We start from the raw sequence: 54657 nt of genomic DNA on the forward strand, positions 1-54657 counted from the left end.
CGGGGTCGGCCTCGGCAGCGGCGGTCTGCTCGGTCAGCTGAATCGAGATGGTCGACATCGCCACCTGCTCGTCTAGCTGCTTCAGCTGCTGCTCGTAGCTCTCCAGCTGCGCCTGCCGCTCATTCAGCGCCGACTCGGCGGCGATGAGATCGCCGACGGAGCCCGACTTGCCCATGAGCTCGGTGAGGCGCTCGACCGACGTGCGGGCCGAATCGATCCGTGCGCGCAGATCCACTGCAGCCGCAGTGACGTCATCGCGCGAGATCGACGAGCGCACCACCTCGGCGTCATCGCCCACGGCGGCCATCACCTCGTCGAGATCGGCCGCGGGAACCCGGATGCTGATCCATCCGGTCCCGGGCTCGCGCGGCTGCTCGGGGGCGATGTCGCCGGCATCCGGATCGAGGCCGAGAGAGGCGGACTCCACGAAGCCGCCGTGCTCGACCGCCAGTGCGGCGATATCGTCCGCGGCGTCCTTCGCGTCGTCGACCCGCAGGGTCATCTCGGCGGTGACGATGATCTCCCGGGTGTCGTCGACGGTGGCGATGGGGTCGTCGGCTCCCTTCGACCCGTGCTCGTCCCGCGGAGCGACCGCGCCGTCCGACTCACCGGAGTCGGTCGTGGCTCCGCCGTCGGAGTCGACAGCGGCATCCGGAGCGATCTCGCCTACGGCGCCACCGGAGGACGAGCCCCCGGACGACCCGTCGGAGGTGCTCGAGAACCCCGCACCCGGCCCCAGCCCGTTCATGAGCGGGGGCACCACGAGCGCCCCGGCCGCGAACGCCGCGGCCACACCGAGCGCGGTGATCCACCCGCGTCGCCGCCGGTGTTCACGGCCGGCGGTGCCGGCACGTGGCTCGTGACTGATCCTGTCGAGGATCGCACGCTCCATCCCTGCGATGCTCTCGTCACTCAGCGGCGGCAGCCCGGTCTTCTCGCTCATGCGTCTCTCGCTTCCTTGACGGCGCCGCGAAGCCGCGAGCGCACCCGGGAGAGACGATTCCGAACGACGGCATGGCTGACCCCCAGCTCGGCGGCCGCAGCCTCGTAGGCGTACCCGTCGACCGCGCACAGCCGGAAGATCTCCCGGTCGATCTCGTCGAGGCGCTCCACCTCTGCAGCGATCCGGGCGGCCAGCGACGCGGTGATCACCTGATCCTCGACGCTCACCGTCGACGGAAGCGTCTCGTCCACGGCATCCGCCGTACTGGCCCTGTCGCGGCGGAGGCGGCGCAGCCGATTCGCGGCCTGGAAGCGGCAGATCGTCGCCAGCCACGGCAGCAGCGACTCGCCCAGCAGCTCGAACCCCGGCAGTTTCCGCCACGCGACGACGAAGGTCTCCTGCACCACATCCTCGGCATCGGATGCCGAACCGAGGATCCCGTGGGCGATCCAGTACACGGGGCGCACATGCTCGCGGTAGATCGCCCGGAACGCATCCTGATCACCGGATGCCGCCCGAGCGGCCCACTCGCGGTCCTGCGTGGTTGCCGGCATGCCTCTTCCGATCGAGTCGCTTCTCAGAGTGTCTCTCACATCGGAAGTGTCGGGGAACCGGGGATCGTCTCAGATCCGGTACGATCGAAAGAGCGAGAGGGAGTATCCCGAGATCGCACGGATCGTCATCACGAGCACCATCAAAGCTGCTCCGGCCGTGCGAAGCATGTCACATGCGGGGAGAGACTTTCGGTCATCACCAACCCTCCGAAAGGCGTCAATCCCTTGATTCCCGTCTGGTTCGAAGTCACGTCACTGATCGTGCTCACCGTGATCCTCATCGCGGACCTGCTCCTCATCCTGAAGCGGCCGCACATCCCCTCCACCAAGGAGTCGGCCCTGTGGGTGGGCTTCTACGTCACCCTCGCGCTGATCTTCGCGGCCACGCTCGCGTTCTTCGGCGACACGAAGTCGTCGCTCGACTTCCTCACGGGCTGGGCGATGGAGTACAGCCTGTCCATCGACAACCTGTTCGTCTTCGTGCTGATCATGACGCAGTTCTCGGTGCCGCGTCGCTATCAGCAGGAAGCGCTGATGGTCGGCATCATCATCGCGCTCGTGCTGCGCGCGATCTTCATCATCATCGTCGGCGCGGCCGTCGAGCACCTCAGCCCGATCTTCTACATCTTCGGTGCGTTCCTCGTCTTCACCGCCATCCGTCAGGCCATGCCCGACAAGGAGGAGGAAGACGCGAAGACCGAGAACTTCATCGTCCGCCAGATCCGCAAGGTCATCCCGATCAGCGACGAGTACGACGGCCCCAAGGTCCGCACGGTCGTGAACGGCAAGAAGATCTGGACGCCGATGCTGATCGTGTTCGTGTCGCTCGGGGTCACCGACCTGATGTTCGCCGTCGACTCGATCCCTGCGATCTTCGGCGTGACCACCAACCCGTTCATCGTGTTCACGGCGAACCTGTTCGCCCTCATGGGCCTGCGTCAGCTGTACTTCCTGCTCGGCGACCTGCTCGACCGCCTGCGCTACCTGCACTACGGCGTCGCGTTCATCCTGGGCTTCATCGGCGTGAAGCTGATCCTGCACGCGATGCACGAGAACGAGCTTGCGTTCATCAACGGCGGGCAGCCGATCGAGTGGGCGCCCGACATCAACAACTGGGTGTCCCTGGGCGTCATCTTCGCCTCGATGGCCGTGGCCACGATCGCCAGCCTGGTGGCCTCGCGCCGCGACCGGAAGGCCGTCGTCGAGAGCTGAACGCGACCTGTTCCGCTGTGTGAAACACGGCGAAGGACCACCCGTCGACGCCGTGTAAACTGACCGGCATGCGGCGGGTGGTTCTTCTTCTTAGCAGCCGCGACGGGACCTCGATCTAAGGCCTTCCTCGTCGCGGAGTCCATCATGGGCCGACTCTTCGAGCCATCAAAGGAACACACCGCATGACCAGCAGCACAGCGCCGCGCACTCTCGCCGAGAAGGTCTGGGACGACCACCTCGTCGTCAAGGGCGAGAACGGCGAGCCCGACCTCATCTACATCGACCTGCACCTCGTGCACGAGGTCACCAGCCCGCAGGCGTTCGACGGACTGCGCGCCGAGGGGCGCCCGCTGCGGCGTCTCGATCTCACGATCGCGACAGAAGACCACAACACCCCGACGCTCGCTATCGACAAGCCGATCGCGGATCTCACCAGCCGCACCCAGATCGAGACCCTGCGTCGCAACGCGGCCGAGTTCGGTGTGCGCCTGCATTCGCTGGGTGACGCTGAGCAGGGCATCGTGCACGTCGTCGGCCCGCAGCTGGGTCTCACGATGCCGGGTATCACCGTGGTGTGCGGCGACTCGCACACGTCGACCCACGGCGCATTCGGCGCCATGGCATTCGGCATCGGCACGAGCGAGGTCGAGCACGTGATGGCCACGCAGACGCTTCCGCTGAAGCCGTTCAAGACGATGGCGATCAACGTCGAGGGCACGCTGCGCCCCGGTGTCACCGCGAAGGACATCATCCTGGCCGTGATCGCCAAGATCGGCACCGGCGGGGGACAGGGCTACGTGCTCGAGTACCGCGGCAGCGCGATCCGTGCGCTCTCCATGGAGGGGCGCATGACGATCTGCAACATGTCGATCGAGGCCGGTGCACGCGCCGGCATGGTCGCACCCGACGAGACGACCTTCGCCTATGTGAAGGACAAGCCGCACGCTCCTCAAGGACAGGACTGGGATGACGCGGTCGCCTACTGGCGCACGCTGCCCACCGACGAGGGCGCGACGTTCGACGCTGAGGTCTTCATCGACGCGAACGAGCTCGAGCCCTTCGTCACCTGGGGCACGAACCCCGGTCAGGGCAGCTCGCTGTCCGCCTCCGTTCCCGACCCCGCTGCTTTCGCCGACGCCAACGAGCGCGCCGCAGCCGAGCGAGCCCTCGAGTACATGGACCTGGCTCCCGGCACCCCGCTGAAGGAGGTGAAGGTCGACGCCGTCTTCATGGGCTCGTGCACCAACAGCCGCATCGAGGATCTGCGTGCCTTCGCATCGATCATCGACGGCAAGAAGAAGGCCGAGGGCGTGCGGGTCATGGTCGTCCCCGGCTCCGCGCGGGTGCGCATCGAGGCGGAGGCCGAGGGCATCGACAAGATCGTCGAGGCGTTCGGTGCCGAATGGCGCTTCGCCGGATGCTCCATGTGCCTGGGCATGAACCCGGACCAGCTCGCACCCGGTGAGCGCTGCGCATCGACGTCCAATCGCAATTTCGAGGGCCGTCAGGGCAAGGGCGGCCGCACCCACCTGGTCTCGCCGCTGGTAGCGGCCGCGACCGCCATCCGCGGCACGCTGTCGAGCCCCGCAGACCTGGAGGCGAGCAACTGATGGAGAAGTTCACCACTCACACGGGCATCGCGGCGCCGCTCAAGCGCTCGAACGTCGACACCGACCAGATCATCCCGGCCGTCTTCCTCAAGCGCGTGACCAAGACAGGCTTCGAGGATGCCCTGTTCCACGGCTGGCGGCAGGACCCGGAGTTCGTGCTCAACCAGGCGGCGTTCCAGGGCGCATCGGTGCTCGTAGCCGGTCCGGACTTCGGCACCGGATCGAGCCGCGAGCACGCGGTGTGGGCGCTGCGCGACTTCGGATTCAAGGTCGTTCTCTCGTCTCGCTTCGCCGACATCTTCCGGGGCAACTCCGGCAAGCAGGGGCTCCTCGCGGCCACGGTCGAAGAGGCCGAGATCGAGCGCATCTGGCAGCTGATCGACGAGCGTCCCGGCCGCAAGGTCATGGTCGACCTCGAGGCGCGCACCGTCACGGTTCCCGGCGGAGCAGCCGACGCAGAGCCCGTCTTCCAGGCCTCCATCGGGATCGACGATTACACTAGATGGCGGCTCCTCGAAGGGCTCGATGACATCGGGCTCACCCTGCGCAACGAAGACAAGATCGCGCAGTTCGAGGCCCGCCGCGAATCGTGGCGGCCACGCACACTCCCGGTCCGATAGGAACGGGATGCCGTGGGCCGGGGGCCACAAGCCCCGCGGCATCCGCCGTAGATACGCAGACATCGCGGCGAACGCCACGACGTCCCGAAGAAGATGAGGCCCGAATGACGACACCGCCGCGAGTTGCTGTAGACGACCGGGTTCCGGCTCCAGCCGGATCCGTCCTCGCGATCCGCGGTGGAAGGCCGCTGCGCGGGCGCGTCGACGTCAAGGGTGCGAAGAACCTCGCCACGAAGGCGATGGTGGCGACCCTCCTCGGTGAGACCGCCAGCACGCTGCGTGACGTCCCCGACCTGAGCGACGTCGCCGTGGTGCGCTCGCTTCTCGAGGTGCACGGCGTCACCGTCACCGAGGGCGACGAGCCCGGTTCGCTGGTGCTCGACCCCAGTGAGGTCGAGTCCGCGCACTACGAGGAGATCGACGCTCACGCCGGCGCCTCCCGCATTCCGATCCTGTTCTGCGGGCCTCTGCTGCACCGTCTCGGCCAGGCGTTCATCCCCGACCTCGGCGGATGCCGCATCGGCGACCGCCCGATCGACTTCCACCTCGACGCCCTGCGCAAGTTCGGCGCTGTCGTCGAGAAGCAGCCGAGCGGCATCCGTCTCTCGGCACCCAACGGTCTCAAGGGCGCGAACATCCACCTGCCCTATCCGAGCGTCGGCGCCACCGAGCAGGTGCTGCTGACCGCCGTGCGCGCGCAGGGCGTCACCGAGCTTCGCAACGCCGCCATCGAGCCCGAGATCATGGATCTCATCGCGGTGCTGCAGAAGATGGGCGCGATCATCTCGTACGAGCCCAATCGCGTCATCCTCATCGAGGGCGTCGAGACGCTGCGCGGATACGACCACCGCGCCATCTTCGACCGCAACGAGGCGGCGTCGTGGGCGTGCGCCGCGCTGGCCACCGACGGCGAGATCTTCGTCGCGGGCGCCAAGCAGCAGGAGATGCTCACGTTCCTCAACGTCTTCCGCAAGGCAGGCGGCTGGTTCGATGTGCAGGAGGACGGCATCCTGTTCCGTCGCGAGGGCGAGCTCAAGCCCGTCATCGTCGAGACCGACGTGCACCCGGGGTTCATGACCGACTGGCAGCAGCCGCTCATCGTCGCCCTGACGCAGGCGGAGGGCCGCTCGATCGTGCACGAGACCGTCTACGAGAACCGATTCGGGTTCACCCAGGCGCTCGTGAAGATGGGGGCCGACATCGAGGTGCACCCGCACGGGCTGCAGGACGGGCCGCGTCGTGTGCCGCGTCGCGAGCTCGAGCAGGCAGCCGTGATCACCGGCCCGACCCCTCTGCACGCGGCCGATATCGTCGTGCCCGACCTGCGGGGCGGTTACAGCCACGTGATCGCCGCGCTGACCGCCGAGGGCGAGTCGCAGGTGTCCGGTGTCGATATCCTCAGCCGCGGCTACGAGAAGTTCCTCGACAAGCTCCGCGCCCTCGGCGCGGACTTCGACGTCGTCCGATGAGCTGATGGCCGCCTCTGAACGGAGCCGCCCCAGCCTCTTCTGGCCGCTCGCTGCGATCGTCATCCCCCTGGTGTCGCTGCTGGCGAAGATCAGAGTGGTCGGCGCCGAGAAGCTTCCCCGCGAGGGCGCGTTCGTGCTGGCGCCGAACCACTACTCGGAATTCGATCCGCTGATCGTCGCTATCGCGGTGTATCGCAGCGGACGCCTGCCGCGCTTCATGGCGAAGGACAGCCTCTTCCGCATTCCCGTGCTCGGCTGGATCCTGCGCAAGACGGGCATGATCCCCGTGGCCCGCGCGTCGTCGGCATCCGCTGCCAGGCAGACGCTCACCCAGTCCCGTGAACTCGTCGAGAACGGCAGAGGCGTCATCGTGTACCCCGAGGGCACGCTCACCCGCGACCCTGACATGTGGCCGATGCGCGGCAAGTCGGGCGCGGTGAGACTCGCTCTCACCGGCGACCTCCCGCTCATCCCGATGGCGCAGTGGGGCACCCAGGAGATCATGGGCCGCTATCAGAAGGGCCTGAGCCTGTGGCCGCTGCGCAAGCCCGTGCGCGTGCTCATCGGCGACCCCGTAGACCTGTCCGACCTGCGCGGACGTGCGGGCGACCCCGGTGTGCTGAACACCGCCACCGAGCGGCTGATGGCAGCCATCACCGCACTGCTCGAGGAACTGCGCGACGAGAAGGCCCCTGAGAAGCGCTGGAATCCCGGCGAGCACGGTCAGAAGGAGACGGGTCGCCTTGATTCATAAGCGCACGCCGCAGCCCTCGGGCACCCGTGCGGCCGTCGTCGGCGCCGGAAGCTGGGGCACGACCTTCGGAAAGATCCTGTCCGACGGCGGGGCGCAGGTCACGATGTGGGCCCGCCGGCCCGAGCTCGCACACGAGATCGACGAGGCGAAGCGCAACTCGAAGTATCTCCCGGGCATCAACCTCCCGCGCACCATGCGCGCGACCCACGAGCTCGCTCACGCGCTCGAGGGGGCAGAGCAGGTGTACCTGTCGGTGCCCAGCCAGACGCTTCGCGAGAACCTCAAGGCGCTGCGTCCGCTTCTCGCAGGACACGACATCCCGATCATCAGCCTGATGAAGGGCGTCGAGCGCTCGTCGGGCCTGCGCATGAGCCAGGTGATCGAGCAGGAGCTGCGCTGCGATCCGGACCGCATCGCGGTGGCATCCGGGCCGAATCTCGCCCTGGAGATCGCCCGCGAGCAGCCGACGGCTGCCGTGATCGCCTCCCGCAGTCAGGAGACGGCGGATGCTGTGGCTCGCACGGCCCGTAACAGGTACTTCCGCTCATTCGTCAACACCGACGTCATCGGCACCGAGTTCGGCGGCGTGCTGAAGAACCTGATCGCGGTCGCGATCGGCATCGTCGACGGCGTCGGATACGGCGAGAACACGAAGGCCTCGATCATCACCAGAGGTCTGGTCGAGATGACCGACTTCGCCGTCGCCAACGGCGCGCGTCCCGAGACCCTGCAGGGCCTCGCGGGCCTCGGCGACCTGATCGCGACCTGCCAGTCGCCGCTCAGCCGCAACAACACCGCCGGGCGACTGCTCGGTCAGGGCTACAGCTTCCACGATGTGGTTAAGCAGATGAATCAGACAGCCGAGGGACTCGCCTCGGTCGCTCCGATCCTGCAGCTCGCCCATGAGTCCGAAGTGCACATGCCCATCGTGGAGCAGGTGAAGATGGTGCTCGACGGACGCATGGATCCCCGGGACATCGCGCCGCACCTGACCACCGACGACGACACTCCTCAGGAGGAGATGACCAATCATGGACAAGCAGACGGTGGCGGTGCTCTTCGGCGGGCGTTCCAGCGAGCATTCGATCAGTTCCGCAACGGCGGGCGGGGTGCTGGCGGCGATTGACCGGTCGCGCTACGACGTGATCCCCGTGGGGATCACCCGTGACGGCGCGTTCGTGCTCGAGCAGGACGACCCCGCGAAGTTCACCCTGAACGCCGAGAGCATGCCCGAGGTCATCGACAACGGCACCCGCATCCGCTGGCCCGAGGCCGGGGGAGACCGCATGCTGCGGGTGGTCGCACCCGACGGATCGCTGGTCGACCTGGGCACGGTCGATGTCGTCCTGCCGATCCTGCACGGCGCGCACGGCGAAGACGGCACGATCCAGGGGTTCTTCGACACCCTCGAGATCCCCTATGCGGGCGGCGGGATCCTCGACTCGGCGATGTGCATGGACAAGCACTTCATGAAGGTCGCTCTCGAGGCCGACGGCATCGCCGTCGCACCGTGGGTGACGGTTCGCGAGCGTGTGTGGCGGAGGGATTCGACATCTCTGCGCGCAGCGATCGACGAGCTCGGCCTGCCGCTGTTCGTGAAGCCCGCCCGCGCGGGATCGAGTGTGGGCGTGTCGAAGGTCGCCGACCTCGGCGAGCTCGACGCGGCGCTCGAGATCGCGTTCGCAGAAGACGAGAAGGTGCTCGTCGAGACGGGCATCGTCGGTCGTGAGATCGAGGTGGCGATCCTGGATTCGGCCGACGGCGTGCGGGCATCTCTGCCCGGGGAGATCGTCCTCACCTCCCGCGGCTTCTACGACTTCGAGGGCAAGTACCTCGGTGGCGAGGGCGTCGACGTGGTGTGTCCTGCCGAGCTCTCAGATGCCCAGATCGCGGCGGTGCAGCAGGTGGGCGTGCGCGCGTTCGAGGCGGTCGACGGCAAGGGCCTCGCCCGCGTCGACGTGTTCCTGACCGCCGACGGCGAGATCGTCGTGAACGAGCTGAACACCATGCCCGGATTCACCCCGATCTCGATGTTCCCCAAGTGCTGGATCGCCTCTGGCCTGAGCTACGGCGACCTCATCACCGAGCTGATCGAGGGCGGCCTGCGCCGCTGATCGCCCTCGAGCGCTGAGCGCCCGGCTGCACCGGAGCGCTACTCGGAAAGCTCGTCGGGCGTCGTGCAGGCGCTCTCGGCATCGATCATTCGCAGGCCCGAGACGAGTCCTGGGCTCGTCAGCACGTTGTTTGCGCTGACGACCTCGGTGTCGACGAACACCTGGACGGCGGGGTCGCGGCCGTACGACGTCATGCGCATCTTCGGGGCCTCCGACTCGTCGACGAGCCAGTCGATGCCCTCGAGCGTCACGCACTGCAGCTCTGCGGTCGGGCCCGGCACCGTCACGCCGCACGTCACGATGACCGTGGTCTTGCCGTCCGAGCCGTAGGCGCCGGTCGCCTGGGCGTCGGTCCAGCGGCGATCCTGCTCGGCGATGCTCTGCGGCAGCCGCACGGTGACCTCTGCGCACTGGGGGTTGTTCGCGTCTTCGGCCGGCGTCAGCGCGACGGTCGTCGAGCAGCCGGTCAGAGCGAGCATCGCCGCTGCACAGGTGATCAGGGTGAGACGGCGAAGCATGATTCCAGGCTACCGTTGTCGGCATGGCACCCGGTTCCGACGACGACCCGCGCATCGGCGACATCTCGGAGGGAATGGTGCTTCGAGCAATCCTCGCGCGCACCGTGCCGGCGTCGCACGCGCTGCTCGGCCCTGGTGACGACGCGGCCGTGGTCGCCGCGCCGTCAGGGTCTGTGGTGGCGACCGCCGACACTCTCATCGAGGGCCCCGACTTCCGCCTCGCGTGGTCGAGCGGATACGAACTCGGCTGGAAGTCCGCCGCCGTCAACCTCTCCGACGTGGCGGCGATGGGCGCCGTGCCCACCGCGCTGCTCGTGTCTCTGGCGGTGCCCGCCGACACGCGCCTGTCGTTCGTCGAGGCGATGGCCGACGGCTTCCGTGAGTGCTGCTCTCAGCTCGCCCCCGGATGCTCGGTCGTCGGCGGCGATCTGACGGTCTCGGAGCTGCTGGTCGTCGCGGTCACGGCCCTGGGCGATCTCGGTGGACGTGCCGCTGTCACCCGCGCGGGTGCCAGGCCGGGCGACGTCGTCGCTCTCGCCGGCGAGCTGGGCGTCGCCGCCGCGGGTCTCGGTCTGCTGTTCAGCCGCTTCCGCGAGGGAGCGTCCCCGGTGCCGGTCGAACGCTCGATTCTGGATGCTGTGCAGCGGGGCGCGCTGGACCGGCAGCTGCGCCCTGTGCCGCCCGTCGCTCTCGGGCCGGCGGCGGCGGATGCCGGTGCCACCGCGATGATGGATGTGTCGGATGGTCTCGCTCTGGACGCCTCCCGCATGGCTGACGCGTCGAACGTGACGATCGAGTTCTCGGGAGCGGCGCTCGACGCGCTGGCTTTCGGCGGGGCACGGGAGCGGGCTCTGGGCGGGGGAGAGGATCACGGTCTGCTCGCGACTTTCCCTCCAGGCAGGATGCCGGAGGGGTTCGTGCAGATCGGCACGGTGAGCGCTCGCGCGGGCGCACCGGTGCTCGTCGACGGAGAGCCCGTGGCCGAGACCGGCTGGGACCCCTACCGCGATTGGGACCACGCGCGCTGACTGCGGGGAAGACGCTGACTCAGGCGCCGCCGTCCGCGATCTCCGCCCACCACACGCGGGTGTCTCCGTAGGCCTTCTCTCGCAGCAACGTGAGACCGGATGCCTCGAGATCCGGTGGCGTCGCCCGCTTGCCGCGCTCGATGACGACCACAGCGTCCGGCGAGAGCAGCGGAGCCAAGGCGACCAGGTCTGCGGTCATCGCCGCATCGTCGAGGTCATAGGGCGGGTCGGTGAACACGAGGTCGAACGGTCCCTGCGCGCGTGCGAGGTACGCCCGCACCGCGCTCTGGTGCACCTTCGCCGCGGGCGCCGCACCCATGGCCTTGGCCACCACTGCGGCGTTGCGGCCCACGATGTTCGCCGCCGGCCGAGATATCTCCACGAGATCGACGCGCTCGGCACCGCGGCTCCACGCCTCGAGGCCCAGCGCGCCGCTGCCTGCGTACAGATCCAGCACGCGCGCGCCGGCGATGGCATCCATCGATTCCAGCGCTCCGAAGAGCGACTCGCGCACCCGGTCGCTGGTGGGGCGGGTGCCGGCGCCCGGCACGTCCAGACGTGCGCCGCGCGCGGCGCCGGCGATGATCCTCGTCACCCGATCACGATACGACACGGCGGGGATGTCGCTCGTTCTCCCTAGACTCGGAGCATGCCCCTCGAGCTCGACACGCCGCTGACGACTGCCGTCGGCACGTCCACGGCCAAGACCCTCGACAAGGCGTTCGGCATGACCACCGTGGCCGAGCTGCTCGGGCACTACCCGCGTCGCTACGCCGACCGTGGTGAGCTGACGCCCATCCTCGAGCTCCCGATCGGCGAGACCGTCACGATCGTCGGCGAGGTGGTCTCTGCGACCGCACGCGAGATGCGCAACCGCCGAGGTGCGATGCTCGAGGTCATCATCGGCGACGGCGTGGGCCAGATGTCGCTGACCTTCTTCGCGAAGAACCTGGGTCAGGCCGAATGGCGGAAGAAGGAGCTGTCGGTCGGGCGCCGAGGCATCTTCTCGGGCAAGGTCGGCATGTTCAAGGACAAGGTGCAGTTCGCGCATCCCGACTACCAGCTCTTCGACGATACCGAGAGCGCGTACCGCCAGGCCGATGCGCTGCAGGACGTGCCGATCCCGATCTATCCGGCGACCTCGGCGATGCAGAGCTGGCAGATCGCCAAGGTGATCGGCGTCGTGCTCGATCAGGTCGGCGACGTGCCAGACCCGCTCTCCGAAGAGATCCGGACGCGAGAGGGCCTGCTGACGGCGCGACAGGCGATCGAGTCGATCCACCGCCCACGGCGACGCGCCGACATCGACCCCGCGGTCCGCACGCTGCGCATGCACGAGGCGCTGGTGCTGCAGACCGCCCTGCTGCAGCAGCGGATCCAGGTGCGGTCGCTCACAGCGACTCCCCGGGTGTCGCGCGCGGGTGGACTGCTCGAGCGCTTCGACGCCATTCTGCCGTTCACCCTCACTCCCGACCAGCAGCGCGTGGGCGCCGAGATCGCCGCCGACCTCGCCGCTGACCGGCCGATGAACCGGCTCATCCAGGGCGAGGTCGGCTCCGGCAAGACGCTCGTCGCTCTGCGGGCCATGCTGCAGACCGCGGAGTCCGGGGGGCAGGCGGCGCTCATCGCCCCTACCGAGGTGCTCGCCGCTCAGCATCTCCGCTCGATCACCAAGATGCTCGGTCCCGACATGGCGGCCGAGCTCATCCCGACCCTTCTCACCGGCCAGATGTCGGCTCCGGCACGGCGTAAGGCCGCGCTGCGGGTCGCATCGGGTCAGTCGCTGATCGTGATCGGCACCCATGCTCTGCTGTCGGAGAAGACGACCTTCGCCGATCTCGCGCTCGTCGTCGTCGACGAGCAGCACCGGTTCGGCGTCGAGCAGCGCGAGATGCTGCGAGCGAAGGGCACGGCGCCGCACGCGATCGTGCTGACGGCGACGCCGATTCCTCGTACCGTCGCGATGACCGTGTTCGGCGACCTCGACACGTCTGTCATCCGGTCGATGCCTGCGGGTCGTGCGGGCATCAAGACGCACGTGGCGCCGCTGGCCGAGCACCCGGAGTGGTTCCAGCGCGTCTGGGCGCGCGCGGCCGAGGAGATCGCCGACGGCAGGCAGGTGTTCGCGGTCTGCGCGGCGATCGACACGACGAAGGACTCGGGGGAGTCCGGCGACGAGCCCCCTCCCGACGTCGAGGGCAAGGGCCCGCGGTGGGGAGTCGTTCAGCTCGACGAGCTGCTGGCGACGCATCCTGTGCTGGGCGGAGTGCGCCGGGCGGTGCTGCACGGCAAGATGCCCGCCGACGAGAAGGACGCCGTGATGCGCGCGGTCGCGCGCGGCGAGATCGACCTGCTCATCGCGACCACCGTGATCGAGGTGGGCGTCGATGTTCCGAACGCCTCGACCATGATCATCCTCGATGCCGACCGCTTCGGCGTCTCACAGCTGCACCAGCTGCGTGGCCGCGTGGGGCGAGGCGAGCACCCCGGTCTCTGTCTGCTCGTCACAGAGGCGGAAGGCGGCTCACTCGCCCGCGAGCGGGTCGAGGCGGTGGCTGCGACTCTCGACGGCTTCGAGCTCGCCGAGGTGGATCTCGAGCTGCGCGGCGAGGGCGACGTGCTCGGGGCCGCGCAAGCAGGCGTCAAGTCGTCGCTTCGTCTGCTTCGGGTGGTGAAGGATGCGGGGCTCATCGCGTACGCCCGCGACATCGCGGCCGACATCCTGAAGGACGACCCGTCGCTGCTCGATCACTCCGGACTCCGCGTCGCGATCGCCGGGCGGGTGAGCGACTCCGACCGGGCGGCACTCAGCAAGAACTGAGGAAGCGGTGCCCTAGGCTGGTGTCGTGAATTCTCGGATCGCCGTCGTTCCCGGATCATTCGATCCGCCCACGCTGGGTCACCTCGATGTCATCTCGCGCGCGGCTCGTCTCTACGACGAACTGCACGTTCTCGTGGTGCACAACCCCGGCAAAGAGGCGATGCTGCCGATCGCGCAGCGCCTCAACCTGCTCGAGCAGTCGATCGCCGAGGCCGGCATCGAGGGTCACATCATCGTCGGGTCATGGAGCATGGGCCTCCTGGTCGACTATGCGCGCGATGTGGACGCCGGTGTGCTGGTCAAGGGCATCCGGTCGCAGGTCGATGTGGCCTACGAGTCCCCGATGGCGATCGTGAACCGTCACCTCGCCGACATCGAGACCGTCTTCCTGCTGCCCGACCCCGCTCACGCCATGGTGTCGAGTTCGCTGGTGCGGCAGGTCGCGGGCCTCGGCGGCGACGTCTCGCCATTCGTGCCGCCCGTGGTCGCCTCGTTCCTCGACACCGGAGCCCGCGGGCTCTGAGCCGGGTAGCATAGCGGGGTGAAATCCCGAGTGAACGGCCCCTTCTTCCTTCCCGTCCGCGACATCGTCCGCAAGCCGGGAGAGATGCGCGAGCACCGCTTCGAGGTGACCCTCGCAGAGAAGTGGGGTGAGGGCATCGTCTCGGTCGACGCCGGCGAGACCCTCGATCTCGACGTGCGTCTGGAGTCGGTGCACGAGGGCATCCTCGTGTCGGGAACGGCGGACACGGAGTACTCCGGAGAGTGCGGTCGATGCCTCACAGAGATCTCTGCGCCTGTCGAAGTCGAGTTCCAGGAGCTTTTCGCGTATCCTGGTGAGGAAGAAACTGACTTCGAAGTTCAAGACGACCACGTGGATCTTGAAACTCTGGTCAGGGATGCGATCGTGTTGTCGCTTCCTTTTCAGCCGGTGTGTCAGCCGGACTGCCCGGGTCTCGACCCGAACACGGGTGAGAGGCTGACCGAGAGCACTGGCGCAGAGAGCCCCGCTCCCATCGATCCTCGATGGAGTGCGCTCCGACAGATCACAGACCAGGACGGTGCGGCAGAGAGCCGCCCCGCCGAGAAAGAAGAGAGCTAGTCATGGCTGGTAACCCCCCGAAGCGCAAGGTCTCCCGTTCGAACACCCGCTCGCGCCGCGCGCAGTGGAAGGCCGAGGCTCCCGCGCTGGTCAAGACCGTCGAGAACGGCAAGGTCGTCTACAGCCGCCCCCACCAGGCGAAGGTCGTCACCGACTCGCAGGGCACCGAGCTGTTCCTCGAGTACAAGGGCCGCAAGGTCGCCGACGCCTGATCGGATCGGTCATGACCGAGATTCTCGCGAGGAGAGCCTCGCTGATCGAGAAGCTCGGCGTGGACATCGATCCCGAGCTGCTGGAGCGGGCGCTCACGCACCGTTCCTACGCCTATGAGCACGGCGGCATCCCGAACAACGAGCGCCTCGAGTTCCTCGGGGACTCGGTGCTCGGTCTCGCGGTGACCGTCATGCTCTTCACCACGCATCCCGACCTCGACGAGGGCGAGCTGGCGAAGCGACGCGCGAGCGTCGTGTCGACTGTCGCCCTCGCCGAGGTCGCTCGCGGTATAGGCCTCGGTGAGCACCTTCGCCTCGGTCGGGGCGAAGAGCAGACAGGTGGGCGCGACAAGGACTCGATCCTCGCCGACACCATGGAAGCCGTCTTCGGCGCGACGTTCCTGTCGGCCGGGCCGGATGCTGCGACCGAGCTGGTGCTGCGGCTGACGGAGCCGCTGCTGGCCGACCCCGAGCGCTATGGCGCGGCGATGGATCCGAAGACGAGCCTGCAGGAACTCGCGGCACGGCTGGGGTCGACACCGCCTGTGTACTCGGTCGAGTCTGCCGGCCCCGACCACGACCGCGTCTTCACAGCGACGGTTCGGGTTGGCGATCTGGCGTGCACCGGTGTGGGCACGAGCAAGAAGACGGCGGAGATGGCCGCAGCCCTCACTGCCTGGCGACAGCTCAGCGACCGGGTCTGAGTCGGCGTGCCCGAACTTCCCGAAGTCGAGGTCGTACGCCACGGCCTCGCCCCTGCTGTCACCGGTGCGCGAGTGCTGTCGGTCGACGTGCTCGATGAGCGCGCGCTCACCAGGCATCCGCTCGACGCCGCTGACTTCGTCGGTCGGCTCGAAGGCCGGGACGTGCTCGGTGCGGCCCGACGAGGCAAATTCCTCTGGCTGCCCCTCGCAGACCGAGCAGGAGAGTCGGAGGCCCTCGTCGCGCACCTCGGCATGAGCGGCCAGATGCTGCTGCGGGATCCGGACGCGCCGCTCGAGCGTCACGAGCGCGTGCGGCTGCGCGTCGAGCATGCCGCTCACGGCGTGCTCGCGGTCGTCTTCGCGGATCAGCGCACCTTCGGCTCGCTGGCGGTCGACAGGCTGCTGCCCACTCCGGACTCCGCCCCCGGCGGCTACGGCAGTGCGGACGCCCGCGTGCCCTCGCAGGTCGCGCACATCGCTCGGGATGCCCTCGATCCGGCGTTCGACGAGACGATGTTCATCATGAAGGTCCGCCGTCGGTCAAGTGCGATCAAGCGGATCCTGCTGGATCAGACGCTGGTCAGCGGCATCGGCAACATCTACGCGGACGAATCGCTCTGGGCCGCACGGATCCACCCCGAGACCCACGGCACGGCGATCTCGGTGCAGGCGCTGCGTCGTCTGATGGCCGAGGTGCGTCTGGTGCTCGAGAAGGCACTCGCAGAGGGCGGAACGAGCTTCGACGCGCAGTACGTGAATGTGAACGGACAGGCCGGGTACTTCGCACACAGTCTGAACGCGTACGGCCGCGGGGGAGAGGCGTGCCCGCGGTGCGGCGGGCCGATCCGCCGCGAGGCCTTCATGAACCGCTCGAGCCATTACTGCCCGCGCTGCCAGCGGAGGCGCTGAGCGCGATCTCGATCGATCCTTCGACGACGGCTCGGCAGCGTGGTCAAGACACCGCTGGCCGATCGACCGCGAATGCCAGATGTGGCATGTCCACACCGCGGTAGTGCTTCATGAACCGCCCGCGAACCGTCATCCCGAGCCGGATCGCGACGTTCATCGAGGCGATATTGGTGTCGCGCACCTGCGCCCAGACCCGCTCCACGTTCAGCGCGGCGAACGCGTGATCGCGGCAGCCTGCCGCCGCCTCGGCCGCATACCCGCGGTGCCAGTGCGCCCGGTTGAAGAGGTAGCCGACCTCGATGACGTCGTCGTCGAGGATGTGCTGCCGCGTGAGCCCGCATTGGCCGATCATCTCGCCGCTTCCAGAGAGCACCACGGCCCACAGCCCGAAGCCGTCGTCGCGGTAGCGGTCGCGCATTCGGGCGAGCCACGCCTGCACCATCTCTTCGTCGAATGCCCCTTCGTACGCGGTCATGGTCTCGGCATCCTGCAGGATGGCGCGCAGCGCGGGCAGGTCGTCCGCGGTCATCTCACGCAGCTCGAGACGTGGTGTGCGCAGGATCATCCGATCAGTCTGCCAGCGCAGCCGTCACACCGTCGTGAACGAAGGTCGCAGCAGCGGGCGCGTTGCGAGAGTGCTGAGCCATACGAGCAGGATGCCCGAGACGAGCACCGCGGCGATGGTGAGCAATGACAGAGGAGCGATGATCAGCGTCGCCCCCAGAAGCGGGAGCACCACGATGCCGGCGCACGCAGCCGAGCCGAGCGCCGTGACCAGCAGCGGTGACATGATCGCGCGCCGGCGCGCCGCGTCCACCGTCTGCATCGGCATACCCAGGTGATGCAGACTGCGGTGCAGACCGCGCTGGTCGAGCACATCGGACGCCTGCGTGACACCGACGGACGCGGCCACCATGAGGAACGATGCGACCAGCGTGATGATCAGGCCCGTGCGCATGTCGACGATGAGCTGAAGATCGGCGGATGACGGGTTCGAGGCGCTCATGGAGTTCATGAGCGACACACCCGTGCCGGCGAACACCGCCATGAAGCTGGCCATCGCTATGCCGCCCACCTGGCGCCACGCGGCCTTGGGATCGTCCAGCACTGTTCGCGCAGCGAGGAGGCGAACTGCCGTCGCCGCGGTCTTGGCCTGACGACGCGATGTGACCTTCAGCGCCCACGGGCCGATCAGGTTCAGCAGGGCGAGCGCCCCGCCGAACAGGGCCGCGAGCAGCACCGTCACCGACACCGTGCCCGCAAGCGCCGGCACAAGCTGCGCGAGCATGAACGCCGCGGCCAGCGCCACGAGGGCGAGTACGGCTCGCAACCAGTGAACGTTCGAGGCCTGCGCGCGCATCCGCACGCCGAGAGGCGAGATCACGACCCTGCGCAACCCGAGAATCGCGCTGACCGCAGCGAGCAGCAGGGCGCCGGTGGCGATCGCGACGATCTGCAGGGGTGGAAGCAGCACGGCCGACGCGCCGAGAGCCGCGCCGCGGAACGGGATGAGACCGATGAGAGGCGAGAGCAGAAGATGACCCAGCACGCCGACAATCGCGCCTGCGGCGGCGATCAGAGTGGACTCGATCACGGTCAGCGCGCCGACCGCAGCAGGAGTCGCGCCGAGCAGACGCAGGGTCGAGAGCCTCTCGTCGCGCCGCCGCGCCGACAGGCGGGCCGCTGCACCCTCGAGCGAGGCCAGCGGGATCACGAGCAGCACCAACGCGACGGCGGCGAGCACCTGGTACATCTCCGCGTACTCGCCGTCCCACGTCCAGAACGACTGCGCACCGCCGACGACTGTCAGAACGAGGGCGGTGACGACCGCGAACGCGGTCGCGGGGATGACGACGGTCGCCGCACTCCCCGGGGCAGGGCGGAGCAGCATCCGGATCACGCCCGGGTTCATGCCTGCACCTCCGAGACGATCGCGCCGTCGCGCATCGACAGCGTGCGCGAGCAGCGGGCAGCGACCTGAGGATCGTGCGTCACGACGACCAGCGTGCGTCCCTGGCCGGCGGTCGACCAGAGCAGCGCATCCATCACCTCGCTCGATGTGTAGGAGTCCAGTGCTCCCGTCGGTTCGTCGGCGAAGATGAGCTCAGCCCCGGTGACCTGCGCGCGAGCGATCGCGACGCGTTGCGCCTGCCCGCCCGACAGCTCGCCGATCCGGCGCTCCTCCATGCCCGCGAGTCCGAGTGACTGCAGCCAGCCGGCCGCATGCGTGATGGCCGCAGGTCGCTTCATGCCGTTGATCATGAGAGACAGCGCCACGTTCTCGATCGCGGTCAGCTCAGGGATCAGCAGTCCCTGCTGGAACACGAAGCCGAAGCGCTCGCGCCTCAACCCCGACCGTGCGGATTCGCCGAGGGCGGTGACATCGACCGGCGCACCGGAGGCGGGATGGAAGGACACTGTTCCGGCGTCAGGGCTCACGATGCCGGCGAGCACGTGCAGCAGTGTCGTCTTGCCCGAACCAGACGCGCCCATGATGGCGAGAGACTCGCCCCGGCGCACCTCCACATCCACACCGGCGAGAGCGCGAGTCGCACCATAGGACTTGGTCAGAGTTCGAGCGGAGAGCACGGGATCGGTCATGAATCCAGCATCCGCCTGGGCACACCGCCGGATCATCGCACCGGAGGATGATCCCGTGGTCGGGGGATCATCCTCCGGGATGATTCACTCGAGCTTCTTCTGCCAGGCGCCCGCGTACGAGACTGGAGCGAAGCCCATCGCCTCGTTGATGTCGAGCATCGGGCGGTTCTCCTCCGCGTTGAACGTGGTGATGCGCGGCGACCGCGGCGCGATTCCCCGCCACCTCAGGATGTTGGCGCACTTCACGATCTGGCCCAGGCGGTGTCCGCGGTGCTCCTTGAGCACGAGGGTGCAGTACTGATGGGTCACCCCCTCGGGATCGCTGCCCGTGACGAGCTCGTTGAAAGCGGCGAGCGTTCCTGTCGGCACGTGCTCGACCGCCGACACCGAGACGGTCTGCCCGCCGTCGACGAATCGTGCATCTCGTCTCGCGATGCGATCCGCGTCCCAGATCTCTTCATCGATCTCGAGATCGCCGCTCGGCGCGTCCGTCGACATCCGCGACAGTGCCCACGCGTACCCCGAGCGCAGCTCGGGCGGGGTCGGCACCGTCCATTCGACCAGTTCGTACTCGGAACCCGCGACGGCCAGTGCATCGGCGAGCATCCGCTCGATCGGAGCGAGATCGCCCTGCAGGTCGAAGGCGCTGTTGCGCTCGACCTGCTCGAGTGTGAAGCCGGCGTCGGCGAGCAGCTGAGCGTGCGGCGTGCGCGAGACGCGCCCCCAGCCGGTCTTCGGAACCAGCGGCGCTTCGCCAGGAGACGGCCGGTGCAGCGTCCAGGCCTGGATCACCTTGCGGCCGAGTGCACGCACTTCGGCTTCAGCAGCGGCGAGCAGCGCCGTCTCGATGCCGCGTCCCCAGTTGTCGGGGAGCACCATCAGGTCGACCTCGGCGCTGGTGGGCTCCGCCGTCGCGTGGCTCACCGTCACCGCGCCGACGATCTCGCCCGCCTCGCGGGCGAGCAGCGTGAGATGCACCTCGTCGGTGCTCTCGCGCCAGTGCGGCAGCATCTCCTCGGCGCTGCGATCGAAATCGCGCATGCCCGTGTCACTCAGGCAGATCGCGTTGTTCAGGGCGACGAACGAGTGGAACTCCGTCGCATCCGGGCTGTCGAGCGTCTCTGGAACCGTCAGCGCGGTGATCGTCAGAGCCGCAGAGGTCCCGTCGGTGGTCGTGGTCATGCTCATGTGAGGTCCTTCCTCCAGGCGCCCTCATAGGCGATCGGGGTGAAGCCGACGGCTTCGTTGATGGAGAGCATCGGCCGGTTCTCCTCGGCGTTGTACGTGGTGACGCGGGGTGAAAGCGGGTGACGCGCGCGCCAGGCGAGCAGCCCGGCGGTCTTCACCAGCATCCCGAGTCGGTGTCCACGGTGCGTGGACAGCACGAGGGTGTCCCACTGGTGCGAACCGGCCGTCGGGTCTTCGCCGATCGCGAGTTCGTTGAACGCGCACAGCTCGCCCGTCGTCACATGCTGAGCTGCCGTGACCAGCATCGACCAGCCGCGCTGGGCGATGCGGGAATCCTGGCGGCGTACTCGATCGGCGTCCCAGGTCTCCTCGGGCATGCCGAGCTCGCCGTCCGGCGCGTCGGTCGACATGCGCGACTTCATCCACGCGTACCCGTCGATGTGCTCGTCGGGGGTGGGGATCGTCCACTGCACCACGCGGTAGTCACCCGCATGTGCGGCCGCATCGTCACGAAGCGCCGCGAGCCGATCCGCCGTGCCCTCATCCCAGACCAGCGCACTCCCGCGGGCGACCTGCTCGAGGCGGAAGCCCGCGCGCTGAAGGAAGCGCGCCGTGCGGTCGAGCGGAGCCGACCCGAAACCGGTGGGGGAGTCGAGCCGGGGCAGCGATGCCTCGGCCTCGTGGTGCTCCGACCAGTTCAGCAGCTTGCGCACGCCGGCATCCCGCGCCACCGTCTCGACCTGAGCGTACGCGGCTGGTCCGATGCCGCGGCCCCACGCACGACGCAGCAGGGCGACGGTCACGAACGCGGTCTCGCCGCCGTCATCCAGCACGATGTCGAGCGCGCAGCGCCCGACGGTGTCGCCGTCGAGCTCGATGGCCCAATGGCGTCGATCGCGGTCGGGCGTGGACGAGAGCGTCGACAGCAGCTCGGAGGCCGTGAGACAGTCGTCGTCGCGCCCGGTGGTCTCGACGAGCATCTCGTTGCGGACAGCAGCGTAGGCACGAACAGCGGGGGACGGCCCCGCGTCCGCTCGGGCGGCAAGCTCGAGCGGACGCAGGGTCGCGCCGGCGGGAAGGGTGATGGACATCATCTGCCTCTCAGAGCATGTTGCGCTGCAGGCCCCAGGCCAGCAGATTGATCGCTTCGGTCTCACGGATGGGCCGGCGGTCGAGATCCGGAGTGAGAGTGGTGGCGGTCGCACGGGCCCTGGTGCTGCGCTGCAGCAGCCAGAGTCCGATTCGGAAGGAGAGCCGGTCGGCGAGCGTCAGACGCTGCAGATCGTCTCGGTCGGGGATGCTGATGGTCTGACGACCCTCGGTATCCGGCGGATGGATGGATGTCGATTGCTGCCGGTGATCGGTCAGCAGAACGGTGCTCACGATGTGTGCGCTTTCTGTAGGGATGGCTGGGCGAAGCCACCGCCGCGGACGGCGGAGTCGGCGCCCGGGGACGCAGCATCGCCGAGAGGCGGGCCGATACGGAGTTCGGCCCGGCGTCAGGATGCTGACGGGCGTGGCCCGCAATGCGGGCGGTGGTCGGCTGCCGGAAAGGCGGCGACGGCGATCATCGATCAGACGCACCGAGGCGTCTGTGAAATCGGAAGAGGCGGGGTGGTTCTAGCCCTGAGAACGGGCGAAGGTCACCGACATGGCGGCGTATGGCGCGCGCACTGGCGACTTGGTGAAGAACCAAGCGGCGTTGTTGTTCGTAATCATCGGTGACCCCCTCTCTTGTGATCGGACGTAACGCTAGTGAAGATTCACAGCCCGCGTCAAGCATTTCGTTTCGCATCGGCGTGTCGCGAGTCGGGGTCAGAGGCGGCGAATGAGCCTGAAGCGGCGCGGAATCCCCGTCATTCCGGCTGTTTCCGGTAGCGTCTCACCCGTGAATCCCATGACCCCGAAGGCGCCGGCATGCATCTGAAGAGCCTGACGCTGAAGGGCTTCAAGTCGTTCGCCCAGCCGACCTCATTCGTGTTCGAACCCGGGGTGACGTGCATCGTGGGGCCGAACGGCTCGGGCAAGTCGAACGTCGTCGACGCCCTCGCCTGGGTCATGGGGGAGCAGGGGGCCAAGACCCTGCGCGGCGGCAAGATGGAGGACGTCATCTTCGCCGGCACCTCGACACGGGGGCCGCTCGGCCGCGCGGAGGTGCAGCTGACCATCGACAACAGCGATGGCGCCCTGCCCATCGACTACGCCGAGGTGACGATCAGCCGCACGCTGTTCCGCAACGGTTCCAGCGAGTACGCGATCAACGGGTCGAGCTGCCGCCTTCTCGACGTGCAGGAGCTGCTCAGCGATTCGGGGCTCGGCCGCGAGATGCACGTGATCGTCGGTCAGGGCCGGCTCGACACCGTGCTGCAGGCTTCGCCAGAGGACAGAAGGGGCTTCATCGAAGAGGCCGCAGGCATCCTGAAGCACCGTCGCCGCAAGGAGAAGACGGTCCGCAAGCTCGACGCCATGGAGACCAACCTCACCAGGCTCAGCGACCTCGCAGGTGAGATCCGACGCCAGCTCAAGCCGCTCGGACGCCAGGCCGAGATCGCGCGGGAGGCGCAGACGATCGCCGCCGTGGTCAGGGATGCCAAGGCGAGGCTCTTCGCCGACGACGTGGTGGCCCTGCGTTCAGCCCTCGCCGATCACACGCGCACGGAGCACGAGCGGCACACCGAGCGACTCGTGCTCTCCGAGCAGGCCGACGGCGTGCGCGCGGGCATCCAGCGTCTCGAGCAGCAGCAGAACTCGGCCGCCGTCGACCGCGCGCGCAGCATCGCATTCGCTCTGGAGCAGTCGCAGGAGCGCATGCGCAGCCTCTACACGCTCGCGAATCAGCGCCTCGCCCTGCTCGGCAGCGAGGAAGACGATGCTGTCACCGCCATCACCGTCACGCAGGACACGATCGACGAGGCGGCAGACGAGGTCACGCGCATCTCGGAAGGGCTCGGCGATGCACAGGATGCCGCGGTCGCGGCCAGCCGCGAGGTCGTGAACGCGCGCGCCGAGCTCGACACCCTAGACGTCGACATCGCCGAGCAGAGCGCGCTGGTCTCGCAGTACGACATGCGCCTGAGCACGCTGCGCGGCAACGCCGACGCCGCCGCCTCGGCACTCGCCGCCGTGCGCGGCGCCGTGCTGCGACAGGAGCAGGCCCTCGAGTCGGCGCACCAGCGGCGTCGGGAAGCGGCCGACGCGCTGGAGGCGATCGACGAGGCCCACGCCCCTGAAGGCTCTGCGGCCGAATTCGCAGCCGCGTACGACGCTGCGCAGAAGGAGGTCACGGCGGCCGAGGCCGAGCGCGACTCCCTGCGGGAGCGACTGCATGAAGCGGAGCGAGAGGCGGACTCGCTGACCGCCAAGGCCGCCGCGCTCACGAGCGCGCTCTCGCTGTCTGGCGGAGCAGCCGAGATCGTGGCATCCGGTGTGCCCGGTGTGCGCGGGCTGGTGGGCGATGCGGTGCAGGTGAGGGCTGGATTCGAGGGTGCGGTCGCCGCCGTGCTCGGACCGCTCGCCGAAGGGGTGCTCGTCGATGAGCCGCACGTGGCCTTCGCTCTCGTCGCCGAGGGAACCAGGGGAACGGTCGATTTCGTGATCGCCGAGGGCACGGTCGCCGCCGAGGCGATCGGCACGAGTGCCGGCGGTGTCGTGCCTGCCATCGACGTCGTCGACGCACCCCACGGCGTGCGCGGGCTGCTCGCCGCCGTGCTGATCGCCGACGACCTCGCGGCGGCGCGCACGGCGAGGGCGGCGCTGGACGAGCTGGGCGACGACAGATCGACCATCGTCACGAAGAACGGCGAGGTCGTCACCGCACATACCCTGCGCGGTGGATCGGGGGAGACCTCGCGACTCGAGCTCGCCGCGGAGCGCGACGCCGCAGCCGAGCGGCTCGCCGAGGTCAGGACGATCGTCGATGCTCTGAGAGAGGCCCGCATCGACGCCACAGATCGCGTGGAGACCGCGCGCCGCGTGGCGAAGGATGCACTGAGAGCGCTGCGCGAGCACGACGCGGCGCTTGCGAACCATGCGGAGCAGGTCAACCGGGTGACCGTGCAGCACGAGGCTGCGGTCGCCGAGTGCGATCGCCTCGAGACGAGTCTCGCGCAGGCGCAGTCCGCCGTCGCGGACGCCGAGCAGAAGGCGGGGGCCGCGAAGACCGAGCTCCATGCCGCCGAATCCGAGCCGCGCCCAGTGCTCGACGCCTCCGCGCGCGATGGACTCCTCGAGGCGCTGGAATCCGCTCGTGAATCAGAGGTGCGAGCACGGCTCGAGATCGAGACGCTGCGGGAACGCGTGCGTGCGGCGCAGGCGCGGGTCGTCGCCCTCGAGCGCCAGCGCGAACAGGAGCGTGACGCCGCCGCGGAGGCAGCGCGACGGGCGGTGATCCGCCGCGGGCAGCGCGCCGCAGCATCGGCCGTCGCCGAAGAGCTGCCCCGCGTGCTCGACTCGATCGACCGGTCCGTCAGCGAGGCGCGCGTCGCCCTCGCCGCGGCTGAGGCAGAGCGCTCGGCGCACAATGAGGAGCTCGTCTCTCTGCGCAAGCAGGAGACCGCGCTGCGAGACCGTCTCGCCGCCCTCACCGAGAGCGTCCACGGCCTCGAGCTCCAGATCCACGAGAAGAAGCTCCACGTGACCAGCCTGCTTGATCGAGTGGCGTCGGAGCTGGCACTCGAAGAAGATATTCTCGTTGCGGAATATGGCCCGGATCAGCCGATCCCGCGCGATCCAGGCGCGGAGACAGATGATGAAGACGACCATGAGGCCGCCGTCATCCCGTTCGACCGGCGCGTCCAGGAGCGTCGTCTGAGAGAGGCGGAGCGCAAGCTCGCTCAGCTCGGCCGGGTCAACCCGCTCGCGCTCGAGGAGTTCGCCGCTCTGGAGCAGCGGCATGCGTTCCTCACCGAGCAGCTCGCCGACCTCACCAAGACTCGACAGGACCTGCTCACGATCATCGCGGAGCTCGACGAGCGCATGCAGACGATCTTCGCGGCAGCGTTCGAAGACACGAAGCAGGCGTTCGGCGAGGTCTTCCCGCTTCTGTTCCCCGGAGGCTCGGGCAGCATCTCGCTCACCGATCCCGACAATATGCTGACGACCGGCATCGAGGTGGCCGTGCGCCCGGTCGGCAAGAAGATCGAGCGGCTCTCCCTGCTGTCGGGTGGTGAGCGGTCTCTCGCGGCTGTCGCCCTGCTCGTCGCGATCTTCAAGGCCCGGCCCAGCCCGTTCTACATCCTCGACGAGGTCGAGGCGGCGCTCGACGACGCCAATCTGGGCCGTCTACTGACGGTCTTCGAGCAGCTGCGCGAGAGCTCGCAGCTGCTGGTGATCACGCATCAGAAGCGCACGATGGAGATCGCCGACGCGCTCTACGGCGTGTCGATGCGGCAGGACGGCGTCTCGGCGGTGGTCGGCCAGCGTGTGGGCGACCGAGCCGCAGCGTCCGCCTGATCCGCATCGGGGATGCTGCGCCCATACGGGCATCTAGGCTGGAGTCATGGCGGAGAAGTCCTGGTCCCTCGGTCGCGCGCTGCGCGGCATGTTCGTCAAGCCCACGATCGACGAGTCGACGTGGGAAGACCTCGAGACGGCGCTGATCACGGCCGACTTCGGTCCCGACATCACCGAGCAGCTGCTCGACGAGCTGCACGAGAAGGTCGACCGCTACCGCACGACAGATCCGCGCGACCTGCAGCGCATGCTGCGCGAGACCCTCGAAGAGCGCTTCGCGAAGTTCGACACCACCCTGAAGCTCACCGAGCGTCCGGCTGTCGTGCTGGTGGTCGGCGTGAACGGCGTGGGCAAGACAACGACCATCGGCAAGTTCACCAAGTTCCTGCGGGGGTACGAGCGCAGCGTGGTCGTCGGTGCCGCCGACACCTTCCGCGCGGCTGCCGTCGAGCAGCTGGCCACCTGGGCGCAGCGCGGGGGAGCGGCCATCGTGCGACCGCAGCACGAGGGACAGGACCCGGCATCCGTCGCATTCCAGACTGTCGAGTACGCGAAGAACCAGGGCATCGAGATCGCCATCATCGACACCGCCGGCCGTCTGCACACGAAGAGCGGTCTGATGGACGAGCTGTCGAAGGTGCGAAGGGTGGTCGAGAAGCAGGCTCCGATCAGCGAGGTCCTTCTGGTGCTCGACGCCACGACAGGTCAGAACGGAGTCATGCAGGCGGAGTCGTTCCTGCAGCATGCCGGCGTCACCGGGCTGGTCATCACGAAGCTCGACGGCTCGGCCAAGGGCGGGTTCGTGCTCGCCGTGCAGGAGCGAACGGGCATCCCCGTCAAGCTGCTCGGCCAGGGAGAGGGCATCGACGATCTCACCGGCTTCACCCCCCACGTGTTCGTGTCGTCTCTCGTCGGCGCGTAGGACTACCGCCACGGCGGAGAGGCTGGTTTCATAGCGATATGGCGATCGAACACGACTATTTCGGGGTCCTGTCCTCGGGGCCCGACGGCGCCATCTTCTGGACGGAGCGCGTCGACTTCGGCGACCAGTCGGTGACGGTCGACCTCACCGCCCCTGATCAGGACGACGTCTCGATCGCGGCGCTGGATGTCGCGGCGGCGCTGATCGCCGGGATCGAAGAGCTGGATGCGTCCGTGCGCGGCGCGATGCTGACCGAGGTCGACGACCGCACCAGCGAGGTGACCGAGTACATCCTGCAGCAGCAGGAGGCGTTCGGCGACGACCTCGAGGATGTGCTCGTCGACGTCAGCGGCGATGCCGCTGTCGACATCATCCGATCGCTGCGCCTGTCGAGCATGACGATCCTCGCCGACGAGCACGGCGGGTCCGAGCCGTTCGCGGTGCTCGAGTACGCGCTGGATGCCGATGAGACCGATGAGGTCCTGCTGGTGAACCTGGCGTCCGACGGCTCGGTGCAGTCCGTCACCAGCGCCGACTAGTCGTCGGTGTTCGTGCGTCGCGCCAGCCCGGCCAACCGGGCCGGTCGACGACGCAGAACCGGTTGCCTTCCGGATCCTCCATGATCACGTAGTCCGCATCGGCGGGTCGCCGGTCCCACGGCACCTCTCGCGCTCCGAGCGCGGTGAGACGCCGGATCTCGGATGCCTGATCCTCGGCGTAGATGTCGAGGTGGATGCGCGGTGGCAGAACCCGCTCGGAGCCGTGTGCGTCGAGAGCGATGCACGGAGCGTGCGCATCGCGCGGTCTCAGCACCACCCAGTCGTCTTCCGGGGGATCACGCGGCACGTAGTCCAGCGCATCGCTCCAGAAGCGGGTCTGGGCGGCGAGGTCGCGCACCCTGATGACGATCGACACGATCTTCAGCATCCTGGCACGCTACAGCGGGCGAACGACCGGTCAGGTGCCCCTTGCGCGAACCGTCCCCGCTGTGCGCCACGGCGCGGCTGTGTGCGCCGGACGGGCCAGCAGCCTAGACGGCCTGGGCGAAGCCGAGGTCGGCGCTCTCGGCGATGTGGGCGAGGTGCGGTGGGATCTCGCGGCCCTTCGAGATCATCGACTGCGCCCACAGACGCCCGGCACGGTAGGACGACCGCACGAGCGGGCCTGCCAGCACGCCGAGGAACCCGATGCGCTCCGCCTCGGACTTGAACTCGACGAACTCGTCGGGCTTGACCCAGCGGGCGACCGGGAGATGCCGGGGCGTCGGACGCAGGTACTGCGTGATCGTGATGATGTCGCACCCTGCATCGTGCAGATCCTGCAGCGCCTGGACGACCTCTTCCGGCTCCTCGCCCATGCCGAGGATGAGGTTCGACTTGGTGATGAGCCCCGCCTCATGCCCTTGCGTGATCACGCTCAGCGAGCGCTCATAGGTGAAGGCAGGACGGATGCGCTTGAAGATCCGGGGCACGGTCTCGACGTTGTGCGCGAAGACCTCGGGCCGGGCGTCGAAGATCTGACCCAGGAACGCCGGGTCGGCGTTGTGCTCGTTCGCGAGCAGCTCCACGCCCGTGCTCGGGTTCATGGCGTGGATCTGCCGCACGGTCTCGGCGTTCAACCAGGCGCCCGTATCCGGCAGATCGTCGCGGGCGACGCTCGTGACGGTCGCATAGCGCAGCGCCATGCGCTGCACGCTCTCGGCGACTCGGCGCGGCTCATCGGTGTCGTACGCGTCGGGCTTGCCGGTGTCGATCTGGCAGAAGTCGCATCTGCGCGTGCACTGCGAGCCTCCGATGAGGAATGTCGCCTCGCGGTCCTCCCAGCACTCGAAGATGTTCGGGCATCCCGCCTCCTGGCAGACGGTGTGCAGATCCTCGGTCTTCACCAGCGACTGCAGGGCGGTGTACTCCGGCCCCATCTTCGCCTTGGTCTTGATCCACTCGGGCTTGCGCTCGATCGGCGTCTCGGCGTTTCGGACCTCGAGCCGCAGAAGCCTGCGGCCGTCGGGGTGCGCGGCGCTCATGCGGCGACTCCCTCGTTCTCGCTGGCGTATTCCGTGGCGAAAGCGTCCGCGACCGCCTGCACGATGTCAGACGGCGTCACGTGGGCTCCGGTGACCTCGCTCACGGTGGTGACGCCGGCATCGGTGATCCCGCACGGGATGATGCCGCGGAAGCCCGCCAGGGTGTTGTCGCAGTTGATGGCGAATCCGTGCATGGTGACCCCCTGCTGAACGCGCACGCCGATCGCGGCGACCTTGTCTTCGCCGAGCGGTCGGCGCACCCACACTCCGCTCCGGCCCTCGACCTGATAGCCGTCGACGCCGAGGGGCTCGAGGATGCTGATGAGCAGACGCTCGAGCCGACGCACGTGCGCCACGACGTCGATCGGCGGGTGCAGGCGGACGATGGGATATCCGACGAGCTGACCTGGGCCGTGCCACGTGATCTTGCCGCCGCGATCGACGTCGACGACAGGCGTGCCGTCCTGCGGACGCTCGTGATCCTCGGTGCGGGTGCCGGCGGTGTAGACCGCCTCGTGCTCGAGCAGCAGCAGCGTGTCGGGTCTCGTGCCCGCGACGACGTCGTGGTGGATGCTGCGCTGCAGCTCCCATCCGTCGAGGTAGGGCACGTAAGCGGGTGCCAGGCCGGGGAGCTGGATATCGAGCATAAGGGCTTCTCTCAATTATTGGATGGCGTCCAAGAACCTGCCTGGAACCACCATACGCCCATCCCGGCGGCAACGGGTGCGACGCGCGGCTACGCTGAGCGCTATGACCACGGCTTCGCGAGCAGGACGCCCTCGGGCCTCGTCGCGTGAGACTCTCGCCGAGGCCGCCTGCGAGCTGTTCCTCGAGCAGGGGTACGAGGCTACGTCGATCGTCGACATCACCCAGCGGGCCGGGGTGAGCAGGTCGAGCTTCTTCAACTACTTCTCGTCGAAGAGCGACGTGCTGTGGTCCGGCTTCGACGCAAGGGTCGACGCTGCGCTGGTGGCGCTGGTTCGCCTGGGGACGGAAGCCGACGGCGACTCGGTGCGAGACGCTCTGCGTCCGATGCTGCACGGTCTCGCGCCCGACCCGCTCGCGCTCGCTTTGCGCAATGCCAGCGCGATGGGCGTGGAGGCGGAGCTGATGCGCGACACGGGACTGCGGCACGCCCGGCTGGCGTCGGCGATCGCCGCGACGGCGCGCAGCGCAGGAGTCGAAGTCATTCGCGCTGACATCCTCGGGTCGGCTCTGGCCACCGCCGTGCTCTCCTCGGTGCGGGTGTGGGCCGAGCAGGGCGCCGGTCAGGCCTCGCTGGAGTCGCAGTTCGACGAGGCACTGCACGCGATCCACGACCTTCCCTGGCGCTGAGGACGTTTCGCGCCTGGGCGGACAGGTCATGAGTGAGACCCACTGAAGGAGGACCTCATGACCGATTCGCTCGACGACCTGCTGGACGGATCCGCACCGGCGGTTGCGGACAGGGGGAGGGGGCGGGACTCCGCTCTGGTGCAGATGACGGCGGACGCCCGTGACACGGTGCGCCCGCCGAAGCGGCGCAGAAGGGCGTCGCTGATCACGGGCATCGCCGCGATGGCACTGATCGGCACGGCAGGTGTCGCCACGGCGAATTCGGACTGGGCGTGGGTCGCCGGGCTGGAGAACCCGCATCGCAGCTACACCTACACCGCGCCCACCTGGGGGCAGTGCGAGATCCGGTTCAGCGGCTACGACATCGCCGATCCGTTCGTCGAGGCGAATGTGAATCGCATCATCGACGATTGGTTCGCGCACACGGATGTCGAGGCCGCAGCCGAACCGTTCGTCGCCGAGTCGCTCGCCGTCGTCGAGGAGGCGATGGCTCGTGACCCGGAGGCAGCAGAGGATCCGCGGATCGCCGACCTCAACGCGTGGACAGCTCACGAGCAGGCCATGAGTCAGGCCATGCACGACGAGCTGAAAGCCCACGGCTACGACTCCGAGCACGGTCTCGCCGGGGCGGAGGCTCACAGCCAGCTTCATTGCGAGGGCGAGGACTGGGGCGGAGAGGGTGGGCAGGAGTGAGCCGCCACGACGACGCGCGCCTGACCCGTGCCCTCGAGTCCTCGGCATCCGCCCTTCTCGCCTACCTCGAACGGCGGGTCGGACCAGACGATGCCCCCGACCTGCTGGGGGAGACGATGGTCGTCGCCTGGCGCCGTGTCGCAGAGCTGCCCACCGACCCGGAGCGGGCTCGCATGTGGCTGTTCGGCATCGCCCGGGGCACGCTGCTCAATCACGCCAGGGGGCAGCGTCGGCGATGGGCGCTGGCCGACCGCATCCGCCTGCAGGTGCGGGAAGCGGCGACGGCACCGCCGGCCGACGACGGATCCGAGGTGCGCGATGCCATCGATCGGCTCGAGCCTGACCTGGCGGAGCTCATCCGACTCGTGCACTGGGAGCGGCTGAGCATCTCCGACGCTGCTGAGATGCTGGGCATCCCCGCGTCGACCGCCCGGGGTCGCTATCAGCGGGCGAAGGACGCTCTGCGGGCCGCGCTCGGGGTGGGGGCCTCGCTCGCGTAGAATCAGAGGCACCATGGCTACCTTTGGCACGCTCTCCGATCGGCTCACCGAGACCTTCCGCAACCTGCGCACGAAGGGAAAGCTGACCCCCGCCGATGTCGACGGCACCGTCCGCGAGATCCGCCGCGCTCTGCTCGACGCAGACGTCGCGCTGCAGGTCGTCAAGGACTTCACCGGCAAGGTGCGCGAACGCGCGCTCGGCGACGAGGTGAACAAGGCGCTGAATCCGGCGCAGCAGGTCGTGCAGATCGTGAACGAGGAGCTCGTCGGCATCCTGGGCGGCGAGCAGCGCCGCCTCGAGTTCGCCAAGACCCCGCCGACGGTCATCATGCTCGCGGGTCTGCAGGGCTCGGGAAAGACGACGTTCGCGGGGAAGCTGGCCAAGCAGCTCGAAGGCGAGGGCCATACCCCTCTCCTCGTCGCCGCCGACCTGCAGCGTCCCAATGCGGTGAACCAGCTCCAGGTCGTCGCCGAGCGCGCCGGTGCCACGATCTTCGCCCCGGAGCCGGGCAACGGCGTCGGCGACCCGATCCGCGTCTCGAAGGACGGCGTCGAGTACGCGCGCCGCCACCAGCATGACGTCGTCATCATCGACACCGCGGGACGCCTCGGCGTCGATGCGGAGCTGATGAAGCAGGCATCCGACATCCGCAAGGCGACCAGCCCCGACGAGGTGCTGTTCGTGATCGACGCGATGATCGGTCAGGATGCCGTGAACACGGCCAAGGCCTTCCAGGAGGGCGTCGACTTCACCGGTGTCGTGCTGTCGAAGCTCGACGGTGACGCCCGCGGTGGCGCAGCGCTCTCGGTCGCCTCGGTGACCGGACGCCCCATCATCTTCGCCTCGACGGGCGAGAACCTCGAGGACCTCGAGCCGTTCCACCCTGACCGCATGGCGAGCCGCATCCTCGACCTCGGTGACATCCTCACCCTCATCGAACAGGCCCAGCAGGCCTTCGATGAGGAAGAGGCCATGAAGATGGCCGAGAAGCTGGCCAATGAGGCCTTCACGCTCGAGGACTTCCTCGACCAGCTTCAGCAGATGAAGAAGATGGGCTCGATGAAGAAGATGCTCGGCATGCTGCCGGGCATGGGCCAGATGAAGCAGCAGCTCGAGGACTTCGACGAGCGCGAGATCGACCGGACCGAGGCGATCATCCGCTCGATGACGCCCGGCGAGCGTCGTAACCCGAAGGTCCTCAACGGTTCGCGTCGGCTGCGCATCGCGAAGGGCTCGGGTATGACCGTCACCGACGTCAACCAGCTCGTGCAGCGCTTCGAGCAGGCAGCCAAGATGATGAAGACGGTCGCGCGCGGCGGCACTCCGCAGATCCCGGGCATGGGCCCGATGGGCAAGCCCGGAGCATCTGCGAAGCGCGGCAAGAAGGGCGCCAAGGGCAAGAGCGGTGGGTCGCGCTCTGGCAACCCGGCCAAGCGCGCCGCTGAGAACGCGGGCGTCGCCACGGCCAACGCGAACCCGACGGGCACGGGCTTCGGGCTCGGTCAGAAGGCGCCGAGCGAGGCGGACCTCGCCGAGATCCAGAAGCTGTTCGGCAAGAGCTGATCCGCGTCACCTCATCCCGGCCGGCTCGCCCGCGCGCGACGCGGGGGAGCCGGCAGGAACGCCGTCGCGCTGGTGCGCGAACGCCTGGCCGCTGACGAGCGCGACGAGGACGATCGCGATGCCGGCGGACTGTGTGACACTGAAACTCTCACCGGCGACCACGACGCCCAGGACCGTCGCCACGACGGGGGAGAGCAGCGCCAGCAGGCCAGGCGCCGCCACCGGAAGCTGCTGGATGCCGCGGAACCACAGCACGTAGGCGACGAGCCCGCCGACCGTGCCCAGCCAGACGTATCCGGCGCCCGCCCCGAGATCGATCCGCGCAGGCATCGGCTCGAGCATGAGCGTGAGGGGGAGGAGCAGCAGACCGCCGGCGGTGAGCTGCCACCCTGCGTAGGCGATCGGACCGACGCCGACGGGACGCCCCCAGCGCTTCGTGAGCACGACGCCGGAGGCAGTGGCCGCGATGCCACCGAGAGCCGCCAGCACGCCGGTCATGTCCAGCTGTGCAGTCGGTCCGACCACCACCAGCGCGACGCCGAAGGCGCCCGCGGCGGCGGCTGCCGTTGCCGGCATCCGAGTCCTCTCCCGCAGGACCACCCAGCCGATTCCGATGATGATCACTGGCTGAACGCCGGCGACCGCCGCTGCGACACCGCCGGGGAGGCGTTCTGCCGCGACGAAGAGCAGCGGGAAGAAGGCTCCGATGTTCAGTGCGCCCAGGATGGCGGACCTCCACAGCCAGGACCCCCGCGGCAGTGCCCTGCCGATCAGGAGTGCGAGCAGCCCGGCGGGAAGCGCCCTGAGGAGCGCGGCCAGCAGCGGATGACCGGAGGGCAGCAGCTCGGTCGTGATGAGGTATGTCGTTCCCCAGGCGACGGGAGCGAGCGCGGTCAGGAGAAGGATCCGGAGCTGGGCCATACCTCCAGGGTGGATGTGGCATGAGGATGAGTCCAATGCATGGTTGTCACCGCGAGGATGAGCGAGGATCATTCAGGTATGGACTTGCAGCAGCTCCGCTACGTCGTCGAGGTCGCCTCGACCGAGAGCTTCACCCGGGCCGCCGAACGATGCTTCGTGACGCAGTCCGCGCTGAGTCATCAGATCGCGGCGCTCGAGCGGGAGCTCGATCAGCGGCTGTTCATCCGTTCGAGTCGCGGCGTGCGGCCTACCGAGGCGGGGCTCGCCTTTCTGCACCATGCCCGCATCGCCGTCTCGGCTGCGGCTGCGGCACGGGAGGACGCCATCGCCGCGAGCGGCCGGGTCGTCGGTACGCTGCGGCTCGGGGTCATCCCGACGGTGGCAGCCGTAGACATCCCCGGAGCGATCGCGGGGTTCAGGGCGACGTATCCCGAGGTCCGGGTTGAGCTCACGGTGGGCAACAGCGACACGTTGATCTCCGACGTGCGCGGGGACGCGCTCGACGTCGCCTTCCTCGGCCTGCGTGCCGACATCGAGCCCTCCGGCGTCGGTCATCGCCTGCTCGGCCGCGAGCGGCTCGTGGCCGCCATGCCGCTGGGGCATCCCCTCGCTCTCCGCGAAGAGATCCGGCTCGCCGACATCGCCGACGAGACCTTCGCCGACTTCCCTGCAGGCACATCGGGCAGAGCGCAGAGCGACCTGGCCTTCGCGTCCGCCGGCCTGAGCCGGGACGTCGCCTTCGAAGCGGGCTCCGCCGAGCTGCTTCTCGGCCTCGTGGCGGCAGGACTGGCCGTCTCCCTTCTCGCTCCGGGCGTCGTCGCCCGTTCATCAGCAGACGTGTGCGCCGTCGCGGTCGCGGACGGTCCGCTGCGCGCGGAGCACATCGTCTGGCACGGACAGCAGCCGCGCGCCGTCGCACGCGCCTTCCTCGCCGACTTCGGCAGGACGACCCGCGCGCAGACGCGAGAAGCGGGCTCGGAGGACGACTCCGAACCCGCTTCTCGGTGACCCGCGGTCAGTTCACGTCGGCGTCGACCCAGTCCATCGACTTGGTGACCGCCTTGCGCCACTGACGCAGCAAGCGGTCGCGCTCCGCCTCGTCCATGGTCGGCTCCCAGCGCTTGTCCTCCTGCCAGTTGGCCGACAGGTCGTCGAGCCCGCTCCAGAAGCCCACGGCCAGGCCTGCGGCGTATGCCGCCCCGAGCGCGGTGGTCTCGGCGACGACCGGGCGCACGACGGGGACGCCGAGCACGTCAGCCTGGAACTGCATGAGGGCGTCGTTGGCGACCATGCCGCCATCGACCTTCAGCTCCGACAGGTCGACGCCCGCATCCGCGTTCACGGCGTCCAGCACATCCCGCGTCTGGAAGGCGACGGCCTCGAGAGCCGCGCGCGCGATGTGGTTCCGGTTGGAGTAGCGGGTCAGGCCGACGATCGCGCCTCGGGCGTCGGGGCGCCAGTACGGGGCGAAGAGACCCGAGAACGCCGGCACGATGTACACGCCGCCGTTGTCATCCACCTGGCGCGCGAGGTCTTCGACCTCGGGAGCCGAGCTGATGATGCCGAGCTGGTCGCGCAGCCACTGGATCAGCGAGCCCGTCACGGCGATCGAACCCTCGAGTGCGTAGTGGGTCGGGCCGTCGCCGAGCTTGTAGCCGACCGTGGTCAGCAGGCCGTTCTTCGAGTGCACGACCTCTTCACCGGTGTTGAAGATGAGGAAGCAGCCGGTGCCGTAGGTGTTCTTGCTCTCGCCCTTGTCGAACGCAGCCTGGCCGAACGTCGCCGCCTGCTGGTCGCCGAGGATGCCCGCGATGGGCGTCTCGCGGAGCAGCGACGAGTCCTCAGCCGCGCCGTACACCTCCGACGACGAGCGGATCTCCGGCATCATCGAACGCGGCACCCCGAACGCCTCGAGGATGTCGTCACGCCACTCGAGAGTCTCGAGATCCATGAACATGGTGCGCGAGGCGTTGGTCACATCTGTCGCGTGGACGCCGCCGTCGACACCCCCGGTGAGGTTCCAGAGCACCCAGCAGTCGGTGGTGCCGAACATCAGGTCGCCGGCCTCGGCCTTCTCACGCGCACCCTCGACGTTCTCGAGGATCCACGCGATCTTCGTGCCCGAGAAGTAGGTCGCCAGCGGCAGGCCGACGACCGACTTGAACCGCTCCACGCCCCCATCGGCCGCGAGGCGGTCGACGATCTCCTGGGTGCGGGTGTCCTGCCAGACGATCGCGTTGTAGACCGGCTGGCCGGTGTTCCTGTCCCAGACGACAGCGGTCTCGCGCTGGTTGGTGATGCCGACCGCCGCGATGTCGTGGCGGGTGAGGTCGGCGCGGCTCAGTGCGAGGCCGATGACCTCCTGCACGTTGCGCCAGATCTCGGACGCGTCGTGCTCGACCCAGCCGGCCTTGGGCAGGATCTGCTCGTGCTCCTTCTGACCGGTGGCGATGATGCTGCCCTTGCGGTCGAAGATGATGGCACGACTCGACGTGGTGCCCTGGTCGATAGCGATGATGTAGTCAGCCATTGTTTTCTCCTTTGAAATCGAAGCGGATCAGGCGAGGCTCAGCAGCGCAGGAGCCGCGAGCGCGGCGATCGCGCCGCCGATGAGCGGGCCGACCACCGGAACCCAGGAGTACGACCAGTCGCTGGAGCCCTTGCCCTTGATGGGGAGGATGGCGTGCGCGATGCGGGGGCCGAGGTCACGGGCGGGGTTGATGGCGTATCCGGTGGGACCACCGAGCGAGGCGCCGATGCCGACGACGAGCAGTGCGACAGGCAGCGCGGTCAGCGGTCCGAGGCCACCGGGCGTTCCGACCTCGATGTCGCCGTAGTCGGCGAACGCGAAGATGATGAAGACCAGCACGAACGTGCCCACGATCTCCGTCACGAGGTTCCAGCCGTAGGAGCGGATGGCAGGGCCGGTCGAGAACACGCCGAGCTTGTTGGCGGCCTCCGGCTCCTCATCGAAGTGCTGCTTGTACGCGAGCCACACGACGACGGCACCGACGATGGCACCGAGGAGCTCGGCGGCGGTGGCCACAAGGAATGCGGCGAAGGTGATCTTGCCGGCGATCAGCAGTCCGATGCCGACCGCGGGGTTCAGGATCGCTCCGGAGTACGCGGAGGCGAGCACACCCGCGAACACCGCGAGTCCCCATCCCCAGTTGACCATCAGGAATCCGCCTGCATAGCCCTTGTTCTTCGCGAGCGCGACGTTGGCGACCACACCGCATCCGAGCAGGATCAGCATGGCCGTCCCCACGAACTCGGAGAGGAAGTACAGCCCGAGATTGACATCAGTCATGTCTTCATTGACCTTTCGTGCGCATGCGCTCTCCCCCAGCGCATGCAGTGAGTGAGGTTACGTCGTGAGGAGACGACGGTCTGTGCTTCAGCCGTTCTGGTGCGACGGAAGCGCGGGAAGTTCGAGGCCGTGGCGATCTTTCAGCAGTGTTCGCGTGTCATCGAGCTCCGCGCCGCGGCGGTCGGCGTCCCAGCCGAGCAGCGGGGTCATGGCATCCGCCAGCTCGATCAGCGTGTCGATGTCGACCTCGCCGGTGAACGCGAGACTGGTGCGACGCAGCACGACGTCCTGGAGGCGGACGGCGTGCTCGTGCTCGACCATCCAGGCGAGCTCGCGCGTCGACAGATCTCCGCCGGCCAGTGGGGCGTCGTCACCCGATGCGACGAACTGCCACACGTCGGCCGCACGCGTGCCGTAACGGGTCAGCAGACGCTCGGCGCGTTCTCCGGCGCCGGCGAGGTTCTGCTCGATCCAGCTGTGCCTGGCGCGTGCGGTGCGCGGGAAGCCTTTGCCGCCGCCGATGGCGCGACCGACCGTCGACACCGATCGCGGGCGTCCGATGAGTCCGAGCACCGCATCCGAGAGCGACTCGCCGAGGGCCCGGAACGTGGTCCACTTGCCGCCGACGAGGCTCACCAGAGGCACCGAGCCCTGCCTGTCGACCTCGATCCGGTAGTCCCGCGAGACGAAGCCGGGCGCCGTGTCCTCGTGGCGGGGGAGCGGACGGATTCCCGAGAAGGTGTAGACGATCTGATCACGCGACACCGGGATGGTCGGGAAGACGTGATGGATCAGGTCGAAGAAGTAGTCGATCTCCTCATCGGTGCACACCGGCACCTCGCGGGGGTCTGCGTCGATGTCGGTCGTTCCGACGAGCACTCGGCCCTTGAGCGGGTAGATCAGGACGATGCGACCATCGGAATGCTCGAAGAAGATCTCGCGGCCCCCGGTCGCGTCGAGCAGCTCGGGGTGGTCGAGCACGATGTGCGAGCCCTTGGTGCCGCCCATGAAGCGCGTGTCCTCACCGAGGGCGTCGTTCGTCAGATCGGTCCACGGTCCGGATGCGTTCACGACCACGTCAGCGGCGACGGTGAACTCTGCCCCCGACTCGAGGTCGCGGAGCCGGACGCCGTCAGCCGAACGGCCGATCGCCTCGACATAGTTCAGGGCGACGGCGCCAGCGTGGGCTGAACGACCATCCTGCAGCACGTCCAGAGCGAGACGCTCAGGGTCGTGCATCGACGCGTCGTAGTAGGTCGCGGTGTACTTGATGTTCGGGTCGAGCGACGGCAGCTCCGCCAGCGAGCGCTTGCGGCCGAGGAACCGGTGACGCGGCACCACCCCGCCGTCGCGCGAGAACGTGTCGTAGATCGTGAGGCCGACCTTGATAAGGAAGGCGCCGCGCTCCTGCGGCTTGCCGCTGCGGTGGGTCAGGAAGCGCAGAGGCGCCGAGAGGATGCCCGAGAACGTCGAGTAGATCGGAATGGTCGTCTGCAGCGGCTTGACGTAGTGCGGCGCGATCTTGAGCAGACCGTTGCGCTCCTGAACGGATTCCCGCACGAGGCGGAACTCGCCGTTCTCGAGATAGCGGATGCCGCCGTGGATCATGTGGCTGGATGCCGAGGATGCCCCTGAGGCGAAATCGCCGCGTTCGACCAGGACGACGTCCACGCCCTGCAGGGCGAGGTCGCGGAAGGTGGAGATGCCGTTGATGCCCGCGCCGATGACGAGGACGCTCGTGCGTCCCGACTCGCGGACGGCCCGTACCTGCTCGCGCTCCGGCGATGAGTGTGTCGGCTCAACCATGCTCGACCTCTCTCTGCTCTGAATGCCTTCAGCATCGACCCGAAGCGCTCTGCGTGCAAGCCCATTGCACATATGTGCAAGAATCGTGGACGGAGGACCGGATGTCGACCCGCAACCATCGCGATCAGAAGCTGATCGCCGCCCTCACCGCCGCTCGCCTGTACTACATGCAGGACCAGACGATGGAGGTCATCGCGCGCGAGCTCGGCACATCGCGCTCTTCGGTGTCGCGCCTGCTCAGCTTCGCCCGCGAGGTCGGTCTCGTCGACATCCGCATCCACTCTCCCCTCGAGCGGCTGGGGATGCTCGAGCAGCGCCTCAGCGACCGCCACGGCGTCACCGCTCATATCGCGCCGATACCCGATCGGGTCAGCGAGATGGAGCGGCTCGAGCGCGTCGCCCTCACCGCAGGCAGGCTGCTGTCGCAGTTCGTCGAGTCGAACATGGTCGTGGGTGTCGCGTGGGGGTCGACCATCAGCACCGTGAGCCGTTCGCTCACCCAGAAGGACACGCACGGCACGACCATCGTGCAGCTCAACGGCGCCGGGAACACGCAGACCAGCGGCCTGGAGTACTCGAGCGACATCCTGCAGCGTTTCGGCCACGCCTTCGGCGCGCAGGTCGAGCAGTTCCCGGTGCCGGCCTTCTTCGACAGCCCCGACACGAGAGACGCCATGTGGCGGGAGCGCAGCACCAGGCGCGTGCTGGCCTTCCAGGCCAAGATGGACATCGCCGTGTTCGGTCTCGGCTCACCGCAGTCGGACGTGCCCAGTCGGGTCTACGTCGGCGGGTACCTCGCGCGTGACGACTATCGCAGCCTCGAGGAGGACGGGGTCATCGGCGACGTCGCCACCGTCTTCTTCCGCGCGGACGGCAGCTGGCGCGACATCCGGCTCAATGCACGTTCGACCGGACCGGGTCTCGACCGGCTCCGGCGCGTTCCCCGCCGGGTCTGCATCGTCTCGGGCGAGGCGAAGCTGGGTTCGCTGCGCGCCGCGATCGGCGCCGGCCTGATCACCGACGTCGTGCTCGACGATGCGCTCGCCAGGCGTCTGCTCGACACCGACTGACCGCGGAGGCTGCTCGGGTGCGGTCAGTCGCGCACCGAGCGCTCGGGTCCGCCGCGGAACTCCCGGATCAGATGCTGCACGACCTGACGCAGGTCGCCGCGGGCCGCATCCGCAGCCTCCAGCTGACGGGAGTAGCTCGCGCCCTGCTCGATGATCGTGAGCACGCCCCGGAGCTCGTGGGAGCAGCGAAGGTCGGCGGCGATGGGGGCGAGGTCCTCGACCACCGCGGTCAGATGCTCTCGCACCGGCACCTGCGACCCGGCGCGATCGACGATCACTCTGGCGTCCAGCCCGTAGCGGGCCGCGCGCCACTTGTTCTCGCGGTGGAACCACGGCTGCAGCGTCGGCAGCTGCCTTCCCTCGTCGAGCTCCCGCGAGAAGTGCTCCACCAGCGTCTGCGTGAGCGCGGCCACCGAGGCCAGCTCCGCGAGCGTCGACATGCCGTCGCATGCGCGGACCTCGATCGTGCCCCACTTCGGGGCGGGTCGGATGTCCCAGCGGATCTCCGACGGGTCGTCCATCACTCCGGTGCGCGTCATGTCGTCGACGAAGTCCTCGAACTCACGCCAGGTGGAGATCGACCACGGCAATCCGGCAGTCGGGAGCTGCTGGAAGACGAGGGCGCGGTTCGATGCGTAGCCGGTGCGCTCACCCGCCCAGTACGGACTCGACGCCGACAGCGCCTGCAGATGAGGGAGGAACGAGGACAGCGCTCCCATGATCGGCAGCACCTTCGCGCGGTCGTCGACTCCGACATGCACGTGGATGCCCCAGATCATCATGTTGCGACCCCACCACTGCGTTCGCTCGATGAGCTTGTGATACCGGTTCTTGTCGGTCACGCGCTGATCGAACCACTGGGCGAACGGATGGCTGCCGGCCGAGAGCAGCTCGATGCCGGCGGGGTCGGTGGAGCGGCGGACCGCGGCGATCGCCGCGGCGATGTCGTCGGCGGCGTCCGCGACGGTCGCCCCCACTCCGCTGGTGACCTCGATGGTGTTGGTCAGCAGCTCTCCGGTCACGGTGTGACGCTCCGGGGCGCTCTGCTGCTCGAGGCGGGTCAGCAGCTCGGGCGCACGCCCGACCAGATCTCCCGTGACGGGATCGGCGAGCATGATCTCCCACTCCAGCCCGACGGTCGAGCGGGCGGAGGAGGCGAATTCGATCGGCACGCGCACAGTCTGACACGCACCTTCGCCGCGTCGCGCACTCCATGTCGTGTCGTTTCGCGGACTGTCGCCCGATCTGGCAGAATAGAGGGTCGGACGGCTGCTCGACCCTCTATCCAGCATCCGTCACCCCTTACAGAGCTTCCGCCGGATGTGCACCCCACTCTCCAGGCGACCGGTTCATCTTTCTTTCCACACCATTCAGGAGAATCGTGGCTGTCAAGATCCGTCTCAAGCGCATGGGCAAGATCCGTGCACCGTACTACCGCATCGTCGTCGCCGACTCGCGCACCAAGCGCGACGGTCGCGTGATCGAGGAGATCGGCAAGTACCACCCCACCGAGAACCCCTCGTTCATCGAGGTCGACTCCGAGCGTGCGCAGTACTGGCTCTCCGTCGGCGCGCAGCCGACCGAGCAGGTCGCCGCACTGCTGAAGCTCACCGGCGACTGGGGCAAGTTCAAGGGCGACAAGGACGCGAAGTCCACCGTCCAGGTCGCAGAGCCCAAGGCTCCCTTCGAGGTCGACGCGGCCAAGAAGTCGGTCATCAAGCCGAAGGCTGAGAAGAAGGCCGAGGCTCCTGCCGAGGCTCCCGCCGAGGACGCGGCAGACGCCGCCGCCGACGCAGAGTAATCCGCTGTGCTCGCCGCCGCGCTCGAACACGTCGTCAAGGGGATCGTCGATCACCCTGACGATGTCCGCATCACCGCATCCGCGTCGCCCCGTGGTGACCTTCTCGAGGTGCATGTGCACCCGGATGACCGTGGTCGCGTGATCGGGCGCGGCGGTCGCACCGCCAAAGCGCTGCGCACGCTCGTCTCCGCCCTCGCCGACGGACGCCGCGTCCGCGTCGACGTCGCGGACGACTGACGTGGCAGCCGAGAAGAACCAGCTCCGCGTCGGCCGTCTGCTCAAGGCGCACGGTCTCAAGGGCGCGTTGAAGCTCGAGCTGTACACCGACAATCCGGAGCGTCGCTTCGTCCCCGGCGCCGAGTTCACGCTGCAGGTGCCCGAGGCATCCAGCTGGCACGGCAAGACCGTCACCATCCGCGAGTACCGCGTGATGAACGGCAACTCCGTCGTCTTCCTCGACGGTGTCGACGACCGCACCGCTGCGGAGTCGCTCGTGCGAGCCATCCTGTGGATGGACGAGGACGACGAGACCGAAGACGACGCCTGGTACGCGCACCAGCTGGTCGGACTCGATGTCGTCCGCGACAACAGGGTCGTCGGACGGGTCGCGCGGGTCGAGCACCTGCCCGCGCAGGATCTGCTGATCGTCAAGACCGACACCGGCGACGTGATGGTGCCCTTCGTCGAGGCGATCGTGCCGAGCGTCGACATCGCCGCCGGCCGCATCGTGGTCACACCGCCGCCCGGGCTCTTCGAGGAGCTGCCCGCTGCGGACAGCCCCGACGACGCCCCGTCCGAGTGATCGACTGCGCCGGCCGATGAGAATCGACGTCGTATCGATCTTCCCGTCGTACTTCGACGGTCTTGCGCTGTCGCTCCTGGGAAAGGCGCGTGACTCCGGAATCCTCGACCTGAACGTCCACGACCTTCGCGACTGGACGCACGACCGCCATCGCACGGTCGACGACACGCCGTACGGCGGTGGCGCCGGGATGGTGATGAAGCCCGAGCCCTGGGGGCTCGCACTCGATCAGCTGGCGCCGGCCGAGGCATCCGCTCGTCCGACGATCATCTTCCCCTCGCCGGCTGGCGAGGTCTTCACGCAGGCGACCGCCCGCGACCTCGCCACGCGGGACCACCTCATCTTCGGCTGCGGCCGCTACGAGGGCATCGACGAGCGCGTCTTCGAGTACGCCGCCGACCTCGGCGAGGTGCGTCTGATCAGCCTGGGCGACTATGTGCTGAACGGGGGAGAGGTCGCGGTGATGGCCATGACCGAGGCCATCGGGCGCCTGATTCCCGGCGTGGTCGGCAACCCCGAGAGCCTGGTCGAGGAGTCGCACGAGGACGGCCTGCTCGAATACCCGTCGTACACCAAGCCCTCCGTCTGGCGTGACCGCGAGGTGCCGCCTGTGCTGCTCAGCGGCAATCACGGCGCGATCGCGAACTGGCGTCACGAACAGCAGCTCGAACGCACTCGACTGCGCCGGCCCGACCTCCTCTCGGACTGAGCCGTCCGCTCGGGTCGCTCAGCGACGGGCTGAGCTCGGGATGCTGGGTGCATCCGTGTCAGCGCTCTGCTGATGTCGACGATCGTCGCCGCCGACGCCTGAGCGTCCGGCGCGCAGCGACCGGATGCGCAGGATGACCATCACGACGACGACCACCGCGACGACGACGATGACGATCTTCTGCACCACGTCGACATACTGTTCGACGACGTGCCAGCCCGAGCCGAGGAACCATCCGCACAGGATGAACGCGGTGTTCCAGATCAGACTGCCCGCGGTGGTGAGGGCGCTGAAACGCCACAGCGGCATGCGGGCGACGCCGGCGGGGATCGAGATCAGGCTGCGGAAGATCGGGATGAAACGTCCGAAGAAGACGGCCTTGCCGCCATGGCGGTGGAACCAGGCGACCGCGCGATCCACATCCGAGACCGCGATGAGCGGCAGGCGATCCGCGATGCGCCGCAGGCGCTCGAGACCCAGCCAGGCGCCAAGGCCGTAGAGCGCGAGTGCACCCGCCAATGATCCCAGCGTGGTCCACGCGACGGCTTCCCAGAGCCCGAATGCTCCGTCATGCGCCGCGATCCCTGCCATCGGCAGGATCGCCTCGCTCGGCAGCGGTGGGAAGAGGTTCTCCAGTGCGATGGCGAGTCCCGCGCCCACCGGACCGATGACGTCCATCAGCCCGATCACCGCTTCGATGAGGGCTGAGAGCCAGGAGCCGTCGGCTGTGGTGCTCGTCATCACGTGGCAGGTCCCTCGGGATCGTCGGGTGAGTGTCGCAGGCGAGTCTACGAGCGGCGGATGCGAGAGTTCTGGGAGCTGTCATACTGACGGCGTGCCCTACGCGTTCGCCCTCACCGTGATCCTCGCCCTGGTCGCGGCGCTCCAGATCGCCCTCGCCGCCGGGGCGCCATGGGGCCGGCTGGCCTGGGGAGGATCTCACGTGGTGCTGCCGACGAGACTGCGCATCGGCAGTCTGGTCGCCGTGCTGATCTACACGGTGATCGTCGTGATCGCCTTCACTCGACTCGGTGCGCTCCAGGTGCTGCCACAGGGCGCCGCCGTCGTGGCGATGTGGATCGTGTTCGGATACTTCGCTCTCGGCATCGTCCTGAACGCCGTCTCGCGTTCGAAGCCCGAACGGCTGGTCATGACCCCGACGACCGTCGTGCTCACCGTGCTCAGCCTGCTGATCGCTCTGGGCGCCGGGTCGCTCGTCACCGCCGCCTGACGCGGTCCGGTCGCGCGGCTCGCGCGATCAGTCGACGCCGAGGAAGCTGCGGTCGGTGAGCACGATGGGGCCGTCCTTGGTGACCGCGACCGTGTGCTCCGAGTGGGATCCGCGCGATCCGTCAGCGCTGCGCAGCGTCCAGCCGTCGTCATCCGTCACCAGCTCGTCGGTGGTGGCGAGGAACCACGGCTCGAGGGCGAACACCAGGCCCTCGCGCAGCGGGAAGCCGCGCCCGGCGCGCCCGTCGTTCGGCACATGCGGGTCGCCGTGCATGATGCGCCCGACGCCGTGCCCGCCGAAGTCGGTGTTGATCGAGTAGCCCTCACCATGCGCGACGGCGGCGATGGATGCCGAGATGTCGCCGATGCGGTTGCCGACGACTGCTGCGGCGATGGCGGCGTCGAGCGCGCGCTCGGTCGTGTCGATCAGGCGCAGATCCTCGTCGCGAGGCGTTCCGACCACGAACGACACGGCGGAGTCCGCCACCCAGCCGTCGACCGACACCGCGAAGTCGAGCGACACCAGATCGCCGTCGCGGAGCGCATAGTCGTGGGGCAGACCGTGCAGCACCGCGTCGTTCACCGACGTGCAGATGACCTTGCCGAAGGGGCCTCGGCCGAAGGAGGGCGCATAGTCGATGTAGCACGACTCTGCGCCGGCGCGGCGGATCAGGTCGTGGGCCCGCGCGTCGATGGAGAGCAGGTTCGTCCCGACCTTCGTCTCGTCGCGCAGGGTCGCCAGGGTCTCGGCGACGAAGCGGCCGGCGGCGCGCATCTCGTCGATCTCGGCGGGGGTGCGCAGTTCGATCATGGGGATTCCTCTCGTCGGCATCCATTCTCCCCGATGCCCGCCCCCGTCGATGCCCTCAGCGAACAGCCACCCGCTCCACCGGACTGCGACGTAGCATCGGAGCATGGTGTTGCGACAGCTCTTCTTCCGCTGGCTGCTGCCGGCATCCCTCGTCCTTCCGGCATGGATGCTGGTGGGCTGGGCGATATTCGGGCGCAACGGCTGGGGCCTGCTCTGGGTGCTGCTCATGGCGATCCCCGGGGTTCTCGTCACCCAGCTCGTGCTGACGCTCCTGACCCGATCGCGTCCGTCGGTGCGCGCAGAGCGTGCTGTGTCGTGGTTGGACGTCGCTGGTTTCGGCGTGTGGCACGTGCTGACGATCCTCGTCGGATGCTTCATCGACGGAGCCTTCCCCTGGCTTCTCACCGCTGCGATCGTCACGGCTGTCGCCCTGCTCTGGCTGCAGCTCTGGCAGCTCTGGAACGAGGCCCGCGGGGCAGGAGCTCGACTGCGCGAGACCATCGTGTGGTCGACCCTCACGCCGTCGCAGCATGCCGAGCGCGCCGCCGGCGAGCCGGATGTCATCGTGATCGAGGAGTCCCGTTCGCGAGACCTCTGAAGCGCTCGCTCGGATTGGCGCGTGGCCGCCGTTCATGGCAGAATAGCTGTTTGTGCCGTGACCCGGTTCTGCCTCAGGGGAACCCGCGGACGCCTCGCGCGCCGCTCGGCACACACCCGTTCTCACCCCTTTGATTCATGCATCCGACCTGTGGCGAGTGCAGAGAGAGACGATCATGCAGATCCTCGACGCCGTCGACGCGGCTTCGCTCCGTTCCGACATTCCTGTCTTCCACCCCGGCGACACCGTCAAGGTGCACGTGAACATCACCGAGGGCACCCGCTCGCGCATCCAGGTGTTCCAGGGCGTCGTCATCGGCCGTCAGGGCGATGGCGTGCGCGAGACCTTCACGGTCCGCAAGATCAGCTTCCAGGTGGGCGTCGAGCGCACCTTCCCGGTGCACTCGCCGGTGATCGACCACATCGAGGTCGTCACCCGCGGTGACGTGCGTCGCGCGAAGCTGTACTACCTGCGCAACCTGCGCGGCAAGAAGGCCAAGATCAAGGAGAAGCGCGACAACTGATTCGTCGCATCCTTGCACCAGAACCCCGGGACACTCGTCCCGGGGTTCTGTCGTTCGGTCGCGGGTGTGCGACCCTTGTAGAGCCGCGCGTGCGCGGTGAGTCGATGAAGAGGACCCACATGACATCCGATGCCCCCGCGGCCGTCCAGCCACCACAGCGGAGGCGAGGCGCACTGGTCTTCCTGCGGGATGTGCTGGTCATCATCCTCATCGCGGCGCTCGTGTCGTTCGTCGTCAAGACCTTCGTGGTCCGCTCGTTCTACATCCCCTCCGGATCGATGGAGCGCACGCTGCTCGTCAACGATCGCATTCTCGTCGACGAGCTGACTCCGCGGTGGAGCGGCTATGACCGGGGTGACGTCGTGGTGTTCAAGGACCCGGGCGGCTGGCTGCCGTCGGCACCGCAGACTCCGGCTCGTCCTCCGCTGGTCGAAGCCGTCGACTGGGCGCTCACCTTCGTGGGGATCTCGACGACCGACGCCCAGGACCACCTCGTCAAGCGGGTGATCGGCATGCCCGGCGATCACGTCGTGTGCTGCAACGCCCTAGGTCAGACCACCGTGAACGGCTCGCCGATCAATGAGCTGGGCTACCTCAATCTGCCCGAGGGCGACACGGCGGCGTCGAACGCGGAGTTCGACGTCACGGTGCCTGATGACCGCATCTGGGTCATGGGCGACAATCGAGACCGCTCGCAGGACTCCCGTGCGCATCAGGATCTGCCGGGCGGTGGCTTCGTGCCGCTCGAGAACGTCGTGGGGCGCGCCTTCCTCACCACCTGGCCCCTTGACAGATTCGGGCCGATCGACACGCACGACGACGTGTTCCGCGCCGTGCCCGACCCGGAATGACCGTGGTCGCCCCGACGCTCGCACTGGAGCGCCGGCTGCTCAAGGAGTTCGACCTGATCATCGCGCTCGACGAGGTCGGCAGGGGAGCGCTGGCCGGGCCCGTGGCGGTCGGCGCGGCCGTGATGGATGCCGCAGGCTCGCGTCGACGGGTGCCTGAGGGTCTTCGCGACTCGAAGATGATCACCGAGAAGCGTCGGCCGGCTATGGCCGAGCGAGCGAGCAGCTGGGTTCCGCTGTCGGGGGTGGGCTGGTCGACTGCCGCCGAGATCGACGAAGTGGGCATCATCCGCGCCCTCGGGCTCGCCGCGTCGCGTGCTCTGCAGACGGTGGTCGACGCCGGCGCGAGCCTCGAGCGGACCCTGGTGATCCTCGACGGCAATCACGACTACGTCTCTCGCGTGCATCCCGTGCCGCTCACCGTCCGCACCGTCATCAAGGGCGATCGCGACTGCGCCTCGGTGTCGGCGGCATCGGTCATCGCGAAGGTCGCGCGTGACTCGCACATGGCGGAGCTGCATCCCGAGCACCCGGACTATCAATGGGACCGCAACAAGGGCTACGCCAGCCTCGAGCATCGCCAGGCGATCCGCGAACGCGGGCTCTCGCCGCTGCACCGGGCATCGTGGGCGATCGCAGACGCGCCGACCCTGTTCTGACGAATCCGCTTTCGGCCTCAGGTGCTCATAGGATGGAGTCATCATGGATGAGGATGCCTTCGACGACTACGACCGCGAGCTCGAACTCGCGCTTTTCCGCGAGTACCGCGACGTCGTCGGACAGTTCCAGTACGTCGTCGAGACCGAGCGGCGGTTCTATCTCGCCAATGAGGTGAACGTGGTGCGTCGTGACACCGAGCACGACTTCTACTTCGAGATCTCCATGACCGACGTATGGGTGTGGGACATCTACCGTGCGGATCGCTTCGTCAAGGCCGTGCGCGTGCTGACCTTCAAGGACGTCAACGTCGAAGAGCTCCAGCGGCGCGAGTTCGAGCTGCCGGAAGAGCTGTCGCTCGACGGCAAGTGACTTCTGTCCCCATTTCGGGGCCAGAAGCGGGTTGTCCCCAAGCGGTGTGAATACGCACCGGTCCCGTCGGCGGGGGACGCCAGGCTGTCGTCATGGCAGCGAAAGACGAATTCGGGCGGGCGGGCGAAGACCGCGCGGCGCAGCACCTGCGGGCGCGCGGCTACGAGATCCTCGAGCGCAACTGGCGTTGTGCACAGGGTGAGATCGACATCGTCGCGGCGCGCGGCGAGCTGCTCTGCGTGATCGAGGTCAAGACGCGCCGGTCGGAGCGCTTCGGCCACCCTTTCGAGGCGGTCGACGACCGCAAGCGCCGCCGTCTCTGGCGGCTCGCCTTCGCCTGGGCGGAGGCGCACCCGGACATCTCCCGAGGCCGGCCCCTGCGCCTCGAGGTGATCGGTCTGACGGGCGCCGAACCGGCGGACGCGCGGCTCGAGCACCTCGAGGATCTGCGATGAGCACCGCGCGCACCTGGGCGGTGGCACTGACCGGCGTCGACGGCCACATGGTCGAGGTCGAGGCCGATCTGAGCAGCCAGACGCCTGGCTTCCAGATCATCGGCCTGCCGGACAAAGCGCTGGGAGAGGCTGCACAGCGCGTTCGCAACGCCTGTGTGAACGCAGGACTGGAGTTCCCACGGCGACACCTCACGGTGAATCTGTCGCCAGCCAACCTGCCGAAGGCCGGCAGCGGGTTCGATCTGAGCATCGCGGTCGCGACACTCGCCACCACCGGAGCACTGCGCCGGGAATCGGTGCGCTCCACCGTGCATGTCGGCGAGCTCGGGCTCGACGGTCGCCTGAGGCCTGTGCCGGGAGTGCTGCCGGCGGTGTACGCGGCGGCGCGAGCCGGGTTCACCCGGGTGATCGTGCCGTACGCGAACGCGGCTGAGGCTCGGCTCGTGCCCGGGGTCGAGGTGCATGCAGCGGCGTCTCTCGCCGAGGTCGCAGTCGCACACGGTGCCGACATCGAGGTGCCCGACACCGACCCCGTCCAGACGGCGGCGCTCACTGCACCGGTCGATGAGATGCTCGACCTCGGCGATGTGATCGGCCAGGACGAGGCTGTCGACGCCCTGATCACGGCCGCGGCGGGCGGTCACCACATGATGCTGAGCGGACCGCCCGGAGCAGGGAAGACGATGCTCGCGCGTCGACTGCCCGGGATACTGCCGCCGCTCACCGAGGGCGAGGCGCTCGAGGTGGCCGCGATCCGATCGCTCGCCGGCGAGGCCGTCACCCGCCTCGACTCCCTGCCGCCGTTCGAGGCGCCGCACCACACCGCATCGGCGGCTGCGCTGGTCGGCGGCGGTTCACGCAGCCCCCGCCCGGGGGCCATCGTTCGTGCGCATCGCGGGGTCCTCTTCCTCGACGAGACGCCGGAGTTCCAGCGTGCCGCGCTCGATGCGCTGCGTCAGCCGTTGGAGAGCGGCCGGATCGAGATCACCCGCACCGGATTCGCGACGGCGTTCCCCGCACGATTCCAGCTGATCCTCGCAATGAATCCCTGCCCGTGCGGCAACTACGGGGTGCGCGGCGCAGAGTGCATGTGTCCGCCGATGACCATCCGTCGGTACGCAGGTCGGCTGTCGGGGCCGCTTCGCGACCGGGTCGACATCGACCTTCAGGTGGCTCGTGTGGCTGCGGCCCGCGCGACCTCCGACGAGCGCTCAGGAGTATCGACCGCAGATGCCCGGGAGCGGGTGACCCTGGCGAGGGCGGTCGCCGCCGAGCGCTGGCGGGGAACCCCTTGGCGGCTCAATGCCGAGGTGCCAGGGGAGCGCCTGCGGCAGGGGCCGCTGCGTCTGCCCTCGTCCGTGCGTGGGCCTCTCGACCGTGCTCTGGAACGCGGCGGCGTCACTCTGCGCGCCTATGACCGGGTGCTGCGCATCGCATGGACGCTCAGCGACCTGGCAGGGCTGTCGTCGCCCGGCGGCGATCAGCTCGGACACGCGCTCTTCCTCAAGAAAGGACTGCTGCCATGATCGGCTCCTTCCGGTGTGAACTCGTCGACGACCCGGAGCTCCTGGCGGCGGCTCGGCTGACGAGGCCGGACCTCGACGCCGACGAGGTCGCCGCTCGTGCGGCATGGTCGGTGCTGGTGGAGCCGGGCGACGGAGTGGCCGGCGCGCTCATCCAGGCTCTCGGCGCGGCCGAGGCGCTGCGGACGGCGTTCGGCGAGCTCAGTCTCGGGCAGCCCGGGGTGGTGCCAGCCCGCGCGCTCAACGAGGCCTTGGCTCGGTGGCGGCCCCGTGCCCATCCACGGGCAGTGCGCGATGCCCTGCTCGCGGCGCGCAACGTCGGAGCCCGACTCCTGCTGCCGGGCGACGAGCTGTGGCCGGCCGGCCTGAGCGACCTCGATGCACATCAGCCGGTGCTTCTGTGGGCCCGCGGCGATGCCGACGTGCTGCGAGCTTCGACGGCCGCAGCGATCGTCGGGGCACGAGCCGCCACATCGTATGGCGAGGGGATCGCGGCCGATATCGCAGGCGACCTCGCCACAGGGGGTGCCCTCGTCGTGTCTGGGGGCGCCTACGGCATCGACGGCGCAGCGCACCGCGCCGCGCTCGGCGCCGGCGGGACGACGGCCGCCTACCTCGCCGGTGGAGTGGATCGGGCATACCCCATAGGTCATCAGCCGCTCTTCGACCGGATCCGGCAGTCAGGCGTCGTTCTCAGCGAGGTGCCCTGTGGCTCGGCACCGACCAAGTGGAGGTTCCTCGCGAGGAACAGGCTCATCGCGGCCGCAAGCCTGGCCACGGTCGTCGTCGAGGCGGGCTGGCGCAGCGGCGCGCTCAACACGGCCGGTCACGCGTCATCGCTGGGGCGGCCTCTCGGCGCGGTGCCAGGGCCCGTCACGTCGGCGGCGTCGGCAGGCTGTCACCGACTGCTGCGCGAGTTCGATGCGGTGTGCGTCACCAGCGCGCAGGACGTGCGAGAGCTGTGGGGAGAGAGGGATGCCTCTTGTGCGGCATCCCCGCCGCCCGACCACGATCGCACGCGCATGCTGGATGCGATGAGCATGCGCACCCCACTCGAGCCCGCTGACATCGCGCGTCGCAGCGGCCTCTCCGTCGAGCGGACTCGCTCCCTGCTCGGGCTGATGGCGCTCGATGGCGTCGTCGCGCAGCGCGACCACGGGTGGGTGCGCCGCGAGTGACGGCTGCCCCGGCGCGGCACCGGGCGCGCGACCAGGTGAGCGGCATGCTGGTGTTGTGCGGTACGAGAGCGCGGTGACGTCCTTCACGTCGTACCTGGAGCAGGTGCGGCGACTGTCTCCGGCCACCGTCCGCGCGTACCGCTCGGACCTCGCTGACCTTGCAGCGGTGACGGGAGAAATCGATCTGCGTGACATCGACCTCGAAACGCTGCGCGAATGGCTCTGGCGGGCCACCCAGCGTGGCGATGCGCGGTCGACCATGGCCAGACGCGCCGCTGCCGCACGTTCCTTCTTCGGCTGGGCGCACGAGAGTGAGCTGATCGCCGTCGACCCGAGCCTGCGCCTCGTCACCCCGAAGCGTGCGAAGACGCTCCCTGTGGTCGCCTCGAGAGACGGCATGCGCGAGCTGCTCGACGAGCAGGCGACAGCTGCAGCAGGCGGCGATCCCATCGCGCTTCGCGACCACGCGATCCTCGAACTGCTCTACGGCACCGGTGTCCGCGTCTCGGAGCTGTGCGGCATCGACGTGGACGACGTAGACCTGCACCGGCGCACCGCGCGTGTGCTGGGCAAAGGCTCGAGGGAGCGGGTCGTGCCCTTCGGCGCACCGGCCGCTGAGGCGGTGGGCGCCTACATCACACGAGGGCGTCCCGCCCTGCGCACGCGGGCCGAGCGTGCGACGCCCGCCCTGTTCGTCGGCGCTCGAGGTGCGCGCATGGGGCCGCGCGCCGTCTACGCGCTGGTCGCGCGCGTGCTCAGTCCGATCGTCGGCGCGGAGCACATAGGGCCTCACGCGCTGCGGCACTCCGCCGCCACCCATCTGCTCGACGGCGGCGCGGATCTGCGTGCGGTCCAGGAGATCCTCGGGCACGCGAGCCTCGGCACGACCCAGATCTACACCCACGTATCGGCCGAGCGCCTGCTGGACGGCTACCGCCTCGCGCATCCGCGCGCCTGACGGCCGCCGATGGATCGGCCTCTCGCATCAGCCCTCGCAGCACGGCAGCAGGATGGCGCGAGGAATGCCGCCGAACAGCGGCAGAGGGTTGATGTAGGCGCCCTCCAGACGCACGCCGACGTGGATCGCGCCGCGCACGGTGTGGCCGCCGTCGGCGACCACACCGATCGGATCGCCGGCGCCGACGGAGTCGCCGGGGGAGAGGTCCGACGCCACCGGCTCCCAGGTGCTCACGTGCCCGCCGCCGTGGTCGATCGTCACGAGGGGACGGTCGACCACGACGCCCCGGAACGCGATCACGCCTGCTGCGGGTGCCGTGACCTCCGTGCCCGGAATCGCTGCGACGTCCATTCCGCGGTGCCCGGGGCCGTAGTCGTGCGCCGGGGCTCGGAACGGCTCCATCACAGAGCGCGGGCCCGTGGTCGGCCAGCGCCACGGGTACCCGGGTGCCGTCGGCGGATCGCCTGCACCGCCGGTCAGCGAGAGGCCGAGTGACAGCAGAAGAGCGACGAAGCCGATGCGCATGCGTCCACACTCTCCGACCGCTCGGCACGGCCGGTGCGCGAGCGCCGCGGACCGTGGAGAACACGTGCATTTCGGTCGGTGTGCAGGACGTTCTCGCGCGGCGTGATCCTGTACACTGGGGGAGCACCTCGAAATCGGGGTGACTACGCGTGCCCACAGCGACTCCGGTCGCGGCATCCATTCCCACAGGTCCTGCTCTCGAGCGGGCGGGCGTGTGCCGGGCACCAGGAATGCCGGTCGGTCGACCGGCGAATCAACCTCAACGACGCGAGAGCGTCAGAACAAGGAGACGACCATGGCTGTGGTCACCATCCGCCAGCTGCTCGACAGCGGCGTGCACTTCGGACACCAGACCCGCCGGTGGAACCCGAAGGTGAAGCGCTTCATCCTGACCGAGCGCTCGGGCATCCACATCATCGACCTGCAGCAGTCGCTGTCGTACATCGACCAGGCGTACGACTTCGTCAAGGAGACCGTGGCCCGCGGCGGCACGATCCTGTTCGTCGGCACGAAGAAGCAGGCGCAGGAGATCCTCGCCGAGCAGGCCGACCGCGTCGGTCAGCCGTACGTCAACCAGCGCTGGCTGGGCGGCCTCCTCACCAACTTCTCCACCATCGCGAAGCGTCTCGCTCGCATGAAGGAGCTCGAGGAGCTCGACTACGAGAACCCCGCCGCTTCGGGCTTCACCAAGAAGGAGCTCCTCCTCAAGAAGCGCGAGCTCGACAAGCTGCACAAGTCGCTCGGCGGCATCCGCAACCTCTCGAAGACCCCGTCGGCACTGTGGGTCGTCGACGCCAAGCGCGAGCACCTCGCCATCGACGAGGCCAAGAAGCTCGGCATCCCCGTCATCGGCATCCTCGACACCAACGCCGACCCGGACGACTTCCAGTACCCGATCCCCGGCAACGACGACGCGATCCGCTCGGTCTCGCTGCTGACGCGCATCATCGCCGACGCGGCGGCCGAGGGTCTGCAGCAGAAGCACAACCCCGACGCTGGCGACGCTGAGCCGCTCGCCGAGTGGGAGCAGGAGCTCCTGCAGGGCGACGCTGAGGCAGCCGCCGAGGCTCCTGCAGCCGACGACGCCGCTGAGGCTCCGGCCGCCGACGAGACCGCCGAGGCTCCGGCCGAGGCTGCCGTCGAGGCAGACGCCAAGTAAGTCACCCCGCACACGTAGAGAAGCAAGGAGCCACCACACATGGCCAACTTCACCATCGCCGACATCAAGGCGCTGCGCGAGCAGCTCGGCACCGGAATGGTCGACACCAAGAAGGCGCTCGAGGAGGCTGACGGAGACGTCGAGAAGGCGACCGAGATCCTCCGCCTCAAGGGTGCGAAGGGCAACGCGAAGCGCGCCGACCGCTCGACCAGCGAGGGCCTCGTCGTCGCCCGCGAGATCGAGGGTGGCGTCACCCTGATCGAGCTCGCGTGCGAGACCGACTTCGTCGCGAAGAACGAGCGCTTCATCACGCTCGCTGAGAAGGTCGCCGACGCCGTCGCGGCCGTCGCGGCCGACTCGATCGAGGCGGCCCTCGCCGCTCCGACGGGCGACCAGACCGTCGAGCAGCTGATCTCCGACGAGGCAGCCATCATCGGCGAGAAGGTCGAGCTGCGTCGCGTGCGCACCGTCACCGGCGACGCCGTCTCGGTGTACCTGCACCGCACCAGCAAGGACCTGCCGCCGCAGATCGGTGTCGTCGTCGCCTACAGCGG

General features: G+C 68.5%; 60 protein-coding genes (2 of these 60 running past the window's edge). 39 read left to right on the forward strand and 21 right to left on the reverse strand.

The window, feature by feature from the left end; all coding sequences use genetic code 11:
- Window positions 1-943, reverse strand: the 5' portion of a protein-coding gene (locus AB0N59_RS10715) for a DUF4349 domain-containing protein (RefSeq protein ID WP_363482691.1). It extends 173 nt beyond the left edge of the window; the window shows 943 of its 1116 coding nt (coding positions 1-943); its start codon is at window positions 941-943; the stop codon falls past the left edge of the window.
- Window positions 940-1497: a sigma-70 family RNA polymerase sigma factor gene (locus AB0N59_RS10720; RefSeq protein WP_363482694.1), complete on the reverse strand. Its 558-nt coding sequence runs from the start codon at window positions 1495-1497 to the stop codon at window positions 940-942. Before AB0N59_RS10720 ends, AB0N59_RS10715 begins: the two co-directional genes overlap by 4 nt.
- A gap of 225 nt (window positions 1498-1722) precedes the next feature.
- Here AB0N59_RS10720 and AB0N59_RS10725 point away from each other — a divergent pair, with 225 nt between their 5' ends.
- The 7 genes from AB0N59_RS10725 to AB0N59_RS10755 all read left to right on the forward strand — a co-directional run bounded on the left by AB0N59_RS10725 (window position 1723) and on the right by AB0N59_RS10755 (window position 9276).
- Window positions 1723-2709 carry a TerC/Alx family metal homeostasis membrane protein gene (locus tag AB0N59_RS10725; protein ID WP_363482697.1) on the forward strand — a complete coding sequence of 329 codons (987 nt, stop codon included), beginning with the start codon at window positions 1723-1725 and terminating at the stop codon, window positions 2707-2709.
- A gap of 182 nt (window positions 2710-2891) precedes the next feature.
- Window positions 2892-4319: a 3-isopropylmalate dehydratase large subunit gene (gene leuC, locus AB0N59_RS10730; protein WP_363482699.1), complete on the forward strand. Its 1428-nt coding sequence runs from the start codon at window positions 2892-2894 to the stop codon at window positions 4317-4319.
- Window positions 4319-4939, forward strand: a complete 621-nt coding sequence (leuD, locus tag AB0N59_RS10735) for a 3-isopropylmalate dehydratase small subunit (RefSeq protein ID WP_363482702.1) — start codon at window positions 4319-4321, stop codon at window positions 4937-4939. The genes leuC and leuD overlap by 1 nt, the downstream gene beginning before the upstream one ends.
- Window positions 4940-5043: 104 nt before the next feature.
- A complete protein-coding gene (gene murA, locus AB0N59_RS10740) occupies window positions 5044-6408 on the forward strand; it encodes a UDP-N-acetylglucosamine 1-carboxyvinyltransferase (protein WP_363482705.1) in 1365 nt (454 codons plus the stop codon).
- Window positions 6409-6412: 4 nt separating this feature from the next.
- Window positions 6413-7162 carry a lysophospholipid acyltransferase family protein gene (locus tag AB0N59_RS10745; protein WP_363482708.1) on the forward strand — a complete coding sequence of 250 codons (750 nt, stop codon included), beginning with the start codon at window positions 6413-6415 and terminating at the stop codon, window positions 7160-7162.
- The gene (locus AB0N59_RS10750) at window positions 7152-8288 is read left to right on the forward strand and encodes an NAD(P)H-dependent glycerol-3-phosphate dehydrogenase (protein ID WP_204976423.1); all 1137 of its coding nucleotides are present in this window, start codon (window positions 7152-7154) and stop codon (window positions 8286-8288) included. Before AB0N59_RS10745 ends, AB0N59_RS10750 begins: the two co-directional genes overlap by 11 nt.
- Window positions 8194-9276, forward strand: a complete 1083-nt coding sequence (locus tag AB0N59_RS10755) for a D-alanine--D-alanine ligase family protein (RefSeq protein WP_363482712.1) — start codon at window positions 8194-8196, stop codon at window positions 9274-9276. Before AB0N59_RS10750 ends, AB0N59_RS10755 begins: the two co-directional genes overlap by 95 nt.
- Before the next feature lie 38 nt (window positions 9277-9314).
- Here AB0N59_RS10755 and AB0N59_RS10760 read toward each other — a convergent pair whose 3' ends face one another.
- Window positions 9315-9794 carry a DUF3515 family protein gene (locus AB0N59_RS10760; RefSeq protein WP_363482715.1) on the reverse strand — a complete coding sequence of 160 codons (480 nt, stop codon included), beginning with the start codon at window positions 9792-9794 and terminating at the stop codon, window positions 9315-9317.
- 23 nt (window positions 9795-9817) lie between these two features.
- Between AB0N59_RS10760 and thiL the strand changes: the two genes are divergently transcribed.
- Complete coding sequence (gene thiL / locus AB0N59_RS10765) at window positions 9818-10822, forward strand: thiamine-phosphate kinase (protein WP_363482718.1); 1005 nt, start codon at window positions 9818-9820, stop codon at window positions 10820-10822.
- Window positions 10823-10841: 19 nt separating this feature from the next.
- On the opposite strand, the gene rsmD is transcribed toward thiL, so the two are convergent.
- On the reverse strand, window positions 10842-11417 hold the full coding sequence (gene rsmD, locus AB0N59_RS10770) for a 16S rRNA (guanine(966)-N(2))-methyltransferase RsmD (protein WP_363482721.1): 576 nt from the start codon (window positions 11415-11417) through the stop codon (window positions 10842-10844).
- Window positions 11418-11471: 54 nt separating this feature from the next.
- Between rsmD and AB0N59_RS10775 the strand changes: the two genes are divergently transcribed.
- From AB0N59_RS10775 to mutM, 6 genes are read left to right on the forward strand one after another with little or no spacing between them, the layout of a single operon-like run.
- Window positions 11472-13643 carry an ATP-dependent DNA helicase RecG gene (locus tag AB0N59_RS10775; protein WP_363482724.1) on the forward strand — a complete coding sequence of 724 codons (2172 nt, stop codon included), beginning with the start codon at window positions 11472-11474 and terminating at the stop codon, window positions 13641-13643.
- Between the two features lie 25 nt (window positions 13644-13668).
- A complete protein-coding gene (gene coaD, locus AB0N59_RS10780) occupies window positions 13669-14166 on the forward strand; it encodes a pantetheine-phosphate adenylyltransferase (protein WP_363482727.1) in 498 nt (165 codons plus the stop codon).
- Between the two features lie 30 nt (window positions 14167-14196).
- The gene (locus AB0N59_RS10785; protein ID WP_363482730.1) at window positions 14197-14745 is read left to right on the forward strand and encodes a DUF177 domain-containing protein; all 549 of its coding nucleotides are present in this window, start codon (window positions 14197-14199) and stop codon (window positions 14743-14745) included.
- A 2-nt stretch (window positions 14746-14747) separates the two neighbouring features.
- Window positions 14748-14957, forward strand: coding sequence for a 50S ribosomal protein L32 (gene rpmF, locus AB0N59_RS10790; protein ID WP_172989695.1), 210 nt, complete (start codon window positions 14748-14750; stop codon window positions 14955-14957).
- Between the two features lie 11 nt (window positions 14958-14968).
- A complete protein-coding gene (rnc, locus tag AB0N59_RS10795; RefSeq protein ID WP_363482735.1) occupies window positions 14969-15661 on the forward strand; it encodes a ribonuclease III in 693 nt (230 codons plus the stop codon).
- 6 nt (window positions 15662-15667) lie between these two features.
- Complete coding sequence (gene mutM, locus AB0N59_RS10800) at window positions 15668-16570, forward strand: bifunctional DNA-formamidopyrimidine glycosylase/DNA-(apurinic or apyrimidinic site) lyase (RefSeq protein ID WP_363482738.1); 903 nt, start codon at window positions 15668-15670, stop codon at window positions 16568-16570.
- Between the two features lie 43 nt (window positions 16571-16613).
- Here the strand turns inward: mutM and AB0N59_RS10805 are convergent, their stop codons facing one another.
- The 6 genes from AB0N59_RS10805 to AB0N59_RS10830 form a co-directional block, all read right to left on the reverse strand.
- On the reverse strand, window positions 16614-17135 hold the full coding sequence (locus AB0N59_RS10805; protein ID WP_363482741.1) for a GNAT family N-acetyltransferase: 522 nt from the start codon (window positions 17133-17135) through the stop codon (window positions 16614-16616).
- A 24-nt stretch (window positions 17136-17159) separates the two neighbouring features.
- On the reverse strand, window positions 17160-18482 hold the full coding sequence (locus AB0N59_RS10810; protein ID WP_363482744.1) for an FtsX-like permease family protein: 1323 nt from the start codon (window positions 18480-18482) through the stop codon (window positions 17160-17162).
- Entirely contained in the window at window positions 18479-19171 is a 693-nt protein-coding gene (locus AB0N59_RS10815; RefSeq protein WP_363482747.1) for an ABC transporter ATP-binding protein, read from the reverse strand. The genes AB0N59_RS10810 and AB0N59_RS10815 overlap by 4 nt, the downstream gene beginning before the upstream one ends.
- Window positions 19172-19255: 84 nt before the next feature.
- Window positions 19256-20359: a GNAT family N-acetyltransferase gene (locus tag AB0N59_RS10820; protein ID WP_363482749.1), complete on the reverse strand. Its 1104-nt coding sequence runs from the start codon at window positions 20357-20359 to the stop codon at window positions 19256-19258.
- Window positions 20356-21450, reverse strand: a complete 1095-nt coding sequence (locus AB0N59_RS10825; RefSeq protein ID WP_363482752.1) for a GNAT family N-acetyltransferase — start codon at window positions 21448-21450, stop codon at window positions 20356-20358. Before AB0N59_RS10825 ends, AB0N59_RS10820 begins: the two co-directional genes overlap by 4 nt.
- A 10-nt stretch (window positions 21451-21460) precedes the next feature.
- The gene (locus tag AB0N59_RS10830) at window positions 21461-21742 is read right to left on the reverse strand and encodes a hypothetical protein (protein ID WP_363482755.1); all 282 of its coding nucleotides are present in this window, start codon (window positions 21740-21742) and stop codon (window positions 21461-21463) included.
- A gap of 534 nt (window positions 21743-22276) precedes the next feature.
- Here AB0N59_RS10830 and smc point away from each other — a divergent pair.
- Genes smc through AB0N59_RS10845 form a run of 3 tightly spaced genes read left to right on the forward strand, consistent with a single transcriptional unit; the run spans window position 22277 to window position 27271 of the window.
- Entirely contained in the window at window positions 22277-25810 is a 3534-nt protein-coding gene (gene smc, locus AB0N59_RS10835) for a chromosome segregation protein SMC (protein ID WP_363482757.1), read from the forward strand.
- Between the two features lie 46 nt (window positions 25811-25856).
- On the forward strand, window positions 25857-26732 hold the full coding sequence (gene ftsY / locus AB0N59_RS10840) for a signal recognition particle-docking protein FtsY (protein WP_363482760.1): 876 nt from the start codon (window positions 25857-25859) through the stop codon (window positions 26730-26732).
- A gap of 38 nt (window positions 26733-26770) precedes the next feature.
- Complete coding sequence (locus AB0N59_RS10845; protein WP_204976460.1) at window positions 26771-27271, forward strand: DUF2004 domain-containing protein; 501 nt, start codon at window positions 26771-26773, stop codon at window positions 27269-27271.
- Here the strand turns inward: AB0N59_RS10845 and AB0N59_RS10850 are convergent.
- The 3 genes from AB0N59_RS10850 to lipB all read right to left on the reverse strand — a co-directional run bounded on the left by AB0N59_RS10850 (window position 27255) and on the right by lipB (window position 29402).
- Window positions 27255-27659 carry a VOC family protein gene (locus tag AB0N59_RS10850; protein ID WP_363482763.1) on the reverse strand — a complete coding sequence of 135 codons (405 nt, stop codon included), beginning with the start codon at window positions 27657-27659 and terminating at the stop codon, window positions 27255-27257. The two genes, AB0N59_RS10845 and AB0N59_RS10850, sit on opposite strands and share 17 nt — an antisense overlap.
- 103 nt (window positions 27660-27762) lie before the next feature.
- The gene (gene lipA / locus AB0N59_RS10855; protein WP_363482766.1) at window positions 27763-28755 is read right to left on the reverse strand and encodes a lipoyl synthase; all 993 of its coding nucleotides are present in this window, start codon (window positions 28753-28755) and stop codon (window positions 27763-27765) included.
- Window positions 28752-29402, reverse strand: a complete 651-nt coding sequence (lipB, locus tag AB0N59_RS10860; RefSeq protein WP_363482769.1) for a lipoyl(octanoyl) transferase LipB — start codon at window positions 29400-29402, stop codon at window positions 28752-28754. Before lipB ends, lipA begins: the two co-directional genes overlap by 4 nt.
- 103 nt (window positions 29403-29505) lie before the next feature.
- Between lipB and AB0N59_RS10865 the strand changes: the two genes are divergently transcribed.
- From AB0N59_RS10865 to ffh, 4 genes are read left to right on the forward strand one after another with little or no spacing between them, the layout of a single operon-like run.
- Window positions 29506-30090 (forward strand): TetR/AcrR family transcriptional regulator, encoded by a 585-nt coding sequence (locus AB0N59_RS10865; RefSeq protein ID WP_363482772.1) that lies wholly within the window; start codon window positions 29506-29508, stop codon window positions 30088-30090.
- Window positions 30091-30147: 57 nt separating this feature from the next.
- Window positions 30148-30783: a hypothetical protein gene (locus tag AB0N59_RS10870; protein ID WP_363482775.1), complete on the forward strand. Its 636-nt coding sequence runs from the start codon at window positions 30148-30150 to the stop codon at window positions 30781-30783.
- Window positions 30780-31283, forward strand: coding sequence for an RNA polymerase sigma factor (locus AB0N59_RS10875; RefSeq protein ID WP_363482778.1), 504 nt, complete (start codon window positions 30780-30782; stop codon window positions 31281-31283). Before AB0N59_RS10870 ends, AB0N59_RS10875 begins: the two co-directional genes overlap by 4 nt.
- A gap of 13 nt (window positions 31284-31296) precedes the next feature.
- The gene (ffh, locus tag AB0N59_RS10880; RefSeq protein ID WP_363482781.1) at window positions 31297-32847 is read left to right on the forward strand and encodes a signal recognition particle protein; all 1551 of its coding nucleotides are present in this window, start codon (window positions 31297-31299) and stop codon (window positions 32845-32847) included.
- A 6-nt stretch (window positions 32848-32853) separates the two neighbouring features.
- Here ffh and AB0N59_RS10885 read toward each other — a convergent pair whose 3' ends face one another.
- Entirely contained in the window at window positions 32854-33768 is a 915-nt protein-coding gene (locus tag AB0N59_RS10885; protein WP_363482784.1) for an EamA family transporter, read from the reverse strand.
- Window positions 33769-33846: 78 nt separating this feature from the next.
- Here AB0N59_RS10885 and AB0N59_RS10890 point away from each other — a divergent pair, with 78 nt between their 5' ends.
- Complete coding sequence (locus AB0N59_RS10890) at window positions 33847-34776, forward strand: LysR family transcriptional regulator (protein WP_363482787.1); 930 nt, start codon at window positions 33847-33849, stop codon at window positions 34774-34776.
- Between the two features lie 7 nt (window positions 34777-34783).
- On the opposite strand, the gene glpK is transcribed toward AB0N59_RS10890, so the two are convergent.
- From glpK to AB0N59_RS10905, 3 genes are all read right to left on the reverse strand, one after another.
- Window positions 34784-36298, reverse strand: coding sequence for a glycerol kinase GlpK (gene glpK / locus AB0N59_RS10895; protein ID WP_363482790.1), 1515 nt, complete (start codon window positions 36296-36298; stop codon window positions 34784-34786).
- A 27-nt stretch (window positions 36299-36325) separates the two neighbouring features.
- Window positions 36326-37078 carry an MIP/aquaporin family protein gene (locus AB0N59_RS10900; RefSeq protein WP_363482793.1) on the reverse strand — a complete coding sequence of 251 codons (753 nt, stop codon included), beginning with the start codon at window positions 37076-37078 and terminating at the stop codon, window positions 36326-36328.
- 87 nt (window positions 37079-37165) lie between these two features.
- Complete coding sequence (locus AB0N59_RS10905) at window positions 37166-38884, reverse strand: glycerol-3-phosphate dehydrogenase/oxidase (RefSeq protein ID WP_363482796.1); 1719 nt, start codon at window positions 38882-38884, stop codon at window positions 37166-37168.
- A gap of 101 nt (window positions 38885-38985) precedes the next feature.
- On the opposite strand from AB0N59_RS10905, the gene AB0N59_RS10910 reads away from it, so the two are divergent.
- A complete protein-coding gene (locus tag AB0N59_RS10910) occupies window positions 38986-39954 on the forward strand; it encodes a sugar-binding domain-containing protein (RefSeq protein WP_363482799.1) in 969 nt (322 codons plus the stop codon).
- Window positions 39955-39977: 23 nt separating this feature from the next.
- Here the strand turns inward: AB0N59_RS10910 and AB0N59_RS10915 are convergent, their stop codons facing one another.
- Window positions 39978-41126, reverse strand: coding sequence for a glutamate--cysteine ligase (locus AB0N59_RS10915; protein WP_363482802.1), 1149 nt, complete (start codon window positions 41124-41126; stop codon window positions 39978-39980).
- Window positions 41127-41335: 209 nt separating this feature from the next.
- On the opposite strand from AB0N59_RS10915, the gene rpsP reads away from it, so the two are divergent.
- From rpsP to trmD, 4 genes are read left to right on the forward strand one after another with little or no spacing between them, the layout of a single operon-like run.
- Window positions 41336-41755, forward strand: a complete 420-nt coding sequence (gene rpsP, locus AB0N59_RS10920; protein WP_363482804.1) for a 30S ribosomal protein S16 — start codon at window positions 41336-41338, stop codon at window positions 41753-41755.
- Between the two features lie 6 nt (window positions 41756-41761).
- On the forward strand, window positions 41762-41992 hold the full coding sequence (locus AB0N59_RS10925; RefSeq protein ID WP_204973548.1) for an RNA-binding protein: 231 nt from the start codon (window positions 41762-41764) through the stop codon (window positions 41990-41992).
- A gap of 1 nt (window position 41993) precedes the next feature.
- The gene (rimM, locus tag AB0N59_RS10930; protein ID WP_363482807.1) at window positions 41994-42557 is read left to right on the forward strand and encodes a ribosome maturation factor RimM; all 564 of its coding nucleotides are present in this window, start codon (window positions 41994-41996) and stop codon (window positions 42555-42557) included.
- Between the two features lie 16 nt (window positions 42558-42573).
- Window positions 42574-43266 carry a tRNA (guanosine(37)-N1)-methyltransferase TrmD gene (gene trmD / locus AB0N59_RS10935; RefSeq protein WP_363482810.1) on the forward strand — a complete coding sequence of 231 codons (693 nt, stop codon included), beginning with the start codon at window positions 42574-42576 and terminating at the stop codon, window positions 43264-43266.
- Window positions 43267-43284: 18 nt separating this feature from the next.
- Here the strand turns inward: trmD and AB0N59_RS10940 are convergent, their stop codons facing one another.
- Window positions 43285-44007, reverse strand: coding sequence for a DedA family protein (locus AB0N59_RS10940; RefSeq protein WP_363482813.1), 723 nt, complete (start codon window positions 44005-44007; stop codon window positions 43285-43287).
- 94 nt (window positions 44008-44101) lie between these two features.
- Here AB0N59_RS10940 and AB0N59_RS10945 point away from each other — a divergent pair, with 94 nt between their 5' ends.
- The gene (locus AB0N59_RS10945; RefSeq protein ID WP_363482816.1) at window positions 44102-44497 is read left to right on the forward strand and encodes a hypothetical protein; all 396 of its coding nucleotides are present in this window, start codon (window positions 44102-44104) and stop codon (window positions 44495-44497) included.
- A gap of 27 nt (window positions 44498-44524) precedes the next feature.
- Here AB0N59_RS10945 and map read toward each other — a convergent pair whose 3' ends face one another.
- Entirely contained in the window at window positions 44525-45307 is a 783-nt protein-coding gene (gene map, locus AB0N59_RS10950; RefSeq protein ID WP_363482819.1) for a type I methionyl aminopeptidase, read from the reverse strand.
- 103 nt (window positions 45308-45410) lie between these two features.
- On the opposite strand from map, the gene AB0N59_RS10955 reads away from it, so the two are divergent.
- From AB0N59_RS10955 to AB0N59_RS10995, 9 genes are all read left to right on the forward strand, one after another.
- Window positions 45411-45905, forward strand: coding sequence for an MFS transporter permease (locus tag AB0N59_RS10955; RefSeq protein WP_363482822.1), 495 nt, complete (start codon window positions 45411-45413; stop codon window positions 45903-45905).
- Between the two features lie 175 nt (window positions 45906-46080).
- On the forward strand, window positions 46081-46428 hold the full coding sequence (gene rplS, locus AB0N59_RS10960) for a 50S ribosomal protein L19 (RefSeq protein WP_071644740.1): 348 nt from the start codon (window positions 46081-46083) through the stop codon (window positions 46426-46428).
- A 119-nt stretch (window positions 46429-46547) separates the two neighbouring features.
- Window positions 46548-47279, forward strand: coding sequence for a signal peptidase I (lepB, locus tag AB0N59_RS10965; RefSeq protein ID WP_363482825.1), 732 nt, complete (start codon window positions 46548-46550; stop codon window positions 47277-47279).
- A complete protein-coding gene (locus tag AB0N59_RS10970) occupies window positions 47276-47935 on the forward strand; it encodes a ribonuclease HII (RefSeq protein WP_363482828.1) in 660 nt (219 codons plus the stop codon). Before lepB ends, AB0N59_RS10970 begins: the two co-directional genes overlap by 4 nt.
- A 43-nt stretch (window positions 47936-47978) precedes the next feature.
- On the forward strand, window positions 47979-48305 hold the full coding sequence (locus AB0N59_RS10975; protein WP_071644723.1) for a DUF2469 family protein: 327 nt from the start codon (window positions 47979-47981) through the stop codon (window positions 48303-48305).
- A gap of 92 nt (window positions 48306-48397) precedes the next feature.
- Window positions 48398-48760, forward strand: a complete 363-nt coding sequence (locus tag AB0N59_RS10980; RefSeq protein WP_363482831.1) for a YraN family protein — start codon at window positions 48398-48400, stop codon at window positions 48758-48760.
- Window positions 48757-50286, forward strand: coding sequence for a YifB family Mg chelatase-like AAA ATPase (locus tag AB0N59_RS10985; RefSeq protein WP_363482834.1), 1530 nt, complete (start codon window positions 48757-48759; stop codon window positions 50284-50286). Before AB0N59_RS10980 ends, AB0N59_RS10985 begins: the two co-directional genes overlap by 4 nt.
- Complete coding sequence (gene dprA, locus AB0N59_RS10990; protein ID WP_363482837.1) at window positions 50283-51461, forward strand: DNA-processing protein DprA; 1179 nt, start codon at window positions 50283-50285, stop codon at window positions 51459-51461. Before AB0N59_RS10985 ends, dprA begins: the two co-directional genes overlap by 4 nt.
- Window positions 51462-51534: 73 nt before the next feature.
- Window positions 51535-52419: a tyrosine recombinase XerC gene (locus AB0N59_RS10995; RefSeq protein ID WP_363482840.1), complete on the forward strand. Its 885-nt coding sequence runs from the start codon at window positions 51535-51537 to the stop codon at window positions 52417-52419.
- A gap of 27 nt (window positions 52420-52446) precedes the next feature.
- Here the strand turns inward: AB0N59_RS10995 and AB0N59_RS11000 are convergent, their stop codons facing one another.
- Window positions 52447-52944 (reverse strand): peptidoglycan DD-metalloendopeptidase family protein, encoded by a 498-nt coding sequence (locus AB0N59_RS11000; protein ID WP_363482843.1) that lies wholly within the window; start codon window positions 52942-52944, stop codon window positions 52447-52449.
- Window positions 52945-53239: 295 nt separating this feature from the next.
- Here AB0N59_RS11000 and rpsB point away from each other — a divergent pair, with 295 nt between their 5' ends.
- Together rpsB and tsf are read left to right on the forward strand one after the other, a co-directional pair.
- Window positions 53240-54103 (forward strand): 30S ribosomal protein S2, encoded by an 864-nt coding sequence (gene rpsB / locus AB0N59_RS11005; protein WP_363482845.1) that lies wholly within the window; start codon window positions 53240-53242, stop codon window positions 54101-54103.
- A gap of 39 nt (window positions 54104-54142) precedes the next feature.
- On the forward strand, window positions 54143-54657 hold the 5' portion of the coding sequence (gene tsf, locus AB0N59_RS11010) for a translation elongation factor Ts (protein ID WP_363482848.1). It continues 313 nt past the right edge of the window; only the first 515 of its 828 coding nucleotides appear in the window; its start codon is at window positions 54143-54145; the stop codon falls past the right edge of the window.

It is taken from the genome of Microbacterium sp. NPDC089321 (assembly GCF_040684935.1).
GTDB lineage: Bacteria > Actinomycetota > Actinomycetes > Actinomycetales > Microbacteriaceae > Microbacterium.

Bases quoted from the DNA above. Each gene is read 5' to 3' on its own strand.
- AB0N59_RS10720 (WP_363482694.1), bottom strand. From the start codon at position 1,497: ATGCCGGCAACCACGCAGGACCGCGAGTGGGCCGCTCGGGCGGCATCC.
- leuC (WP_363482699.1), top strand. From the start codon at position 2,892: ATGACCAGCAGCACAGCGCCGCGCACTCTCGCCGAGAAGGTCTGGGAC.
- leuD (WP_363482702.1), top strand. From the start codon at position 4,319: ATGGAGAAGTTCACCACTCACACGGGCATCGCGGCGCCGCTCAAGCGC.
- murA (WP_363482705.1), top strand. From the start codon at position 5,044: ATGACGACACCGCCGCGAGTTGCTGTAGACGACCGGGTTCCGGCTCCA.
- AB0N59_RS10745 (WP_363482708.1), top strand. From the start codon at position 6,413: ATGGCCGCCTCTGAACGGAGCCGCCCCAGCCTCTTCTGGCCGCTCGCT.
- AB0N59_RS10755 (WP_363482712.1), top strand. From the start codon at position 8,194: ATGGACAAGCAGACGGTGGCGGTGCTCTTCGGCGGGCGTTCCAGCGAG.
- AB0N59_RS10760 (WP_363482715.1), bottom strand. From the start codon at position 9,794: ATGCTTCGCCGTCTCACCCTGATCACCTGTGCAGCGGCGATGCTCGCT.
- thiL (WP_363482718.1), top strand. From the start codon at position 9,818: ATGGCACCCGGTTCCGACGACGACCCGCGCATCGGCGACATCTCGGAG.
- AB0N59_RS10775 (WP_363482724.1), top strand. From the start codon at position 11,472: ATGCCCCTCGAGCTCGACACGCCGCTGACGACTGCCGTCGGCACGTCC.
- rpmF (WP_172989695.1), top strand. From the start codon at position 14,748: ATGGCTGGTAACCCCCCGAAGCGCAAGGTCTCCCGTTCGAACACCCGC.
- rnc (WP_363482735.1), top strand. From the start codon at position 14,969: ATGACCGAGATTCTCGCGAGGAGAGCCTCGCTGATCGAGAAGCTCGGC.
- AB0N59_RS10805 (WP_363482741.1), bottom strand. From the start codon at position 17,135: ATGATCCTGCGCACACCACGTCTCGAGCTGCGTGAGATGACCGCGGAC.
- AB0N59_RS10810 (WP_363482744.1), bottom strand. From the start codon at position 18,482: ATGAACCCGGGCGTGATCCGGATGCTGCTCCGCCCTGCCCCGGGGAGT.
- AB0N59_RS10815 (WP_363482747.1), bottom strand. From the start codon at position 19,171: ATGACCGATCCCGTGCTCTCCGCTCGAACTCTGACCAAGTCCTATGGT.
- AB0N59_RS10820 (WP_363482749.1), bottom strand. From the start codon at position 20,359: ATGAGCATGACCACGACCACCGACGGGACCTCTGCGGCTCTGACGATC.
- AB0N59_RS10825 (WP_363482752.1), bottom strand. From the start codon at position 21,450: ATGTCCATCACCCTTCCCGCCGGCGCGACCCTGCGTCCGCTCGAGCTT.
- smc (WP_363482757.1), top strand. From the start codon at position 22,277: ATGCATCTGAAGAGCCTGACGCTGAAGGGCTTCAAGTCGTTCGCCCAG.
- ftsY (WP_363482760.1), top strand. From the start codon at position 25,857: ATGGCGGAGAAGTCCTGGTCCCTCGGTCGCGCGCTGCGCGGCATGTTC.
- AB0N59_RS10845 (WP_204976460.1), top strand. From the start codon at position 26,771: ATGGCGATCGAACACGACTATTTCGGGGTCCTGTCCTCGGGGCCCGAC.
- AB0N59_RS10850 (WP_363482763.1), bottom strand. From the start codon at position 27,659: ATGCTGAAGATCGTGTCGATCGTCATCAGGGTGCGCGACCTCGCCGCC.
- lipA (WP_363482766.1), bottom strand. From the start codon at position 28,755: ATGAGCGCCGCGCACCCCGACGGCCGCAGGCTTCTGCGGCTCGAGGTC.
- lipB (WP_363482769.1), bottom strand. From the start codon at position 29,402: ATGCTCGATATCCAGCTCCCCGGCCTGGCACCCGCTTACGTGCCCTAC.
- AB0N59_RS10865 (WP_363482772.1), top strand. From the start codon at position 29,506: ATGACCACGGCTTCGCGAGCAGGACGCCCTCGGGCCTCGTCGCGTGAG.
- AB0N59_RS10870 (WP_363482775.1), top strand. From the start codon at position 30,148: ATGACCGATTCGCTCGACGACCTGCTGGACGGATCCGCACCGGCGGTT.
- ffh (WP_363482781.1), top strand. From the start codon at position 31,297: ATGGCTACCTTTGGCACGCTCTCCGATCGGCTCACCGAGACCTTCCGC.
- AB0N59_RS10885 (WP_363482784.1), bottom strand. From the start codon at position 33,768: ATGGCCCAGCTCCGGATCCTTCTCCTGACCGCGCTCGCTCCCGTCGCC.
- AB0N59_RS10890 (WP_363482787.1), top strand. From the start codon at position 33,847: ATGGACTTGCAGCAGCTCCGCTACGTCGTCGAGGTCGCCTCGACCGAG.
- glpK (WP_363482790.1), bottom strand. From the start codon at position 36,298: ATGGCTGACTACATCATCGCTATCGACCAGGGCACCACGTCGAGTCGT.
- AB0N59_RS10900 (WP_363482793.1), bottom strand. From the start codon at position 37,078: ATGACTGATGTCAATCTCGGGCTGTACTTCCTCTCCGAGTTCGTGGGG.
- AB0N59_RS10905 (WP_363482796.1), bottom strand. From the start codon at position 38,884: ATGGTTGAGCCGACACACTCATCGCCGGAGCGCGAGCAGGTACGGGCC.
- AB0N59_RS10910 (WP_363482799.1), top strand. From the start codon at position 38,986: ATGTCGACCCGCAACCATCGCGATCAGAAGCTGATCGCCGCCCTCACC.
- trmD (WP_363482810.1), top strand. From the start codon at position 42,574: ATGAGAATCGACGTCGTATCGATCTTCCCGTCGTACTTCGACGGTCTT.
- AB0N59_RS10940 (WP_363482813.1), bottom strand. From the start codon at position 44,007: ATGACGAGCACCACAGCCGACGGCTCCTGGCTCTCAGCCCTCATCGAA.
- map (WP_363482819.1), bottom strand. From the start codon at position 45,307: ATGATCGAACTGCGCACCCCCGCCGAGATCGACGAGATGCGCGCCGCC.
- AB0N59_RS10955 (WP_363482822.1), top strand. From the start codon at position 45,411: ATGGTGTTGCGACAGCTCTTCTTCCGCTGGCTGCTGCCGGCATCCCTC.
- rplS (WP_071644740.1), top strand. From the start codon at position 46,081: ATGCAGATCCTCGACGCCGTCGACGCGGCTTCGCTCCGTTCCGACATT.
- lepB (WP_363482825.1), top strand. From the start codon at position 46,548: ATGACATCCGATGCCCCCGCGGCCGTCCAGCCACCACAGCGGAGGCGA.
- AB0N59_RS10970 (WP_363482828.1), top strand. From the start codon at position 47,276: ATGACCGTGGTCGCCCCGACGCTCGCACTGGAGCGCCGGCTGCTCAAG.
- AB0N59_RS10975 (WP_071644723.1), top strand. From the start codon at position 47,979: ATGGATGAGGATGCCTTCGACGACTACGACCGCGAGCTCGAACTCGCG.
- AB0N59_RS10980 (WP_363482831.1), top strand. From the start codon at position 48,398: ATGGCAGCGAAAGACGAATTCGGGCGGGCGGGCGAAGACCGCGCGGCG.
- AB0N59_RS10985 (WP_363482834.1), top strand. From the start codon at position 48,757: ATGAGCACCGCGCGCACCTGGGCGGTGGCACTGACCGGCGTCGACGGC.
- dprA (WP_363482837.1), top strand. From the start codon at position 50,283: ATGATCGGCTCCTTCCGGTGTGAACTCGTCGACGACCCGGAGCTCCTG.
- AB0N59_RS11000 (WP_363482843.1), bottom strand. From the start codon at position 52,944: ATGCGCATCGGCTTCGTCGCTCTTCTGCTGTCACTCGGCCTCTCGCTG.
- rpsB (WP_363482845.1), top strand. From the start codon at position 53,240: ATGGCTGTGGTCACCATCCGCCAGCTGCTCGACAGCGGCGTGCACTTC.